The organism is Streptomyces sp. NPDC093984 (assembly GCF_044764595.1).
Classification (GTDB): domain Bacteria; phylum Actinomycetota; class Actinomycetes; order Streptomycetales; family Streptomycetaceae; genus Streptomyces; species Streptomyces cynarae.
Map to the genome: position 1 here is coordinate 1,166,132 of NZ_JBIWIM010000001.1, position 55,780 is coordinate 1,221,911.

The 55,780-nt window shown below is 71.5% G+C and carries 54 protein-coding genes and 2 pseudogenes (2 of these 56 cut by a window edge); 30 read left to right on the forward strand and 26 right to left on the reverse strand.

Annotated elements, in window-relative coordinates; genetic code table 11:
- From ACIRC0_RS05215 to ACIRC0_RS05240, 6 genes and pseudogenes are all read right to left on the reverse strand, one after another.
- A protein-coding gene (locus tag ACIRC0_RS05215; RefSeq protein WP_403612725.1) for a DEAD/DEAH box helicase crosses the window boundary here: on the reverse strand, positions 1–287 show its start. The gene continues 2,536 nt to the left of window position 1, outside the view; only the first 287 of its 2,823 coding nucleotides appear in the window; the start codon lies at positions 285–287; the stop codon falls past the left edge of the window.
- A gap of 183 nt (positions 288–470) precedes the next feature.
- Positions 471–1,058, reverse strand: a complete 588-nt coding sequence (locus ACIRC0_RS05220) for a sugar kinase (protein ID WP_403611405.1) — start codon at positions 1,056–1,058, stop codon at positions 471–473.
- A complete protein-coding gene (locus ACIRC0_RS05225) occupies positions 1,055–2,200 on the reverse strand; it encodes an ROK family glucokinase (protein WP_263232823.1) in 1,146 nt (381 codons plus the stop codon). The genes ACIRC0_RS05220 and ACIRC0_RS05225 overlap by 4 nt, the downstream gene beginning before the upstream one ends.
- A pseudogene (locus tag ACIRC0_RS05230) lies at positions 2,197–2,496 on the reverse strand (sugar ABC transporter ATP-binding protein); the annotation flags it as partial. The pseudogene ACIRC0_RS05230 and the gene ACIRC0_RS05225, both read right to left, overlap by 4 nt.
- Positions 2,486–2,803: pseudogene (locus ACIRC0_RS05235) on the reverse strand (ABC transporter permease); the annotation flags it as partial. The pseudogenes ACIRC0_RS05235 and ACIRC0_RS05230, both read right to left, overlap by 11 nt.
- Positions 2,804–2,815: 12 nt before the next feature.
- Positions 2,816–3,565: a GntR family transcriptional regulator gene (locus tag ACIRC0_RS05240; protein ID WP_403612728.1), complete on the reverse strand. Its 750-nt coding sequence runs from the start codon at positions 3,563–3,565 to the stop codon at positions 2,816–2,818.
- 116 nt (positions 3,566–3,681) lie between these two features.
- Between ACIRC0_RS05240 and ACIRC0_RS05245 the strand changes: the two genes are divergently transcribed.
- From ACIRC0_RS05245 to ACIRC0_RS05255, 3 genes are all read left to right on the forward strand, one after another.
- Positions 3,682–4,692 (forward strand): Gfo/Idh/MocA family oxidoreductase, encoded by a 1,011-nt coding sequence (locus ACIRC0_RS05245; protein ID WP_403611409.1) that lies wholly within the window; start codon positions 3,682–3,684, stop codon positions 4,690–4,692.
- A 335-nt stretch (positions 4,693–5,027) separates the two neighbouring features.
- Positions 5,028–5,885 carry an NAD-dependent epimerase/dehydratase family protein gene (locus tag ACIRC0_RS05250; RefSeq protein WP_403611412.1) on the forward strand — a complete coding sequence of 286 codons (858 nt, stop codon included), beginning with the start codon at positions 5,028–5,030 and terminating at the stop codon, positions 5,883–5,885.
- A gap of 109 nt (positions 5,886–5,994) precedes the next feature.
- Positions 5,995–6,882 carry a LysR family transcriptional regulator gene (locus tag ACIRC0_RS05255; RefSeq protein ID WP_403611415.1) on the forward strand — a complete coding sequence of 296 codons (888 nt, stop codon included), beginning with the start codon at positions 5,995–5,997 and terminating at the stop codon, positions 6,880–6,882.
- 167 nt (positions 6,883–7,049) lie between these two features.
- On the opposite strand, the gene ACIRC0_RS05260 is transcribed toward ACIRC0_RS05255, so the two are convergent.
- From ACIRC0_RS05260 to allB, 4 genes are all read right to left on the reverse strand, one after another.
- A complete protein-coding gene (locus ACIRC0_RS05260; RefSeq protein WP_403611418.1) occupies positions 7,050–7,445 on the reverse strand; it encodes a ribonuclease domain-containing protein in 396 nt (131 codons plus the stop codon).
- A 177-nt stretch (positions 7,446–7,622) separates the two neighbouring features.
- Positions 7,623–8,441, reverse strand: coding sequence for an AIM24 family protein (locus ACIRC0_RS05265; RefSeq protein WP_366028785.1), 819 nt, complete (start codon positions 8,439–8,441; stop codon positions 7,623–7,625).
- 246 nt (positions 8,442–8,687) lie between these two features.
- Positions 8,688–9,803, reverse strand: a complete 1,116-nt coding sequence (gene alc, locus ACIRC0_RS05270) for an allantoicase (RefSeq protein ID WP_403611421.1) — start codon at positions 9,801–9,803, stop codon at positions 8,688–8,690.
- Between the two features lie 60 nt (positions 9,804–9,863).
- Complete coding sequence (gene allB, locus ACIRC0_RS05275) at positions 9,864–11,204, reverse strand: allantoinase AllB (RefSeq protein WP_403611424.1); 1,341 nt, start codon at positions 11,202–11,204, stop codon at positions 9,864–9,866.
- Between the two features lie 233 nt (positions 11,205–11,437).
- On the opposite strand from allB, the gene ACIRC0_RS05280 reads away from it, so the two are divergent.
- Positions 11,438–12,241 carry an IclR family transcriptional regulator gene (locus ACIRC0_RS05280; RefSeq protein WP_403611426.1) on the forward strand — a complete coding sequence of 268 codons (804 nt, stop codon included), beginning with the start codon at positions 11,438–11,440 and terminating at the stop codon, positions 12,239–12,241.
- Between the two features lie 52 nt (positions 12,242–12,293).
- Here the strand turns inward: ACIRC0_RS05280 and ACIRC0_RS05285 are convergent, their stop codons facing one another.
- Positions 12,294–12,638: a DUF5955 family protein gene (locus ACIRC0_RS05285; RefSeq protein WP_403611429.1), complete on the reverse strand. Its 345-nt coding sequence runs from the start codon at positions 12,636–12,638 to the stop codon at positions 12,294–12,296.
- Positions 12,639–12,808: 170 nt separating this feature from the next.
- On the opposite strand from ACIRC0_RS05285, the gene ACIRC0_RS05290 reads away from it, so the two are divergent.
- Positions 12,809–13,408 carry an NTP transferase domain-containing protein gene (locus ACIRC0_RS05290; RefSeq protein ID WP_403611432.1) on the forward strand — a complete coding sequence of 200 codons (600 nt, stop codon included), beginning with the start codon at positions 12,809–12,811 and terminating at the stop codon, positions 13,406–13,408.
- A gap of 203 nt (positions 13,409–13,611) precedes the next feature.
- Positions 13,612–15,234: a malate synthase A gene (aceB, locus tag ACIRC0_RS05295; RefSeq protein WP_403611435.1), complete on the forward strand. Its 1,623-nt coding sequence runs from the start codon at positions 13,612–13,614 to the stop codon at positions 15,232–15,234.
- A 4-nt stretch (positions 15,235–15,238) separates the two neighbouring features.
- On the opposite strand, the gene ACIRC0_RS05300 is transcribed toward aceB, so the two are convergent.
- The 4 genes from ACIRC0_RS05300 to ACIRC0_RS05315 form a co-directional block, all read right to left on the reverse strand.
- Positions 15,239–15,508: a SelT/SelW/SelH family protein gene (locus tag ACIRC0_RS05300; RefSeq protein ID WP_103841272.1), complete on the reverse strand. Its 270-nt coding sequence runs from the start codon at positions 15,506–15,508 to the stop codon at positions 15,239–15,241.
- Complete coding sequence (locus ACIRC0_RS05305) at positions 15,505–16,419, reverse strand: HipA family kinase (RefSeq protein WP_403611438.1); 915 nt, start codon at positions 16,417–16,419, stop codon at positions 15,505–15,507. The genes ACIRC0_RS05300 and ACIRC0_RS05305 overlap by 4 nt, the downstream gene beginning before the upstream one ends.
- 417 nt (positions 16,420–16,836) lie before the next feature.
- Positions 16,837–17,670 carry an alpha/beta fold hydrolase gene (locus ACIRC0_RS05310; protein WP_403611441.1) on the reverse strand — a complete coding sequence of 278 codons (834 nt, stop codon included), beginning with the start codon at positions 17,668–17,670 and terminating at the stop codon, positions 16,837–16,839.
- A gap of 220 nt (positions 17,671–17,890) precedes the next feature.
- Positions 17,891–20,611, reverse strand: a complete 2,721-nt coding sequence (locus tag ACIRC0_RS05315; protein ID WP_403611444.1) for a helix-turn-helix transcriptional regulator — start codon at positions 20,609–20,611, stop codon at positions 17,891–17,893.
- Positions 20,612–20,664: 53 nt separating this feature from the next.
- Between ACIRC0_RS05315 and ACIRC0_RS05320 the strand changes: the two genes are divergently transcribed.
- Positions 20,665–21,117 (forward strand): winged helix-turn-helix transcriptional regulator, encoded by a 453-nt coding sequence (locus ACIRC0_RS05320; RefSeq protein WP_403611446.1) that lies wholly within the window; start codon positions 20,665–20,667, stop codon positions 21,115–21,117.
- Positions 21,118–21,226: 109 nt separating this feature from the next.
- Here ACIRC0_RS05320 and ACIRC0_RS05325 read toward each other — a convergent pair whose 3' ends face one another.
- The gene (locus ACIRC0_RS05325; RefSeq protein ID WP_403611448.1) at positions 21,227–22,048 is read right to left on the reverse strand and encodes an alpha/beta fold hydrolase; all 822 of its coding nucleotides are present in this window, start codon (positions 22,046–22,048) and stop codon (positions 21,227–21,229) included.
- A gap of 166 nt (positions 22,049–22,214) precedes the next feature.
- Between ACIRC0_RS05325 and ACIRC0_RS05330 the strand changes: the two genes are divergently transcribed.
- The 6 genes from ACIRC0_RS05330 (at position 22,215) to ACIRC0_RS05355 (ending at position 25,142) form a co-directional block, all read left to right on the forward strand.
- Complete coding sequence (locus ACIRC0_RS05330) at positions 22,215–22,343, forward strand: hypothetical protein (protein WP_403611450.1); 129 nt, start codon at positions 22,215–22,217, stop codon at positions 22,341–22,343.
- A 114-nt stretch (positions 22,344–22,457) separates the two neighbouring features.
- Positions 22,458–22,793: a nitrile hydratase gene (locus ACIRC0_RS05335; RefSeq protein WP_403611452.1), complete on the forward strand. Its 336-nt coding sequence runs from the start codon at positions 22,458–22,460 to the stop codon at positions 22,791–22,793.
- Positions 22,790–23,098 carry an SH3-like domain-containing protein gene (locus ACIRC0_RS05340; protein ID WP_403611454.1) on the forward strand — a complete coding sequence of 103 codons (309 nt, stop codon included), beginning with the start codon at positions 22,790–22,792 and terminating at the stop codon, positions 23,096–23,098. The genes ACIRC0_RS05335 and ACIRC0_RS05340 overlap by 4 nt, the downstream gene beginning before the upstream one ends.
- A gap of 4 nt (positions 23,099–23,102) precedes the next feature.
- Complete coding sequence (gene nthA / locus ACIRC0_RS05345; RefSeq protein WP_403611456.1) at positions 23,103–23,783, forward strand: nitrile hydratase subunit alpha; 681 nt, start codon at positions 23,103–23,105, stop codon at positions 23,781–23,783.
- A complete protein-coding gene (locus ACIRC0_RS05350; RefSeq protein WP_403611459.1) occupies positions 23,780–24,700 on the forward strand; it encodes an MIP/aquaporin family protein in 921 nt (306 codons plus the stop codon). The genes nthA and ACIRC0_RS05350 overlap by 4 nt, the downstream gene beginning before the upstream one ends.
- A 4-nt stretch (positions 24,701–24,704) precedes the next feature.
- Positions 24,705–25,142 carry a hypothetical protein gene (locus tag ACIRC0_RS05355; protein WP_403611462.1) on the forward strand — a complete coding sequence of 146 codons (438 nt, stop codon included), beginning with the start codon at positions 24,705–24,707 and terminating at the stop codon, positions 25,140–25,142.
- 188 nt (positions 25,143–25,330) lie between these two features.
- Here ACIRC0_RS05355 and ACIRC0_RS05360 read toward each other — a convergent pair whose 3' ends face one another.
- Positions 25,331–28,054, reverse strand: coding sequence for an AAA family ATPase (locus tag ACIRC0_RS05360; protein ID WP_403611464.1), 2,724 nt, complete (start codon positions 28,052–28,054; stop codon positions 25,331–25,333).
- 457 nt (positions 28,055–28,511) lie between these two features.
- On the opposite strand from ACIRC0_RS05360, the gene ACIRC0_RS05365 reads away from it, so the two are divergent.
- The 9 genes from ACIRC0_RS05365 (at position 28,512) to ACIRC0_RS05405 (ending at position 37,945) form a co-directional block, all read left to right on the forward strand.
- Positions 28,512–29,348: an alpha/beta fold hydrolase gene (locus tag ACIRC0_RS05365; protein WP_403611467.1), complete on the forward strand. Its 837-nt coding sequence runs from the start codon at positions 28,512–28,514 to the stop codon at positions 29,346–29,348.
- A gap of 168 nt (positions 29,349–29,516) precedes the next feature.
- Complete coding sequence (locus ACIRC0_RS05370) at positions 29,517–30,143, forward strand: cysteine hydrolase family protein (protein WP_403611469.1); 627 nt, start codon at positions 29,517–29,519, stop codon at positions 30,141–30,143.
- Between the two features lie 208 nt (positions 30,144–30,351).
- Positions 30,352–32,040, forward strand: coding sequence for an FAD-dependent oxidoreductase (locus ACIRC0_RS05375; protein WP_403611471.1), 1,689 nt, complete (start codon positions 30,352–30,354; stop codon positions 32,038–32,040).
- Between the two features lie 201 nt (positions 32,041–32,241).
- Positions 32,242–33,075 (forward strand): alpha/beta fold hydrolase, encoded by an 834-nt coding sequence (locus ACIRC0_RS05380; RefSeq protein WP_403611474.1) that lies wholly within the window; start codon positions 32,242–32,244, stop codon positions 33,073–33,075.
- A gap of 93 nt (positions 33,076–33,168) precedes the next feature.
- Positions 33,169–34,011 (forward strand): alpha/beta fold hydrolase, encoded by an 843-nt coding sequence (locus tag ACIRC0_RS05385; protein ID WP_403611476.1) that lies wholly within the window; start codon positions 33,169–33,171, stop codon positions 34,009–34,011.
- A 31-nt stretch (positions 34,012–34,042) separates the two neighbouring features.
- Positions 34,043–34,762 carry a hypothetical protein gene (locus ACIRC0_RS05390; protein ID WP_403611479.1) on the forward strand — a complete coding sequence of 240 codons (720 nt, stop codon included), beginning with the start codon at positions 34,043–34,045 and terminating at the stop codon, positions 34,760–34,762.
- Positions 34,763–34,872: 110 nt separating this feature from the next.
- Positions 34,873–35,736: an aldo/keto reductase gene (locus ACIRC0_RS05395; RefSeq protein ID WP_403611482.1), complete on the forward strand. Its 864-nt coding sequence runs from the start codon at positions 34,873–34,875 to the stop codon at positions 35,734–35,736.
- Positions 35,737–35,989: 253 nt separating this feature from the next.
- Entirely contained in the window at positions 35,990–36,601 is a 612-nt protein-coding gene (locus ACIRC0_RS05400; protein ID WP_403611485.1) for a flavodoxin family protein, read from the forward strand.
- 174 nt (positions 36,602–36,775) lie between these two features.
- Complete coding sequence (locus ACIRC0_RS05405; protein WP_403611488.1) at positions 36,776–37,945, forward strand: MFS transporter; 1,170 nt, start codon at positions 36,776–36,778, stop codon at positions 37,943–37,945.
- Positions 37,946–39,104: 1,159 nt separating this feature from the next.
- Here ACIRC0_RS05405 and ACIRC0_RS05410 read toward each other — a convergent pair.
- The 3 genes from ACIRC0_RS05410 to ACIRC0_RS05420 form a co-directional block, all read right to left on the reverse strand.
- Positions 39,105–39,350: a DUF2630 family protein gene (locus tag ACIRC0_RS05410; RefSeq protein WP_403611491.1), complete on the reverse strand. Its 246-nt coding sequence runs from the start codon at positions 39,348–39,350 to the stop codon at positions 39,105–39,107.
- A 143-nt stretch (positions 39,351–39,493) separates the two neighbouring features.
- Positions 39,494–39,967, reverse strand: a complete 474-nt coding sequence (locus ACIRC0_RS05415; protein WP_403611494.1) for a Dps family protein — start codon at positions 39,965–39,967, stop codon at positions 39,494–39,496.
- Between the two features lie 318 nt (positions 39,968–40,285).
- Positions 40,286–40,627 (reverse strand): hypothetical protein, encoded by a 342-nt coding sequence (locus ACIRC0_RS05420; protein ID WP_403612800.1) that lies wholly within the window; start codon positions 40,625–40,627, stop codon positions 40,286–40,288.
- On the opposite strand from ACIRC0_RS05420, the gene ACIRC0_RS05425 reads away from it, so the two are divergent.
- The gene (locus ACIRC0_RS05425; RefSeq protein WP_403611496.1) at positions 40,589–41,164 is read left to right on the forward strand and encodes a TetR/AcrR family transcriptional regulator; all 576 of its coding nucleotides are present in this window, start codon (positions 40,589–40,591) and stop codon (positions 41,162–41,164) included. The two genes, ACIRC0_RS05420 and ACIRC0_RS05425, sit on opposite strands and share 39 nt — an antisense overlap.
- Positions 41,165–41,587: 423 nt before the next feature.
- Here ACIRC0_RS05425 and ACIRC0_RS05430 read toward each other — a convergent pair whose 3' ends face one another.
- Both ACIRC0_RS05430 and ACIRC0_RS05435 read right to left on the reverse strand, forming a co-directional pair.
- A complete protein-coding gene (locus tag ACIRC0_RS05430; protein ID WP_403611499.1) occupies positions 41,588–42,973 on the reverse strand; it encodes a dihydrolipoyl dehydrogenase family protein in 1,386 nt (461 codons plus the stop codon).
- Positions 42,974–43,190: 217 nt separating this feature from the next.
- Positions 43,191–44,690, reverse strand: a complete 1,500-nt coding sequence (locus ACIRC0_RS05435; protein ID WP_403611501.1) for an IucA/IucC family protein — start codon at positions 44,688–44,690, stop codon at positions 43,191–43,193.
- Positions 44,691–44,719: 29 nt separating this feature from the next.
- On the opposite strand from ACIRC0_RS05435, the gene ACIRC0_RS05440 reads away from it, so the two are divergent.
- Genes ACIRC0_RS05440 through ACIRC0_RS05450 form a run of 3 tightly spaced genes read left to right on the forward strand, consistent with a single transcriptional unit; the run spans position 44,720 to position 48,431 of the window.
- On the forward strand, positions 44,720–46,324 hold the full coding sequence (locus ACIRC0_RS05440; RefSeq protein WP_403611503.1) for an IucA/IucC family protein: 1,605 nt from the start codon (positions 44,720–44,722) through the stop codon (positions 46,322–46,324).
- Between the two features lie 41 nt (positions 46,325–46,365).
- A complete protein-coding gene (locus ACIRC0_RS05445) occupies positions 46,366–47,631 on the forward strand; it encodes a VWA domain-containing protein (RefSeq protein ID WP_403611505.1) in 1,266 nt (421 codons plus the stop codon).
- A complete protein-coding gene (locus tag ACIRC0_RS05450; RefSeq protein ID WP_403611509.1) occupies positions 47,631–48,431 on the forward strand; it encodes a hypothetical protein in 801 nt (266 codons plus the stop codon). The genes ACIRC0_RS05445 and ACIRC0_RS05450 overlap by 1 nt, the downstream gene beginning before the upstream one ends.
- Positions 48,432–48,525: 94 nt before the next feature.
- Here the strand turns inward: ACIRC0_RS05450 and ACIRC0_RS05455 are convergent, their stop codons facing one another.
- A complete protein-coding gene (locus tag ACIRC0_RS05455; RefSeq protein WP_403611512.1) occupies positions 48,526–49,164 on the reverse strand; it encodes a winged helix-turn-helix transcriptional regulator in 639 nt (212 codons plus the stop codon).
- An 86-nt stretch (positions 49,165–49,250) separates the two neighbouring features.
- On the opposite strand from ACIRC0_RS05455, the gene ACIRC0_RS05460 reads away from it, so the two are divergent.
- The gene (locus tag ACIRC0_RS05460; protein WP_403611515.1) at positions 49,251–50,459 is read left to right on the forward strand and encodes a pyridoxal phosphate-dependent aminotransferase; all 1,209 of its coding nucleotides are present in this window, start codon (positions 49,251–49,253) and stop codon (positions 50,457–50,459) included.
- A gap of 50 nt (positions 50,460–50,509) precedes the next feature.
- Here ACIRC0_RS05460 and ACIRC0_RS05465 read toward each other — a convergent pair whose 3' ends face one another.
- Positions 50,510–51,430 carry a transglutaminase domain-containing protein gene (locus tag ACIRC0_RS05465; protein WP_403611517.1) on the reverse strand — a complete coding sequence of 307 codons (921 nt, stop codon included), beginning with the start codon at positions 51,428–51,430 and terminating at the stop codon, positions 50,510–50,512.
- A gap of 116 nt (positions 51,431–51,546) precedes the next feature.
- Positions 51,547–52,641: an alpha/beta hydrolase gene (locus ACIRC0_RS05470; protein ID WP_403611519.1), complete on the reverse strand. Its 1,095-nt coding sequence runs from the start codon at positions 52,639–52,641 to the stop codon at positions 51,547–51,549.
- Between the two features lie 228 nt (positions 52,642–52,869).
- Between ACIRC0_RS05470 and ACIRC0_RS05475 the strand changes: the two genes are divergently transcribed.
- Genes ACIRC0_RS05475 through ACIRC0_RS05485 form a run of 3 tightly spaced genes read left to right on the forward strand, consistent with a single transcriptional unit; the run spans position 52,870 to position 54,646 of the window.
- Positions 52,870–53,523: a histidine phosphatase family protein gene (locus ACIRC0_RS05475; RefSeq protein ID WP_403611522.1), complete on the forward strand. Its 654-nt coding sequence runs from the start codon at positions 52,870–52,872 to the stop codon at positions 53,521–53,523.
- Between the two features lie 18 nt (positions 53,524–53,541).
- On the forward strand, positions 53,542–54,171 hold the full coding sequence (locus ACIRC0_RS05480) for a hypothetical protein (protein WP_403611524.1): 630 nt from the start codon (positions 53,542–53,544) through the stop codon (positions 54,169–54,171).
- A 52-nt stretch (positions 54,172–54,223) separates the two neighbouring features.
- Positions 54,224–54,646, forward strand: coding sequence for an acyl-CoA thioesterase (locus ACIRC0_RS05485; protein ID WP_403611527.1), 423 nt, complete (start codon positions 54,224–54,226; stop codon positions 54,644–54,646).
- A 222-nt stretch (positions 54,647–54,868) separates the two neighbouring features.
- Here the strand turns inward: ACIRC0_RS05485 and ACIRC0_RS05490 are convergent, their stop codons facing one another.
- On the reverse strand, positions 54,869–55,780 hold the 3' portion of the coding sequence (locus ACIRC0_RS05490) for an 8-oxoguanine deaminase (protein ID WP_403611530.1). The gene runs 465 nt beyond the window's last position; 912 of the gene's 1,377 nt are visible here — the last part of the coding sequence; its start codon lies beyond the right edge, outside the window; it ends in the stop codon at positions 54,869–54,871.

Genomic DNA, 55,780 nt, shown 5'->3' on the forward strand with positions numbered 1-55,780 from the left:
GCGGTCGCGGGGTGGGCGGCGGGGGCGCGGCGGGCTCGCGCGAGCACCGGCAGGGCCTCGGCGAGGGGCAGGGTCACGGCGGGCACGGTGCTTCTGCGTGCTCCGGATCCGTGCGGCCGGACGACCGTCAGGTCCTCGGTGCCGTTCGGCGGCAGCGGGCCGCCGGACGGGTCCCAGAAGGCCACCCGGCCCCGGCGGGGCAGCGGCGCCGGCAGGAAGACCGCGGCCAGGCTCTCCCATGCGGGCGCCCGCCCGGGCGCGGCCGCCTCGGCCACCTGCTCCGCCATACGTCCGGTCACCTCCCGCCGCTCATTCGTGTCAGTCGTCTTCGACTCTACGGGCGGGGTCTGACAATCGGCTCCGGCCGCCGGCCGGGCCCCGCGGGGGGCGGGCGGTCAGGGAGCCATCGGTCCGGGGCTCACCGGTCCGGGATTCACCGGTCCCGGGCTCACCGGTCCGGGACTCACCCGTCAGGGGACCGTCCGCGACACCACGTACACCGTCGCGTGCTGGGGCTGGGACGTGTTCACGACGACGTCCAGCGTGGGGGCGGGGTTCTTCTGCGCGCGGGTCAGGCCGTACCAGGGCCCCTGCCCCGTGAAGGACCAGCTGGCGACGTGCTGGTCGCGCGTGCCGATGGCGATGTCGTTCGCCTTCAGCGACGACCGGGTGGCCTTGAGGGTCCACAGGAACCGGTTCAGTCCGTCGTCGCTGGTGGTGAACTGCACGTACAACCGGCTGGACTTCCAGTTGTTCGTCTCGTACGACGCGACCTTCGTCGCGTCCCGCGGGATCCACACCTGGTAGAGGCGGCGCTGCACCCGCGAGGGCCAGCCGGGGACGAGGCCGGTCGCCGCGTACTTCGCCTCCTTGTCCTTGCCGCTGTTGCGGGACTGGTTGGCGGAGATGATCAGGTACCCGGCGGGCACGCCGATGAGCAGCACGATGATCAGCAGGGTCAGCGCCCGGCGGCGGATCGTACGCCGACGGTCCTCCGGCGGGCGCGGCGGCTCACCCGGGAGCGAGGACTGGCGCGGCAATGAGGCGGCGGCCGTCACAGCAGTCCCTTGGTGGTGCGGCGGGACTCCGCGTACCGCTCGTAGCGCTCGTACCGCTCCACCCGGCGCCGGTTGGCGCGCCGGAAGCGGCGGGCCACGAGCCGGGCGAGGTCCGCGGCGCCCACCATGCCGGCCTCGGGGCCGAGCTGGGCGCGGGCGATACGCGCCTCGGGGCGGTAGCCGCGGCCGGTGAGGTGGCGCTTGAAAGCGTCTCGGGCCGGGCCGATCAGCAGGTCGTCGGCCGCGCTGACGCCGCCGCCGATCACGAAGCAGGACGGGTCCAGGGCGGCCGCCAGGTTGGCGATGCCGACGCCGAGCCACTGGCCGATGTCCTGGAGCAGCTCGACGCACATGGCGTCGCCCTCGCGGGCCAATTCGGTGATCATCGGGCCGGTGATGTCGGAGATGTTGCCCTTGACGTGCTCGATGATCCCGTACGCCACCGGGGAGTCGGCGGCGGCCAGCTCCCGGGCCTCGCGGACCAGCGCGTTGCCGGAGCTGTACTGCTCCCAGCAGCCGCGGTTGCCGCACGGGCAACGGTGGCCGCCGGGCACGACCTGCATATGGCCGAACTCGCCCGCGACCCCGTACTTGCCGCGCTTGACCTGGCCGTCCTCCAGGATGGCGCCGCCGATGCCGGTGCCGAGAGTGATCATGACGAGGTGGTCCTCGCCGCGGCCGGCGCCGAAGCGCCACTCGGCCCAGGCGGCGGCGTTGGCGTCGTTGTCGACCAGGACGGGGACGGCGAGCCGCTCGGCGAGACGGTCGCGCAGGGGTTCGTTGCGCCAGGACAGGTGCGGGGCGAACAGGACGCGGTTGCGGTCCGCGTCCACCCAGCCGGCCGCGCCGATGCCGACGGCGTGCACGTCGTGCCGGTCGGAGAGGTCCAGGACGAGCTCGACGATGGTGTCCTCGACGACCTTGGGGCTCTTGGACTTGTCGGGCGTCTCGGTGCGGAGCTTCTCCAGGATGTTGCCGTCGGCGTCGACGACGCCGGCCATCACCTTCGTGCCGCCGATGTCGATGCCGACCGTGGGGACGCGCGGCGCCGACAGATGGGAACGGCGCTCGCGCGTGCCGACGGTCCGCAGGACGGTGGCCCGGGCGGAGCCGCGGTGGGTGAAGTCGCGGTAGGTGCTCACCGGCCCGATTCTGCCGCACGCGCGCGTTGGCCTGCACTGTGGGCCCCTCCGCCGCGCTGGGGGGCCTGGACCCCGTTCGGCAGGGGCGACCCCCAGGGGGCGCGTTCCAACTCGTGGCGCAGATCGTCCAGCTCATCACCGCGCGCCATCTGGCGTGTCAGCTCCTCCAGGGTGATCTCCTCACGGACGTGGTCGGCGGTCATCGTGCCGCGCTTGAGGAGGACGAACCGGTCGCCCACCAGGTGCGCGTGGTGGGTGTTGTGGGTGATGAACACAACACCAAGGCCCGCGTCCCGTCATGCCGAAGATGAACGCGCCGACCGTCGAGCCGGCCGCGGACCCGTGGCCGCCGGTGACCAGGCAGCCGCCGATGACGGCGGCGATGATGTAGAGCAGCTCGTTGCCGACGCCCTCCCCGGACTGCACGACGTCGTACGAGAACAGCAGGTGCTGCCCGGAGATCCAGGCGCCGAGCGCCACGCCCGTGTACAGGCCGGTCTTCGTCCTCGCGACCGGGACGCCGACCGCGCGGGCCGCCTCCTTGTCGCCGCCGACCGCGAAGACCCAGTTGCCGGCACGGGTGCGCAGCAGGATCCAACGGGCGCCCCCGGGGGCTCAGGAGCGTACGAGCAGCTGGAATTCGAACGAGTAGCGCGAGGCGCGGTAGGTGTGGGTGCCGAACTCCACGGCGCGGCCCGTGTCGTCGAACGTGGTGCGTTGCATGGTGAGCAGCGGGGCGCCCTCGGGCTCGCCGAGTCGTTCGCCCTCGCCCCGGCCGGCGACGCGGGCCCCGATGGACTGCCGGGCGCTGTGCAGGGTGATGCCGGCGGCGCGCATCAGCCGGTAGAGGCCGGTGGCCTCCAGCTGGTCGCTGTCGAGGTCGAGCAGGCCGGTCGGCAGGTAGTTGCACAGATACGCCATCGGCTCGCCGTGCGCGAGACGCAGCCGTTCGACCTGGTGCACCTCCATGCCCTCGGGGACGCCGAGCGCCGCGGCGACCTCGGCGGAGGCGGGCGCGAAGGTGTTGACGAGGACCCGGGTAGCGGGGCGCTGCCCGGCCGCCTCCAGGTCGTCGTAGAGGCTGCTCAGCTCCAGGCCGCGCTTGACCTGGCTGTGCACGACCTGGGTGCCGACGCCGCGGCGGCGCACGAGCAGTCCCTTGTCGACCAGGGACTGGATGGCCTGCCGGACCGTGGGGCGGGACAGGCCGAGCCGCCCGGCCAGTTCGATCTCGTTCCCCAGCAGGCTGCCCGGCGTCAGCTCGCCGTGCTCGATCGCGGCCTCCAGCTGCTGAGCCAGCTGGAAGTAGAGCGGCACCGGACTGCTCCGGTCGACGCTGAGCTGGAGCGGGACGGTGGGGTGCACATCTGGTTTCGGCACGGGGCGAGCGTAGCTCCGGTGCTTGTTGACGGGAAGTTGTGTAGTCCGGTTGTCCGGACAAAGCATTGACATAGTGGGGGGTACACCCCCACGTTGGACCCATGCGCATCGGACTGATCGGAGCGGGGCGTATAGGGACATACCACGCGGCTTCCCTCAGCCGTCACCATGAGGTGGGCTCGCTCATCGTCACGGACGTCGACACCGCGCGGGCCCGTCAGCTCGCGGACCGGCTGGGTGCGACGGCGGCGCCCGGCGTGGACGAGATCTTCACCTGGGGCGTGGACGCGGTGGTCATCACCGCGGCGACCGCGGCGCACGCCGAACTGATCGGCCGGGCGGCGCGCTCCGGGCTCCCCGTGTTCTGCGAGAAGCCGATCGCGGTGGACCTGGCGGGCACGCTGGCCGCGCTCGCCGAGGTCGACGCCGCCGGGACGGTGCTGCAGATGGGCTTCCAGCGGCGGTTCGACGCGGGCTACGCGGCGGCGCGGGAGGCCGTGCGCTCGGGTCGGCTCGGGCGGCTGCACACGGTCCGCGCGCTGACGGCCGACCAGGCACCGCCGCCGGCCGCGTATCTGCCGGTCTCCGGCGGCATCTTCCGGGACTGCCTCATCCACGACTTCGACATCCTGCGCTGGGTGACCGGCCGGGAGGTGACCGAGGTGTACGCGACCGGGTCCGACGCGGGCGGGGCGATGTACCGGGAGGCGGACGACGTCGACACGGCGGCGGTCGTGCTCACACTGGCGGACGGCATACTCGCCACGGCCACGGCGACACGTACGAACGGCGCCGGTTACGACGTGCGCATGGAGCTGGCGGGCGAGCTGGACACGATCGCCGTGGGCCTGGACGACCGTACGCCGATCACGTCCACGGAGCCCGCCGGTCCGCCGGCCGCGGACAAGCCGTGGACGGGGTTCCTTGAGCGGTTCGCGCCCGCGTACGAGGCCGAGGTCGCGGCGTTCGTCGAGGTGGTGCGCGGCGAGCGCGCCAACCCCTGCGACGGCGGCGAGGCACTGCAGGCCCTGCGCATCGCGGAGGCCTGCGAACTCTCCCGCAGGGAGCGCCGCCCGGTGAATCTCGGGGAGATCCCGGGCGCCCGCCACTGACCGGCGGCCGGATCAGGTCCCGTCCACGGGCGGTGGCGCGCCGGGTGCCGGGCCCGGGTGCCGTGTCCGGGTCCGGATCCGGGTCCGGGTCCGGGTCCGGGTCCGGGTCCGGCAGTGTGCACCCTCAACCAGCGGTTGACGGCGGGCGAAGAGGCCGGGCGTCGGCCCGACACGCCTCACTGCGTCGACCGCAGCCCGGTTCAGGGTGTAGCCCTGCGGGCTCTGACTGCACTGATACCCGCAGGGCATCACAGCCGACCGAACAGGTCTTGGACGCCTTCCGCGGGTCCGACGCACGCTGAATGCGACGTTCTGGACGAGCGAAAGGCAAGGCGATGAAGGTTTTCCTCACCGGTGGTTCCGGTTACATAGGCAAGGCGACGATCACCGCGCTGATCCGGCACGGACACGCCGTCGAGGCACTGGCCCGCAGCGAACGCTCCGCGGACACGGTCCGCGCACTGGGTGCCGTCCCGGTGATCGGCGGGCTGGACGACCTCGAAGTGCTCAACGCCGCCGCGGCCCGGGCCGAGGCCGTCGTGCACCTGGCCCAGGCGGACAGCGGCGAGGCCGATCTGGCCGCAGCCGACGCCATGCAGGACGGCATCGGCACGGGGACGTACGTGCACACGGGCGGTACCTGGGTCTACGGCGACACCGACGGGGTGGCCGACGAAACCGCGCCCTGGAACCCGCCCGCCCTGGTCGCCTGGCGGCGCCCCGTGGAGGAGGCCGTCCTCCAGCGGGCGGCGCGCGGCGGACGGCCCGTGGTCGTCCAGCCCGGGCTGCTCTACGGCGGAGAGAACCGGCTGATCGACATGTTCTTCACCGCACCCGGCAAGCAGGCGGGCGCCGTCCCCTACATCGGCGACGGCGCCAACCACTGGGCGCTGGTCCACGTCGACGACATCGCGGAGCTCTACGTCGCCGCCCTGAAGGCGAAGGCCGGTTCCGTCTACGTCGGCGTGGGCGGAGTGAATCCCACGGCCAAGGACGTGGCGCTGGCCATCAGCAGGTCGGCCGGCATCGACGGGAAGACGGAGTCGATCTCCCTGGAGCAGGCGCGGGAGCAGATGGGCCCCGTCGCGGACGCCTTCGCCCTCGACCAGCAGCTCACCCCCTCCCGCGCTCGCACGGAGCTGGGGTGGACGCCCGGCCACACCGACCCGCTGGCGGTCCTTGCCCGCGGCTGACAACCCGCGGTCGCCCCTCAGGGCCGGGTCGGCGTGCCCTCCTCTCGGCGGCGCGGCCGGCACGGTCGGAGGTAGATTCATCTGAAACGGAGACGGGCGGTGCGGACCTGTGGACGTCGACCTGCGAAAGCTCAGGTACTTCGTGGCGGTGGCCGAGGAACTCCACTTCGGCCGCGCCGCCGAACGCCTGCACATCGCCCAGCCCGTTCTGTCCCGGCAGATCCGCGCCCTCGAGGAAGAACTGCGGGCAGAGCTGTTCGTCCGTGACCGCCGCGGCACCATGCTCACCCCGGCGGGCGAGCAGTTGCGGGAGGACGCACCCCCGCTCCTCGCCGCGTCCGAGGCACTGCTCCGGCGGGTCACCTCCGCGGCCAAGGGCACGCCCACCTTCACGATCGGCTTCATGCCCGGCATCACCGTGACGTCCGCGGTGCGCGCCCTGACCTCGCGCCGCCCGGGGCTCAACGTGCGGCTGCTGCGCACGAGCTGGGTCGACCAGGTGGAAGTGCTGCACGACGGCCGGGCGGACGTGAGCATCGTCCGTCTGCCCATCGACCAACAAGGTCTCCAGGTGGTGCCGTTGTTCCAGGAGCCCCGGGTCGTCGTCCTGCCCCTGGACCACCCCCTGGCCGGCAAGCAGTCGGTGGCCATCGCGGACCTGGCCGCCGATCACCTGCTGCAGGACCCGGACGCCGTGCCGGAGTGGCGCGACGTGGCCCTCGAGATGCGCGAGCGGGACCGGCCCGAGGTGCCCCGGATCCATCAGGTCGAGGAGAAGCTGGAGCTCGTGGCCTCCGGAGCCGGAGTCTGTGTGATCCCGCTGTCCACGGCCAACTTTTACACGCGCCCCGACGTCGTTCCCGTACCGGTCGAGGACATCGGGCCGAATCACGTGTGCCTGGCGTGGATGGCCACCCGGAGTTCCCCACTCATCCGCGAGTTCGCCGAGGCGGCTTCGACCATCGCGCCTCCCCGGTCCGACGCGATGCCGCGATGACCGTGCGGCGCTCACGCCGTCACCGGGCGATCCTCCCGGAGGCCTGACCCCCGGGCGCCGTGCGCCCTACGACCCCGCTCGTCCTGGCGGCCCTCTAGTCGGCCGCGCCGGAGAGCCGGGGTCCGGCCGAGTGCGGACCGGACCCCCGGCTCGGTGTGTCCGCTCGGTCAGCAGCCGAAGTCGATCAGGTCGAACGTCGCGTAGTGGTCCGAGGTGTAGTAGTCCTCCTGGTACTCCTCGCCAGTGACGATACGGCGGGCGCCACGCGTGGAGGAGCCGGGGGTGATGACGGTGTACTCGTGGTAGTAGCCGTAGGACTGGCCGGGGAGTACGCCTTCGCGGTTGGAGAAGACGGTGCCGTCCTGCGAGTACGGGAAGGGGCCGCCCTGGTCGATCAGGTCGAGGGTGTCGTAGGCCTGGGACGGCAGGTCGCTGTAGCAGATGCTGCCGACCGAGGTGGCGGCGGCGTCCGCCGTGGTGGCGGAGACGGTGCCGCCCATGAGGAGGGCGGACAGGAGCGCGGCTGCGGCGCCGATCCGGGTGGCGCGTGTGGGGGTTCTCATGGCGGCATGATGACGCGCGTAGACCATGGCATGTCAATGACAATCAGCGAGATTTTCACGTCAAGTGCCATCTGTTTTCGGCGAGTTAACCTGCCGCGTGCCGCCCCGGGTCACCCGGGGCGGCGGGCGGTCGTGGACGCGGCGGTCAGCCGCCCGCCGGGAGCTGGGTGGCCGGGCTCACCCCGCGTGGGTCGAGAACAGTCCGCCGGTCGGCCCCTGCTTGTCGCCTCCCTGCGCCTTCTTCAACGCGTTGGCGAGGCTCTCGATGGTCAGGGACTGCAGGATGACGCGGCCGTTGCCCTCCAGGGTGGCCAGGGACAGGCCCTCGCCGCCGAAGACCATGTTCATGATCCCCTGGCGGTTGAGGCCGCCGACGCGCTGGACGCCGTACTGGATGCCCTCCTCGAAGGCCACGACGCACCCGGTGTCCACCTCGATGCGGCCGCCGAAGTCGGCGGGGTTGAGGTCGATGAAGTTGCCCGCGCCGGCGATGATCACGGTGCCGTGTCCGGTGAACTTCTCCAGGATGAAGCCCTCGCCGCCGCTCATGCCGGTGCGGCCGCCGGCGAAGGCGATGCCGAAGTCGACGGTCGACTCGGCGGCCACGAATGCGTCCTTCTCCGCGAACCACGCGCGTGTGCCGTCGAGCTCCAGCGCCCGCATCTCGCCGGGCAGCACGCCCGCGAAGCCGACGGTGCCCTCGCCGCCCTGCGCGGTGAAGTACTGGAACGCCAGCGACTCGCCCGCGAGCGCGCGCTGGCCTACTTGCATGGCGGTGCCCATGGCCTGGCGCAGGAGGCCACCCATACCGCCGCCACCGGCTCCGCCCTGGGGCCGGCCTCCGTCGTTCGACGGGCCGGACAGGCGGGTCTCCATGGTGACGTTCGTGGTCTTGAAGAGGAACTTGCCCGCCTCGCAGTACACGGTCTGGCCCGGGTGCAGGTTGACGACCGCCATCTGCATGGCGTTGCCGACGATTTCTTGCTGAAGAGTCACGCGGGGAGAACGCGACGGACGGGGCGAAGAGTTCCGGCCGCCCGAGGACGGTCCCCCTTCGCCGCCGGCCTGCCGACCCTCCGGCCGGGGTCGTACAGGTGCGCGCGGCGTGAGGCGCCGCCGGGGTCGTACAGGTGCGCGCGGCGTGAGAGGCGGGCGCGCCACCGGTGCCGTCGGCCCGGCCGCGCCCCAGGCGCCCCGCCGGCCCCCGTCGGACCGATGCACCTCACGCGCGCGCGGCGTGTGTCAGCCGCCCAGCTCCTGGTGGCGCGCGGCCAGCCGGTTCGCCCCGTCCTGTGTCAGGGAGCCGTGCAGGCGCAGGCGGGAGATGCCGCCGTCCGGGTAGATGTCCACGCGCGCGTGCGTGCCGATCGCCGGGGCCGGGAGGGCGAAGCGGTGGTTGGTGTCGGGCTGGAGGCCGGTGCGCGGGAGGATCTCGCGCCAGTCGCCGTCCTCACCGTCCTTGACCGAGACCGACGCCCAGCCCGCCGCGTTGCCCTTCAGGTAGGCCGTGTCGATCTCGATCGCCCGGATCTGCGCCTGCGCCGCCAGCCGGTAGCGGATCCAGTCGTGACCCCGGTCGCGACGGCGCCGCGTCTCCCAGCCGTCGTCCATCTTCCGGGAGCGGCCCGGCTGGATGGTGTTGGTGGCGGGCGAGTAGAAGAGGTCGGAGGCGTCCTCCACCCGGCCCCCGTTCTCCAGGGCCACGACGTCGAAGGTGCCGAGCACCTCCAGCCACGCCGGGTCCGGCACCACCTCGCCGTGGACGCGCAGGCGTGCGATGCCCCCGTCGGGGTGCTGGTTGAGCCTCAGGTGGGTGAAGCGCTGCTCCACCTCCACCTCGAAGCCGTTGGCCGCGTGGCCGCCGACCGGGGTGCGCGGCACCAGCGTCGTCCACTTCACGTCGTCCCCGAGCAGTTCCTCCGGTGACGGGGAGCCGGCGACCGACGTGCCCTCGACGGAGACCGCCTGCGGGTAGTTGCCCCGGAAGTGGGCCGTGTCGACCACGATGCCCCGTACGACGCCGGGTGCGCCGAGGCGTACCAGCGCCCAGTCGTGGTCGTCCTGTGCGGGCCACGGGTGCCCGGCCGAGGCGCCCCGGCGGCGGCGCGTCTCCCAGCCGTCCATGACCTTGCCCTTGTGCCCGAAGTGCTCGGGGTCGAACTCGGCGCGCCCGGGCACCAGAAGGTTCTCGCGCTCGGCGAAGAACTCGTCGTTCGCGGCGACGACCCCGGCCCCGAGCCGGCGGTCGGCGAGGTCGGCGTACCGGGTGAAGGGGAAGTCGGCGGTGCGGTAGTCCGCGTAGGGGTCGCCGCCCCGGTAGGGGCTGGCGTCGCCCGTGAAACTCGGAATCGCCGTCACGGTGATCAGTTCTTCCTTTCGGTGTCGCCCGCTGCGGGCGCGGGAGCCGATGCGGGCGGTTCAGTCGGTCCTGCCGAGCAGGCGTCCCTTCGGTCCGGTGAACTCGCCGTTCGCCACGATGCGTTCGCCGCGCAGCCAGGTGGACCTGACGACACCGTGCAGGGTCCTGCCCGCGTACGCGGTGACCCGGTTGCGGTGCTGGAGGGCCGCCGGGTCCACGGTGAAGGTCTCCTCGGGCGCGAGCACGGCGAAGTCCGCGTCGTAGCCCGCCGCGATGGCGCCCTTGCGGCCCTGGAGCCCCACGAGCCGGGCCGTGCGCTCGGACATCCAGCGGACCACGTCCTGCAGGCCGTGCCCCCGCCTGCGCGCCTCGGTCCACACCGCGGCCAGGCTCAGTTGCAGGCCCGAGATGCCGCCCCAGGCGGTGGCGAAGTCGTCGGTCTTCAGGTCGGCGGTCGACGGGGAGTGGTCGGTGACGACGCAGTCGATCGTGCCGTCGGCCAGCGCCTGCCACAGCAGATCCTGGTTGGCGGCCTCGCGGATGGGCGGGCAGCACTTGAACTCGCTGGCCCCGTCGGGCACTTCCTCGGCGGTCAGGGTGAGGTAGTGCGGGCAGGTCTCCACCGTGATCCGTACGCCCTCCGCCTTGGCGGCGGCGATCAGCGGCAGCGCGTCGCTGGAGGAGAGGTGCAGCACGTGCACGCGCGCGTTGAACCGTTTGGCCTGCTCGATGAGGTGCGCAATGGCCGTGTCCTCCGCGTGCCGGGGCCGGGAGGCGAGGAAGTCCGCGTACCGGGGACCGCCCTGCTGCGGGGCGGCGGCGAGGTGGCGCGGGTCCTCCGCGTGGACGATCAGCAGCCCGTCGAACCCGGCGATCTCGGCCAGGGAGCGGGCCAGTTGCTCCTGGTCGAGGTGCGGGAACTCGTCCACGCCCGACGGTGACAGGAACGCCTTGAAGCCGAAGACGCCCGCGTCGTGCAGCGGCCTGAGGTCCTTGACGTTGTCGGGCAGCGCGCCGCCCCAGAAGCCGACGTCGATGTGGGCCTTGCCGGCCGCGACCTCCTGCTTGGTGCGGAGGTGGGCGACCGTCGTGGTCGGGGGCACCGAGTTGAGCGGCATGTCGATCAACGTGGTGATGCCGCCCGCCGCCGCCGCGCGGGTGGCGGTCCAGAATCCCTCCCACTCGGTGCGGCCCGGGTCGTTGACGTGCACGTGCGTGTCGACGAGGCCGGGCAGGAGGACGTCGTCGCCCAGGTCCTCCAGGCGGGCCCCGGCCGGTACGGCGGCGTCGTACGGCAGGACGGCCGTGATCGTGCCCCCGGCGACCGCGACCGACGCGGCGCGCGTGCCTTCGGGGGTGATCACGCGCGTGGAGCGCAGCACCAGTTCAGCGTCGGACACCCGGGCCCCTTTCTGCCGCCGTCCCGCTTCCGGTCGACTTCCGGATGACGGGATTTACATCCGCGTAACGGAATTCAACTTTCTGTTGAAGGAGTCTTCCCTCCCGCCCCCGTGCCGTCAAGGGCACAATTCCTCCTGGCACCCTCGATGCACCGGCTCCGACGGACCCTGGACGTTTCCGTGTAGCGGAATTAGAATTCCGAAACGCAGAACACAGTCGAAAGGAACGCGCCGTGCCGCCGTCGACGTCCAGCGCCAGCGACGCCCCCGCCAAGTCCGCCGCGAGCGGTGGTGTCCAGTCCCTCGAGCGCGCCTTCGACCTGCTGGAGCGGATGGCGGACGCGGGCGGCGAGGTCGGCCTGAGCGAGCTGTCCGCGAGCAGCGGTCTGCCACTGCCCACCATCCACCGCCTGATGCGCACCCTGGTGGCCTGCGGGTACGTACGCCAGCAGCCCAACCGCCGCTATGCGCTCGGCCCCCGGCTGATCCGGCTCGGCGAGTCGGCGTCCCGGCTGCTGGGCACCTGGGCCCGGCCGCATCTGGCGCGCCTGGTGGAGGAGACCGGCGAGACGGCGAACATGGCGCTGCTCGACGGGGACGAGATCGTGTACGTGGCGCAGGTGCCCTCCAAGCACTCGATGCGGATGTTCACCGAGGTGGGCCGGAGGGTGCTGCCGCACTCCACCGGCGTGGGCAAGGCTCTGCTGGCGAGCACGCCGGACGACGAGGTGCGCGCCCTGCTCGCCCGTACGGGCATGCCGGCCGCGACCGAGAAGACGATCACCACGCCGGACGCTTTCCTCGCCGCACTTCAGGAGGTGCGCCGGCTCGGGTACGCGGTCGACGACAACGAGCAGGAGATAGGGGTCCGGTGCCTCGCGGTGTCCGTGCCCGACTCCCCCACGGCCGCCGCGATCTCCATCTCGGGCCCGGCGGGGCGCGTCACCGAGGCCGCGACGGAACGGATCGTGCCGGTGCTCCAGCAGGTGGCGGCGGAACTGTCCCGGACCCTGGCGGCCTCGGGCGGCCCGGCCTGAGGCGACCGGCATCACCGACAGCCCTCGGCGGACCCGGCCCTGAGGCCACTCCCTAGGCCCTGCCGTCGAATTCCCGCCTGCCGCGCGGCGGCTCCCCGAACAGTTCGACCGCCTTGCAGACCTCCGTCAAGCCCCTGGTCAGGGCGCTGACCGAGCCGATCGCTCCCGCGATCAGCAGCAGGGAGCGGCGCAGGCGGGGAATCTCGGGAACGCCACCCGCGGCCATCGCGGCGAGGGCGGCCAGTTCGTCCTCGGCTATCGCCCGGTCGGGGAACTCCGCCGGATGTGCGGCGAGTTCACGGCGCAGCCGGGACACGGCGGTGCGCAGTTCCGCCACTCTCGGATCCTCTTCGCTGCCGGTCACTGGCCTCTGCCCCAAGCTCCGCACCACAGCCATCCCCCTTGAAACGCCGTTGCGCTCGTACGCCCCCCGTTGCCCCCGGGCGTGGTCGGGCGCCGGGGACGCGGGCCAGTAAACGCCACCGGGCGTGTCGGGCGCCACCGTGTGGACGGAAATTCAGCCCCTGGAAACCGTGCGGTCGGCACCGGGTCAGGTAAGCAGGACGTATGACGGACAACGAAGGGCGGATCGCCGGGCTGCTGCTCGCGGCAGGCGGGGGGCGGCGGCTCGGCGGGCAGCCCAAGGCGCTGCTCGAACACCGGGGGCGCCCGCTGGTGGAGCACGCGGCGGGAGTGCTGCGCGCGGCCGGGTGCGGCCGCGTCCACGTGGTGCTGGGAGCGGGGGCCACCACCGTGCGGGAGCGTGCCGACCTCGCCGGCTGCGTGCCGGTGGACAACCCGGACTGGGAGGACGGCATGGGCTCCTCACTGCGGGCCGGGCTCGCCTCGCTCGCCGGGACGGGCGCGCGGGCGGCCCTGGTCCTGCTCGTCGACCAGCCCGGCATCGGTCCGGAGGCGGTGGCCCGGGTGCTCTCCGCCTTCCGGGACGAGGAGTCGCTTGCCTCGGCCGCGTACGAGGGGGTACGGGGGCACCCGGTCCTGCTCGGCTCGGCCCACTGGGCCGGTGTCGCCCGGACCGCGACCGGCGACCGCGGGGCACGCGCCTATCTGAGGGCGCACGACGACGCCATCACGCTCGTCGAGTGCGGGGACGTTGCACAGGCGTACGACATCGACACGGCGGCGGACCTGGCCCACCTCGAGTGAGCGGAGTGGCACGGTGCGCCACCTTGCCTCGACCCGGAGAATCTCGACATCAACAAACCATTGAACTTCCACCATGAGGAAACTAGTATCCACTGATCAGAAGCGCTCGACCGCTCCCCAGGCGCCGCCGACCGCGTACGGGGCCCCTGGCACGCGGTGCCGCGACGCCCTCATGCCAGCTCGCCGAAGGAAGTGACAGCCTCATGTCCGCACCAGCGCCGTCCCCGGCGGCCATCGTCGACGCCGAGCCCCTGCCCCGGCAGGAGGAGGTCCTCACCGACGCGGCGCTCGCCTTCGTGGCCGAGCTGCACCGGCGGTTCACGCCGCGCCGCGACGAGCTGCTGGCCCGCCGCGCGGAGCGCCGCGCCGAGATCGCCCGCACCTGCACGCTGGACTTCCTGCCCGAGACCGCCGCGATCCGCGCGGACGACACCTGGCGGGTGGCGCCCGCGCCCGCAGCCCTCGACGACCGCCGGGTCGAGATCACCGGTCCCACCGACCGCAAGATGACCATCAACGCCCTCAACTCGGGCGCCAAGGTGTGGCTCGCGGACTTCGAGGACGCCTCTGCGCCCACCTGGGAGAACGTGGTCCTCGGCCAGCTCAACCTGATCGACGCCTACACCCGCAGCATCGACTTCACCGACCCGGCGACCGGCAAGTCCTACGCCCTGCGCCCGAACGAGGAGCTGGCGACGGTCGTCATGCGCCCGCGCGGCTGGCACCTGAACGAGCGTCACCTCCAGGTCGGCGGAGAGCAGGTCCCGGGCGCACTCGTCGACTTCGGCCTGTACTTCTTCCACAACGCCCAGCGGCTGCTCGACCTCGGCAAGGGCCCGTACTTCTACCTCCCGAAGACCGAGTCGCACCTGGAGGCCCGCCTCTGGAACGACGTCTTCGTCTTCGCCCAGGACCACGTCGGCATCCCGCAGGGCACCATCCGCGCCACGGTCCTGATCGAGACGATCACGGCGGCGTACGAGATGGAGGAGATCCTCTACGAACTCCGCGACCACGCCTCCGGGTTGAACGCGGGCCGCTGGGACTACCTGTTCTCCATCGTGAAGAACTTCCGTGACGGCGGTGCGAAGTTCGTCCTGCCGGACCGCAACGCGGTCACGATGACGGCCCCGTTCATGCGCGCGTACACCGAACTCCTCGTCCGCACCTGCCACAAGCGCGGCGCGCACGCCATCGGCGGCATGGCCGCGTTCATCCCCTCCCGCAGGGACCCCGAGGTCAACAAGGTCGCCTTCGAGAAGGTCCGCGCCGACAAGGACCGCGAGGCGAACGACGGCTTCGACGGCTCCTGGGTCGCCCACCCCGACCTGGTCCCGATCGCGATGGAGTCCTTCGACAAGGTCCTCGGCGACAAGCCGAACCAGAAGGACCGGCTGCGCGAGGACGTCGACGTCAAGGCGGCCGACCTCATCGCCATCGACTCCCTCGACGCGAAGCCGACGTACGCGGGCCTGGTCAACGCCGTCCAGGTCGGCATCCGGTACATCGAGGCATGGCTGCGCGGCCTCGGCGCGGTCGCCATCTTCAACCTGATGGAGGACGCGGCCACCGCGGAGATCTCCCGCTCCCAGATCTGGCAGTGGATCAACGCCGGGGTCGTCCTCGACAACGGCGAGCGGGTCACCGCCGAGCTCGCCCGCGAGGTCGCCGCGCAGGAACTCCGGAACATCAAGGCGGAGCTCGGCGAGGAGGCCTTCACGGCCGGCAAGTGGCAGCAGGCCCACGACCTGCTGCTGAAGGTCGCGCTGGACGAGGACTACGCGGACTTCCTGACGCTTCCGGCCTACGAGCAGCTCCAGGGCTGAGGTCTCACTTCTCCGAGTGGCCCAGGGGCTTCCCCGGGGCCACTCGGTCGCGTACGAGCTGCTTCACGGCCGTCGGCTCCGGGAACCCCTGCTCCCGCCGGTCCCACACCACCTCGTCGTTCACCCGCACCACGAACACACCGCCGGTTCCGGGCTTGAGCGACAGCTCGGTCAGCTCCGCCTCGAAGGTGGTCAGCAGTTCCTGCGCCAGCCAGGCCGCCCGGGGCAGCCAGCGGCACCGGGTGCAGTACTCGATCTGGACACGGTGGGTCATCCCAGGTGCACCGACCAATCCTGTTCCGCGGCCGGTTCGCCGTGCAGGTCCGGGACCCGCTTGAGCCAGTCGGGCCGGCCTTGCTGTGTCCGCGCCGCACGCTGGGCCTCCTCGGCGGCGCGCTCCTCCTGGGTGGGGAAGTCGGTGGGCAGCCATGCCTCGGAGGCCTTGACCCGGGCCGTGAGGTAGTCCACGTAGGCGTCACGGACGTCGCCGGGCGTCGCGAAGCCCGGCTCGTCCGTCAGCCAGGCGTCCGGTACCTCCTCGGTGACCTCGCGCAGCAGCTCCTCGGTCACGAGCGGCGCCAGGGCGTCCTCGGCGGCCCGCATGTCCGGGGCGAAGTGGCCGAGGGCGTGGTGGCGGAAGTCGTAGGCCTTCTCGGGTGCGGAAGCGTCCCAGCGGTGGTGGAAGACGAGCGCGGCACCGTGGTCGATCAGCCACAGCCGCGGGGGTGCGATACCGAAGGTGGGCCAGACCATGAGGTTGGAACTGTGCACCGTGCGGTCCACGTTCACGGTCAGCGCGTCGAGCCAGATGATCCTGCCGGCTTCCACCGGGTCGACGGGGAAGACCTGGGCGACCTCGGGGGTGAAGTCCCTGGCGCCCGGCAGGTAGTCCATGCCGAGGTTGAGGCCGGGGCTGGCGTTCAGCAGGTCACGGACCTCCTGGTGCGGTTCGTGCGCGCCGATCGCGGGGTCGAAGTGGGCGAGGACCAGCTCGGGGACGCGCAGCCCGAGCCGGCGCGCCAGCTCGCCCACGACGACCTCGGCGACCAGGGCCTTCGTGCCCTGTGCGGAGCCGGTGAACTTCACCACGTACGTCCCCAGATCGTCGGCCTCGACGACTCCGGGGACGGAGCCGCCGGAACGTAGGGGCTCGATGTAGCGGGTTGCGGCGACCTCCCTCAACATCTTCCAAGGCCCCACAGCTCTTTTGCCTTATATTCCACGGCTAGCTCCAACGCGGTGCAATCCAGGGAGACCTCCCCGATCAACCCTGGGGAGAATCTGGGGAGCTTCGACTGGCATGGTCGTCTCCCTGTCTCCCCAGCAGTCCGTCAAGGGCGGTGCGCCCCTTGCTTCCGGCCTCCGGCACGAAGTGAGCATAGTAACCAGGCGTGCCAGCCGGGGCGGAGTGCCCGAGCCATCGTGCCGGCGTCACCACGGGCTCCCCTGCTTCCAGCTTGATCGAGGCGTAGCTGTGCCGCAGCACGTGGAAGCCGTCCTTCGGCGCCGCCTCCCACTGTCGGTCCTTCACTGCTCCGCAGACGCCTCACAGTGTTCGGGCAGGCTCCGCCTGTGTCATGCGGAACGTCACCCGGCAGCCGCTCAGCGCAGGAACGTCAGTACGTCCCGCGAGAACTGCCGTTGGTGCTGGAAGAGGAAACCGTGGCCGGCGTCGGTGTAGATCTTCAGCCGTGCGTTCGGCAGCGAACCGGCCAGCAGGTGCAGCAAGCGGGGCGGCACGACGAGGTCGCTGTCCCCTCCCGCCACGAACGCCGGGTGGTCAACGGCAGCAAGCCGGGACAGGGCTGCATGGCCGGGTATGCCCCACTCGACCACCGCCTCGTACTGGGCCGCCCGGCCCGCTGCCGGAACCGGGACGTCCCGGTCATGTTCGCGTTCGATGCAGCGGCCGACGAATTCCAGACCGCTGCGCTGGCTCGTCTCGGTGTGGTTGAAGAAGGTGTAGAGGTAGCCCTGTACGCCGAGCCGGTCGAAGTCGAGGTGCGCGAGCACGTCGTCCGGGTAGCCGTGTATACCGGAGGCTCCCCGGGGAGCCGTGGCGGCGAGGACCAGGCGGCGCACGGAACGGGGACGGAGCAGGGCCAGTTCCTGCGCGGTGAAGCCGCCCATCGAGTAACCCAGCACGTCCAGCTGCCGCACGTTCAGGGCATCCAGGAAAGCCAGGGTGTCGGCAGTCAGTTCCAGGACGGTCCGGCAGGTCCGCCCGGTGGTGAGCCCCACGCCGGCGTTGTCGAAGGCGATGACGTCGCGTTCGACGGCGAAGGCGTCGACGAGCTCGGGGTCCCAGCTGTCCAACGTTCCGCGAAAGTGCGGTAGCAGTACCAGCGGGGAAGCTCCGGAGGGCCCACAGCGGCGGTAGGCGTATCGCACTCCGTTGGCCGCCTCGATCACCTGGTTGGGCGCGTCGACGTACATTTCGGTTCCTTCGTCATGAGCGGTGGGCGCAGGGAAGGCAGGGACGAAGTCGAGTCTGTCCGTCTGTTCGGAGCCGGTCATCGGCCATTTGACCGTAGGCGAGGGAGCCGTCCCGGGCCGTGAAGAGACCCTGCCCGCTTTCAGCGGTCCTGGTGTGGGCCGTCTTTCCTCAGATGGCGAGAGGGCGCACAGAGACAGAGGCCGGTGCAAAGCACTGCCGTCAGTAATGCGCCGCGTCCCCGAGGGCCGCCTGCAACTGGTTGCGGCTTGTGATTCCCAGCTTCGGGAACACCTTGTACAGATGAGCGGCCACAGTGCGGTGCGACACGTAGATCCGGTCGGCGATCTCGCGGTTGGTCAATCCGGACGCAGCCAGCTGGGCGATCTGCAGTTCTTGTGACGTCAACGTCGCTGCGGGTCCGACCCTGGCCGCGGCCGGCGCAGTCACGCCGGCGGCCCGGAGTTCCGCTGCGGCGCGGTCGGCGAACGGAGCCGCACCGGCCGCGTCGAAAGCTGTCAACGCGGTGATCAGATGGGTGCGCGCATCCACGATCCGGCGGCGCCGACGCAGCCACTCACCGTAGAGCAGATGAGTTCGGGCGAGTTCCAACTCGGCGTCGATCCCCTCGTTCCCGTCCAGTGCAGCCCGGAAGTGTTCCTCGGCTTCATCGTCGGTGCGGGCCAGCAGCGCGTGAGCCCGGTCCACAAGCAGGTTGTCCAGCCGGGTGCCAAGTCTCCTGGCTTGCCCTTCGACGTCGGCCAGGAGCGGCCGGACAAGGTCTGGCCGATCGCATCCGGCCCCGGCCTCGGCCAGATCCGCAATGGCCCATCGCCGACTTGTCCGGTGCAACGACATCCGCAGGAGGTGGCGCAGAGCTTCGGTGTGGTTCGCCGCGCACAGCGCTGCCAGTCCCGCCGCCCAGTGCGCGTCGTCGTTCCACAGGATCTTGGGATCAACTGCCAGTAGTTGGCGGGCTCGATCGAGGGCCTGTCGCGCGCGCTCCGCCTGTCCCTGCCACGCCAGTGCGCGGGCCAGGAAAGCCGCCGCGGACGCCGCGGTCATCGGCAGGTTCATGTCCTCGGCCATACGCAGCGCATTCTGCGCCGTGATCGCCGCCGCCTGAATGCTGCCCTGCTGAATCAGGAGGTGGGCCGTCCCGCGCAGACTCTCGCATTCATCGGCTGATGAGCTTCGGCGCCGGGACTGATTCTGCACGTGAGTCCAGCACCGCAGCGCGCTGCCCCGGTGGGAGACTGCCTCGGCCGCGAAGCCGAGAGACATCGCCAGCAGAGGATTGTCACCGAGCTGATCGAGGAGAGCGGGGAGCCGCTCCTGCAGCCGCAGCCCGTCACCGACGTCGTCGACGAGTGCCTTGGCGACATCGATCAACGGGTCGTCGCGGGTGTCGTCAAGGCTGCGAATGGCCGCCGCGACGGCCTGGCGCGGTCGGTCGGCCAGCCCGTGCATGCGGCATTCGATGGCGGCTGCCCACAACAACTCCCGCTGCATGACGTCACCGTGTGGGTACCTGCCGGCCAGCGCGACCAGTTCGTCCGCCGATTGACCGGGTATGGCCGCCGTCACATTCAGCACGAACCGGGTGATCGCCAGCGGTTGGGCACTGGAATGCTCCTCGGCGAGAGGTTCCGCCTCCTTCAGGATGCTAATGGCTTCCGCCGTCAAACCGGCCCCACGCGCGATGTCTGCCGCAGCGGCCAACCGCCGTACTCGATCCTGCACATCGGGTGAAAGCACCGCCGCTCGCCGCAACGCCGCAGCAGACTCGGCACCCGCCCCTCGCGCCCGGGTGCGTTCGGCCGCGCGCTCCAAGTCGGCCGCCACACGTTCGTCGGGCCCGAACACCGCTTCGGCCCGATGCCACGCCGCCCGGCTCGGATCGGTCGTGGCATCCGCCAGGGCGCGGTGCACGATCGCGCGGGCCGACAGAGGAGCGGCACTGTACACGGTGGAGCGGATCAGCGAATGTCGTACGTGTATCTGGCCGCCGCCGACAACAACCAGGCTTGCTCGCTCCAGCGGCGCCAGTTCGTCCGTGAGGCTTATCCCGATGCTCCGGGAAGCGGCGTGGATCTCGGCCACCGAGCCGTGCGCTGCCGCGATCAGCAGCAGAAGCAGGCGACTCCGGTCCGGCAGCGCCTCCAGCTGGGCCAGGAAGGCGCGCTCGACACGCTGGCTGGTAGGCAGTGGCTCGCCCGAAAAGGCAAGTGTGCCGCCGCAGCGTTCCCCGAGCGCGGCACTCAACTCGATGACGGCCAGTGGGTTGCCGTTTGCCTGTTCGAGCACACGCTGCTGCAGGTAGGCGTCCACCTCGTGAGGCGACTGCCGCAGCGTGTACGCCAGCAGTTGTCGCGCGTCCGCGAGCTGGAGCGGACCCAACGCCAATCGCGGCACCCCCTCCAGGCGTACCGCCCAGCCGCCGAGGCCCGCCCGCTCGGCACACAGCAGCATCAACGGCGCGTTGGTCAGCCGGCGAGCCACGAAAGCCAGGACGTCCAAGGAGGACTGATCGAGCCACTGCACGTCGTCGACGACGAGCAGCAGGCGCCGCTGGGTCGCGGCTTCCTCCAGCAGGCCCAGCACCGCGAGGCTGACCAGCAACCGATCCGGGGCGGGGCCGTCCTCCAGCCCGAACGCGGTCATGAGGGCGCTGTGCTGGCGACGCGGCAACTCCACGGCCTGGCCCAGCAGCGGGTGGATGAGTTCGTGAATCCCGGCGAAGCCGACCTCGGTCTGGCTCTGCAGGCCGGAGCAACCGAGCAGGCGGTACCCGTCGGCGGTTGCCCGATCGGCGGCGGCCTCCAACAGTGTGGACTTGCCGATGCCCGCCTCGCCCTCGATCACCAGCGCCGCACCGCTGGTGGAGATCGACGCGAGCGTGTCGCTGACGACGGCAAGTTCCGCTGATCGCCCGAATATCACCTCGCCACGCTAACACGCTGGCTTGGTCCGACCAATCCAGCTAGGGTGGGGCCATGCGCGTCGATCCATGGTTCGACAACCCCTGCCCGATCGCACGCACCATGTCGGTGCTGGGCCAGCGATGGGCCGTCCTGATCGTTCGCGAGGCCATGCTCGGCCGATCGCGCTTCTCGGAGTTCCGAGAGCGGTTGGGGGTGGCGTCCGACGTCCTGAGCGCCCGGCTGGCCGAGCTCGTGGCAGCAGGCGTCATGGAGGCCGTCGACTACCAGCGGCCCGGTGACCGCACGCGCAGCCGCTACGTGCTGACCGACGCCGGGCGCGACCTCGCGCCGGTGTTGGCAGCGATGGGGCAGTGGGGCCACGTCCACCTGAACCGCTCCCAAAGCAGCGGCAACCGATTCATCGACACCGTCAGCGGCGAACCCGTCAGTGTCGGTTTCCGTCGGCGAGACGGCAGCAGCGTTCGGCCGGCCGACGTCCGCTTGGTGGAACGGAACCACGGCTAGCGGGCGCACCCGGGCGGATTCAAGCACAGCAGGAGCGCGTCGTAAGCCGCTGGTTTCGCCGGCGATGTCGCGATCGGCTGTACATCGCGCCCGCCCGGGCACGATGTGACTAGCTTTGGATGAACTCGAGCAGGTCGCGGCCCAGCTCCTGCTGGTAGTCGCCGTGAATGCCGTGCGGTGCACCGGGATACACCCGCAGTGTGCCGTACCGGACCAGTTCGATCGCCTTCGATGCGGCATCGTGGATCGGCACGATCTGATCGTCGTCACCGTGGGCGATCAGGATCGGCGCATCCAAGGCCTTCAGATCCTCTGTGAAGTCCGTCTCGGAGAACGCCTGCACGCAGTCGTAGGCGGATGCCAACCCTGTGCGCATGGCCTGCAGCCAGAAGTGGTCGACCAGCCCCTGGGACAAAGCCGCCCACTCCCGGTTGAACCCGTAGAAGGGCAGCGCGAGCTCTTTCCAGTACTGCGACCGGTCCGAGAGCACACGGGCACGAATCTCGTCGAACACCGACAGCGGGGTTCCCTGCGGATTCGTCTCCGATCTCACCATCACCGGTGGCACGGCGCCGACCGTGACGACCTTGCGCACCCGACCCGCGCCGTGACGCACGGCATAGCGCACCACTTCACCGCCGCCGGTGGAGTGCCCGACCACCACGACCTCCGACAGGCCCAGACCGCCTACCAGGGCCGCGAGATCTGCGGCGTAGGTGTCCATGTCGTTGCCGGTCCAGGTGTGCTCCGAGCGGCCGTGGCCGCGCCGGTCGTGGGCGATCGCGCGGAATCCGTTGTCGGCGAGAAGCTTCAACTCGACGTCCCACGCGTCCGCGCTCAGCGGCCAGCCGTGACTGAACAGGACGGGGGGACCGCTTCCCCAGTCCTTGTAGTACAGCTGGGCACCGTCGGACCCTTCGAAAAATGGCATGCCCGGAGTGTGCGGGCGCGAACGGCGATGTCGCCATAGGTCACGTGACCAGGAAACCCGGTGACGAGACCGACCCCGACCATGGTCATCCGACGGATACCCGGCCCGGCCGAACCAAGGTCAGCGTGGTGATCGGGCATCGACGCATGTCGTAGGAGAGGTCTCGGTGGAGGAACTCGGCTCGAACGTCGGCAAGTCGAAGCTGGATGTGATCGAGAAGCCGATCAGCGCCATCCGGACGTCCCACGCCGAGATCGATGCATGGGTTGCCCGCCGAGGCCGTTCAGTCGTTTGACAGATGTCTCGGTTCGGCCGGTTGCCGCAAGCTCACTTCACACGTTCGCAACGGACCCGCGAGGTCCCTTGCCGAAACAGGCCCCCCTTCGGCACCGGGCACCCGAGGAGAGCAGTGACCACGAAAAGCGACATGGTCGTGCGTCCCGCGCACGACCTCGGCGGACTGCCGGCCGGGCCGGTCGTCCAGTCGGATCACGAGATGACACCCTTCGAGAAGAACTGCCACGCGCTGCTCAACGTCCTCGCCGAGCACAAGCTCGTCAACACGGAGGAGAAGCGCCGTGGGGTGGAGGACCTCGGAGCGCAGATCATCGGCGAACTCACCTACTACGAGAGGTGGGCCGTCTCGGCCTCCAAGGTGCTGATCGAGAAGGGCGTCATCACCTCGGAGGAACTGGGCGCCAGGATGAGCGAGATCCGTGCCCGGCTCGCGGAGGTCGCCACATGAGCACTCGCTTCGTCGAGAACCAGCGGGTGCGCATCGCCGACCGCGACGCCCCCGGACACGTGCGGACCCCGGTCTACGTCCGCGGCAAGGAAGGCAGGATCGAGCGCGTCCTTCCCTGCTTCCTCAACCCCGAGCGGGAGGCGTACGGCGTCAACGAGGGTACCGATGTGCGCCTGTACCGGGTGCGCATCGAGCAGTCCGCCCTCTGGCCCGACTATGACGGACCGGCGGACGACGTCCTCGAACTCGAGATATACGAGCACTGGCTGGAGCCGGTCGACCACTCCCCCACGGAAGGACCGTGACCTCGTGACGACCACGCACGACCACGCGGAAGGCACCGTCGACCACGGCGACCACACGCACGGCGGCACCGGTGCGGCGGACCCGCACGCCCCCATCGAGAACACCGCCGAAGAACCGGACTACTTCGACGTCCTGCAGCAGGCCATCCGCGAACTGCTCGTGGAAAAGGGCCTGATCTCCGCCGACGAGGTACGCGCCATGGTCGAAACGCTCGACGCGCACCAGCCCGCGCTCGGGTCGGCGCTGGTCGCCCGGGCGTGGACGGACCCGGACTTCAGGGAGCGCCTGCTGGCAGACGGCACGGCGGCCATCGAGGAGTTCGGCATCGACAACTACGACGGCACCAAGCTGATCGTGCTGGAGCAGACGCCCGAGGTGCACAACCTCGTCGTGTGCACGCTGTGCTCGTGCTACCCGCGCCCGGTTCTGGGACTGCCGCCGGACTGGTACAAGAGCCGCCCCTACCGTGCCCGTGCCGTGCGTGAACCGCGGGCTCTGCTGAAGGAGTTCGGCACCGAGGTGCCCGATGACGTGACCATCCGCGTCCACGACAGCAACGCCAACATGCGCTACCTGGTGCTGCCGATGCGTCCCGCCGGGACCGAGGGCATGAACGAGCAGGAGCTCGCCGCCCTCGTCACCCGGGACACCATGATCGGCGTCACCACGCCCAGGCAGCCATGACCGGGTCCCGCCGACGGCCGGACGCGTCCGTGACGGCGGACACTCCGGCTCCGCCGGCCGCCCGCGGCAGCGAGCGGCCCGAGCCGCCACAGCGGCGGGCCCTGGTCAATGGCGCACGATGGGTCGTTCTCGGCCGGCCGCTGTCCTCGTACCTGGCGGAGGCGCTGGGCTCGGCCTGGCTCGTTCTCGCCGCCCTCACCGCGGTCTCCGTGACGATGAGGGCCGACGGCGCGTACCTGTCCTCATGGCCGCTCACCGCCCGCCTGGCTGTCGTGGGGGCCGTGGTCGGCGGCAGCGTCGCCGTGTTCTCCCTCACGCCGCCCGGCAAGGAGTCCGGTGCCCACCTCAACCCGGCGATCAGCCTGTTCATGACGGTGCGGGGCGTGTTGGGCGTCGCGGATCTGCTCGGCTACACCGTCTTCCAGTTGGGCGGGTCGGTACTCGGGGCGCTCCTCGCCCGGGGGCTGTGGGGTGACCGGGTCACCGCGGTCCACGACGGACTGATCCAGCCCGGCGCCCGCTGGGACGGTCCCGCCGCCGTGGTGCTCGGCGAGCTCCTGAGCACCGCCGTCCTGCTGTGGGTACTGGCGGCCATGACGGCCAGGCCCCGGCCCCGGTCGACGCCGTGGGTGGTCGCCGCCGTGATCTGGGGGCTGATCACCGCCACCGGTTCACGGACCGGGGCGAGCTTCAACCCCGCACGCAACTTCGGGCCCCACGTCGTCTCCGGTGACTACCACCTGTTCTGGGTCTACATGCTGGCGCCGCTCGCCGGGACCCTGGTGGCCGCGGCGGCGCTGGTCCCTTTCGCAGTCCGCGAGGCGTGGACCCACAAGGTGTGCTGCGCACGCGACATCCACCGCTACCACCAGTCCCGGCCGACTCCGCGCCGCCACCTTCCGTCCTCCCCGCGGTGAACCCATGACCAACATCCTCGACACCACAGTGACCCGGCCCGGCATGCGCCGCGGCCCCGCGGCCGCGCCGGAATCCGGCAGTGAGGCGCTGTGCCGGCAGGCGCGGTCCATCGTCGCCTCGCTGGGCCTGGACCGCGCCGGGATCGCGCCAGACCTGGTCCACGCCCTGCTGCGCGCGGGGTTCGGGATACAGAGCGACACCCTGACCGGTGCAGTGGAGATCCGGACCTGCCCGGAGCACTACGGGCCCGGTTCCCTCCTCATCAGCTGGGCCCCGCACGAGGCGGCGTACACGCCCCTCGACGCGCGTGTCACCCAGGTGGAGAGCATCATGACCGGCGCCCTGCTGGACGCCGTGCGGGCGCTGGGGTTCCGGGCCAAGCGACTGGGCGCTTCCTACTCGGTCCAGGTGCAGCCGTGGGGGTCCGATGCCCCGAGCTGAGGCGACGAGCCGATTCGTCAGGGAGGGCTCGTCGCAACCGGATGCCTGACGCGAGCCGGTCCGCGGGGGCGGCCGGTCCGCGGGGCAAGCCGGGCCGGCCGCCGGGAGGGTGACGAGGAGCCGACGGGCCCGGTGGCATCCGGACGGGCAGCCGTGAGGACGCGGGACAGCCGCGACGGCGCAGGGCGTCAGACGGTCTGTGCCTCGTCGAGCACCCGCAGGGCATCGCGCAGCGCGGCCCGGGAGGTGATGCCCAGTTTGGGGAACACCCGGTACAGGTGTGCGCCGGCGGTCCGGGGCGAGATGTTGAGCTGCTGGCCGATCTCCTTGTTGGTCAGCCCTTTCGCCGCCAGTTCGGCGATGCGGCGCTCCTGTGCGCTCATCGCCGCCGCCCTTCCGTCCTGCGGCACCCCGACGCCCACGCCCGCCGCGCGGAGCTCGTTGCGGGCGCGCTGGGCCCACAGCGGCGCTTTCAGACGCTGCTCGAACAGTTCGAGCGCCGCGCTCAGCTGGGCGCGCGCGGCCTTGTACTCGCGGCGGCGGCGCAGCCACTCCCCGTACAGCAGACGGATCCGGGCATGGTCGTAGCTCCACACGCTGACGTCCGGTATGGCGAGGGCCGCTTCGTACAGCTCGCCCGCCCGTTCGTCGGGTGCGGCGATCGCGGCGGCCGCGGCGAGGATGACCTCCAGGTGCGGCGAGATGGCGCCCAGGCGCGCCCGTTGCCCCGCCGCGACGTGTGCGCGGGCCTCGGCCTTGCGGCCGGTCCGCATGGCGGACTCCACCAGGTCCAGGAAGAATCGCTGGAAGTGGGGGTAGTGCGTGGGGAGTTCACCCGCGGGAGTCACTTCGGAGGCCAGCTGGTAGGCCTCCTCGAAGTCCCCCCGGCCGGCCGCGGCACGTGCCCGGCACTCGTTCAACGTGCTCATCAGCAGCTGCGCCCGTCGCGGCTCGGCCCAGGCGGCGATGGTGTCGCAGTGGTCGCGCAGCGCCTCCTCGTCCCCGCGGCCGCTCGCGACCATGGCCAGTCCGTAGGTGAGGAGGATGTGGATGAGGTTGTAGTCGTGAACGGTGGCGTCGGCGATCCCGTGGGTGGCGAGGGCGACCGTTCTGTCCCAGTCACCCCGCATGAAGGCTTCATGGGCTCTGGCCACGACGGCGGCGCGCAGACTGTCGTAGGCGTCGGCCCCGACGCGCTCCCGCCACACGCCGTCGTAGTCGGTGAAGCAGTCGAGGTACGTGGCCGCGTACATCAGCAGGTTGACGCGCAACAGCGGTGTGCTGGGGGGCAGCGTGGCCGTCACCCGGTCCAGCCGTTCCCGTACGCCGTGAGCGGTGCGCGCCGGGTCGGCGACGGCGTCGAAGCACATGCGCGCGGCCTCGGAGACCCGGTCGAGGACGCGGTACACGCCAGGCCACGGTTCCGGACGCCCTCCCCACACCGCCGCGCTGAACAGGACGTAGAAGGCGTCGTCGAACGCTTCCACGTCCTCGGCGGCGGTGCTCCGGGGCGCCGCCTCCATGGCGGGGAGCAGGATGCGGAAGACCGTGTCCATGTCTCCCTCGCGGTGGAACTGCACGTAGGCCGCGGTCGTCGCGCTCCGCAGCGTTTCCGCGCTCTGGGCACTGGCCAGTTCCTGGGCCGTCTCCAGGAGGCCGGCGACAGCGGCGGCGAACGCCGCCTTGTCGAGACGGCGGGCACGTTCGGCGGGGTCCTGGCTGAGTTCGGCCGCACGGCGGTACGCCACGGCTGCCTCCGCGATGCCGCCACGGGCCTGGGCCCGCTCTGCGGCCCGGGTGAGCGCGAGGGCGACCGCCTCGTCGGGTTCGTCGGCGGCGTGGGCGAGGTGCCAGGCGCGCCGCTCCGGGTGCTGCTCCATGATCGCGGCCAGTGCCCGGTGCGCCGTTCTGCGGCGTCCGCCCGGGGACATGTGGACCGTGCAGGAACGGACCAGGGGATGGCGGAAGGTGATCTGCTCGGCCAGGTGGTCCACGCGGATGAGTCCGGTGCGCTCGCCCGTCTCCAGCAGGCCGTCGTCCCAGTCGTGACCGGCCTGGACCGTCGCCGCCCGGATGTCCCGCAGGTTGCCGGGGCGCTGGCCGTCGAGCGCGGTCAGCAGCAGGACGAAACGCGTGACGGTGTCGAGTCTGCGGATACGGTCGGCGAAGACGCTCTCCAGCCGGCTGCTGAGGGGCAGGTTCACCGGCAGGGCATCGGCGCCGTCCCGCTGGGCGGGGGTGAGCTGCCCGGGCAGCTCCACGAGGGCGAGCGCGTTGCCCTCGGCCTCCTCCAGCAGCCGTCGCCGGGTCGATTCGGCGAGGCCCGGATGGCTATTGTCCAGCAGCGCCAGTGCGTCGGAGGCCGACAGCGGGCCGACGTTCAGCACACGTATGCCCGTGATGTCGAGGAAGCCGTTCCACCCGCCACGGGTCGCCATGACGACGGCCGCCCGGCAGCCGCTCAGCCTGCGGGTCATGAAGGTCAGCACCTCGGCACTGGAACGGTCGATCCAGTGCACGTCGTCCACGACCACCAGCAGGGCGTGCGCCCTGGACGCGATCTGCAGGAGCGCCAGTGCGGCCGCGGAGATGGCGAACCGTCCCAGATCCGAGCCCTCGCGGATGGAAAAGACCTGCTCCAGGACCCCGCTCTGGAAGGCCGGCAGTTCCGCGGCGTGGTCGAGCAGCGGGTAGAGCAGCTGGTGCAGCGCGGAGAACGCCAGCTCCTGCTCGCTCTCCACGCCGACCACGCGCACCACACGCAGTCCGTTCGTCCGGGCCCGTGCGGCCACGGCGTCCAGCAACGCCGTTTTCCCGACCCCGGGATCGCCCTGCAGGAGCAGCGCCGTCCCCTCGTTCTCCACTTCGCCGAGCATGGCTTCCAGAGCGTGCAGTTCGCGCGTGCGTCCCACCAACAACGTTCCTCCCCCACCGGGTGGGCGGTTGCCCAAACCGGCAGAAGAACTCTCGTGAACGGCGCGTGGCCGACGCATCGGTCAGTTGACCATTACCGACGAGTAGGCCGCGAGGCGCACCGCCTCCTGGAGTCCGGCACCTCCATCGGCAAGATCACCCTCACCGGCTTCCGAGCCGCCCGCCACCGACGAGCCCCGCCCGGAGGCAGTAGTCCGATCCGCAACTGCCCGCCGCGCGGGCACTGCCGAACACGTGGTCGGGCTTCGGGCGTCGGGCGTCGGGCGTCGGGAGACTTCAGTCAAGCATCCGGCACCTCGTAAGTCATTAGACAGATTCCCGGACCGTCGTCCGCGGTGAAGCTGGGTGCGTAACTCGGCGCCGCCTCCGCGGCGTCCGCCCCTCGTCCGGCCCACCGGTCCGGTAGAGGGCATCGCACCTGCGAAAGGAAGAACGATGCCGTACATCAAGGTCGGCGAGGAGAACTCCACCGAGATCGAGCTGTACTACGAGGACCACGGCACCGGTCAGCCGGTCGTCCTGATCCACGGCTTCCCGCTCAGCGGCCACTCCTGGGAGAAGCAGACCGCGGCCCTGCTGGAGGCCGGCTACCGCGTCATCACCTACGACCGCCGCGGTTTCGGCCAGTCCAGCCAGCCCACCACCGGCTACGACTACGACACCTTCGCCGCCGACCTCAACACGGTCCTCGAAACCCTGGACCTGAACGACGCCGTACTCGTCGGCTTCTCCATGGGCACCGGCGAAGTCGGCCGCTACCTGGGCACCTACGGCTCCGCCCGCGTCGCCAAGGCCGCCTTCCTGGCTTCCCTGGAACCGTTCCTGCTCAAGACCGACGACAACCCCGACGGCGCCGCCCCGATCGACTTCTTCGAGGGCATCTCCGCCACCGTCAAGGCCGACCGCTACGCCTACTACACCGCGTTCTACAAGGACTTCTACAACCTCGACGACAACCTCGGCACCCGCATCAGCGAGGAAGCCGTGCGCAACAGCTGGAACGTCGCCGCCTCCGGCGGGTCCCACGCTGCCGCCGCCGCGCCGCTGACCTGGTTCACCGACTTCCGCGCCGACATCCCCAAGATCGACGTTCCCACCCTCATCCTCCACGGCACCGCCGACAACATCCTGCCCATCGACTCCACCGCGCGCCCCTTCCACAAGGCACTGCCCTCCGCCGACTACGTCGAGGTCGAAGGTGCCCCGCACGGCCTGCTGTGGACCCACGCCGACGAGGTCAACAAGGCCCTCCTCGCCTTCCTCGCCAAGTGATCCGCCACCGGGCGTCATCCACCTCCGCGGGATGACGCCCGACGGGCCGGCCGTGGTGGTGTCGCGGGACGCCGTCATCGCACTCGAACCGCGCCGGGCCCGGGCCCGCATCAGTCCCCGTCCGGTAGGGCGGCCCGGCCCTGTGCGGCGAATGAAAGGAATGCCACGATGTCCAACACAACCACGACGACGGCACCGATCGGTCTCGTGCTGATCGACACCGTCAACGAGGTCTTCTCCGAGCAGGGCAAGGGATATCCCGGCTTCAAGGCGGAGTTCGAGCGGATCGGCACCCTCGGCAACCTCAAGCGGCTGCTGGCGGGCTTCCGCGCCAGCGGCTTTCCCTCGTTCTTCTCGCCGATGTCGTACACCGACGAGGAGTACACGAACTGGAAGCACAAGTCGGGCATCCATCACATGATGTTCGACAACCGCATGTTCGAATCCGGCAGCTGGGGCGCTGAATTCCACCCCGACCTCACTCCCGGCCCCGGTGACGTGACCATCGCGCCGCACAAGAACCTGGACGTCTTCGCCACCACCGATCTCGACACGCAGTTGAAGCGACGCGGTGTGGAGCACGTCGTCGTGGCGGGCATGATCGGCACGATGTGCGTGGAGTCGACGGCGCGCAGCGCCATGGAGCGCGGTTACCGGGTGACCCTCGTCAAGGACGCCACGGCCCCCGAGGGCGGGCCCGATTCGTACGAGCAGATGGTGCGGCGCTACGCGCTGATCGCCCATGACGTGCTGACCACGGACGAGGTGCTGGCAACGGAGCCGTTCGCGCGTTAGCCCGTGTCCGGCCGCGCCCGTGGACCGGCCTCCCGGGCCACGGCCCGCGGCAGCCGGGCCGGTGCGGCCCTGCCGCAAGAGCCCCGCCCGCCCGGTGTCTCCCGGTGGCCTGGGCACCACCGCCATGCCCGACACGTTTGAAACCCGCGTGTGTGATGCGGCAGACCTACGTGTGGATCCGGCACACACCTGATGGGACGTTCGGCACATGCCAAGCTCATTTCCTGAAATAGGCGACCACCCTGAGGTGCTCGCCGCCGTCGCGTCGCTCCGGCTGGACGACGAACAGCTCACCCGGGCCACCGGATACGCGAGGTGTGAGGAGGTCGCCGCCGGACAGGTGCTCTTCGGCCCCGGTGATGAGGCCGGGGATCTGGTGCTGTGCGGAACCGCGGCACTGGAGGCACTGCGCCCGGCGGAGGGGGGCCGCCGCGAGGAGGTGCTCATGAGCTACGGCCCCGGTCAGTTCACCGGAGAGCTCAACCTGCTCACCGGACAGCGGCGGGACCTGACGATCCGGGTCACCGGCGCGGGCACGGTCCATCGCGTGGACGCGCGCTCGTTCCGGCTGCTCATGGCCCGGGAGACGGATCTGTCGGACCTGTTCCTGCGGGCGTTCCTGGCCCGGCGACGGCTGCTGAGGCAGGCGAGCGGGCGGACGCTGCGGGTGGTGGGCGACGCGGAGAGCGGCGAGGGCCTGGCGCTGCGGACGTTCCTGGCCCGCCAGGGCGTGCCGTACTCCTGGTTGGAGGAGGACTCCGCCGAAGGCCAAAGCGCCCTGGCGGCGGTCGGCCACACCGCAGCCGATCTGCCGCTGGCCCTCATGACGGGTGAGGTGATGCCCCGGGTCACTCCTGGCTTCCTCAGCGAGCGGCTCAACCTGTCCTACCGCCGCACCGGCTCCGGAACGGCGGACCTGACCGTCGTAGGCGCCGGGCCGGCGGGACTGGCAGCAGCCGTCTACGGGGCGTCCGAGGGCCTGAAGACCGTACTGCTGGACGCGGTGGCCACCGGTGGCCAGGCGGCCACCAGCGCCCGGATCGAGAACTACCTGGGCTTCCCCTTCGGGCTGAGCGGCGCCGACCTGACCGCGCGCGCCGCCGTGCAGGCGCTGAAGTTCGGCGCCCACATCGCCAGCCCTTGCGGGGTGGTGGCCCTGGAGACGCACGGGGACACACATGTGGTCACCCTGGTCGACGGCACCCGGATCCACAGCCGCGCGGTGGTGCTGGCCACCGGGGCCGCCTACCGTTCGCTCCCACTGGACCGGTGGCGGGAACTCACCGGTCGCGGCATCTATTACGCGGCCACCGACCTGGAGGCCCAAGCCGTGGCGGACCGCCCGGTCGCCGTGGTCGGCGGCGCCAACTCGGCCGGGCAGGCGGCGCTCCACCTGGCGCGTCACACGCCCGCGGTCACCCTGGTGGTGCGGGGCGGCGACCTCGGCGTCGGCATGTCCGCCTACCTGGTGGACCGCATTCTGAGCGATCCGCGCATCACCGTCCTGACCGGTACGGAGGTGACCGCGCTGCACGGCGAGGAGCGTCTGGAGGGTGTGTCGTTGACCGGTCGTGCGGGGGCGGCGTTCCGGACGGACTGCGCGGGGCTGTTCTGCTTCATCGGCGCGGAACCGGCCACCGACTGGCTCTCGCACGTAGAGCTGGACGAGAAGGGGTTCATCCCGACCGACCGTGAACTGACGTCGGGCGGCCTCGGATCACTCTGGCGGGAGCCGGAGCGTGCGCCGCTGCCCTACGAGACCAGTGTGCCGGGTGTCTTCGCCGCAGGGGACGTGCGCAGGGGCTCCATGAAGCGGGTCGCTGCGGCGGCAGGGGACGGCGCGAGCGCGGTGCGCTCGGTGCACCAGTATCTGGCGCTGGCCGGCCGCCACGTCTGAAGCTTCCGGTCCGCCCGGCCCCTCCGACCCGACCATCCCGTTCACCCGACCCGAGCATCCCGTTCACCCGACCCGGCCATCCATTCCGCCCCGCCCGTCCGCCTTCGCGCATCGCCCGGTCCGCCTCGGCCGCGACCGTCGCCGCGGAAGCAGCCGGCAGGCCTTCCGGAACCGGCGGCAGACATCCGACAGGAGCCTCTCATGACCACCTATCTGGCCGACTCGGCCGAGACCCGGTACGTCGACGGACCCGAGGGCGAACGGTTCGCCTACCGCCGCTTCGGACGGGCCGGCACCCGCCCACTCATCATGCACATGCGCCTGCGGGGCACCATCGACCACTGGGACCCGGCTTTGCTCGACCTGCTTGCCGCCGAGCGCGAGGTCATCGTCTTCGACAACCGGGGGGTCAACTTCTCCACCGGCGAACCGCCGAAGGCCATGGACGACATGGTCAAGGGCTCCCTGGCCTTCATCGACGCCCTGGGCCTGACCGACATCGACCTCCTGGGCTGGTCCATGGGCGGCATCGTGGCCCAGGGCGTGGCCCTGGCCGCTCCGCACCTCGTGCACCGCCTGGTCGTGGCGGGCAGCTCCGCCGGCGGAGTGCCCGATCTGCCCCCGCAGCCGGAGCGCACCCGGCAGACCGTGGGCAAGCCGGTCAACCACGACGAGGACTTCCTGTACCTGTTCTTCCCGGAGACCGAGCGGGCGCGGGCGGCCGGTCTGGCGTCGCTGCGGCGACTGGACCACCGGCTGAAGGAGTCGCACGCCGTGGTGGGACCGGAGGCGGTGCGCGGCCAGCTGACGGCCATCGCCGGCTTCGAGGGCTTCTGGCACCGACAGGGGGAACTCATGCTTCCCGTTCTGGTGGCCAACGGCGCGCACGACGTGATGATCCACGCCTACGCCACGTACGCGATGTCGCAGGTGCTGCCCGACGCGAAGATCGTCCTCTACAGCGACGCCGGGCACGGCTTCCTCTTCCAGCACCACGAGGACTTCGCCCACGAGGTCAACCGGTTCCTCGGTTGAGAGCGGCTCCCGCCGGGGCCGCTGAGCAGACCCGCCCCGCAGAAGCCGCGCCCTGCCCCCCCAGATTTGAACACCGCCCATCAGGGAGAAGCCATGGCCACAGTGACGCACCAGACCGCACCCACACAGTTCGTCGAGGCGGACGGCGTCCGCTACGCCTACCGTCGGCTGGGTCCTTCGGGGACGGTGCCGCTGGTGATGCTGCAGCACTTCACCGGCAACCTCGACAACTGGGACCCCGCCCTGGTGGACGCGCTGGCCGCCGAACGCGAGGTCATCCTGGTGGATTATCCCGGAGTGGCCTCCTCCACCGGGACCCCGGCGACCACGGTGGCCGTGATGGCCCAGCAGATGATCGCCTTCACAGCGGCCCTCGGTCTGGACACGATCGACCTGCTCGGCTTCTCCCTGGGCGGTTTCGTCGCCCAGGACATGGCCCTGGTCAGGCCGCGCCTGATCCGCCGCCTGGTACTGGCCGGCACCGGGCCCAAGGGAGCGCCGGGGATGCACGGCTGGCGCAAGGACATCGAGACGCACGCCCGCGCCGAGGTGCCCACCGGTGAGGACCTCCTCTACATCTTCTTCGCCCACACCGAGACCAGCCGGGCCAAAGGCATGGAGTTCCTGGGGCGGTTCACGGCGCGCACCGAGGATCGGGACGTGCCCAGCAGCCTCGCCTCCCGCGACGCCCAGTACGACGCCGTTCTGGAGTGGGGCATCCCCGACCACTCCGCGCTCCAACGGCTCACCGGCATCCAGTGCCCCACCCTCATCGTCCAGGGTGACGACGACCTGATGATCCCGACCAGGGTCAGCCACCTGATGGCGGGACTCATCCCGGACGCGCGCATCCGCATCTACCCCGACGCCGCCCACGCATCGCTGTTCCAGTACCCGGCCGAAGCAGCCAAGGACGTCAACGAGTTCCTCGCCTGACGCCGTCACCCCGCCACTTAAGGAGCACACCTTGTCCGACCTGCTGAACACCATCCTCGACGCCCACGGGGGTCGCGCCCGTTGGGAAGCGGCGCACCGGATCACCGCCCGCCAGTTCTTCGGCGGCGCCCTGTGGGAGATGAAGGGCCACCCCGGCGCCCTCGACGACGTGGAGGTGACCGTCGACCTGCGGCGCGAGTTCGTGTCGCAGAAGCCGTTCTTCGACGCCGGCCACCACACGTCCTTCTCGGCCGGGCGGGTCGCGGTGGAGGAGTCCGACGGCAAGGTGGTGGAGGAACTCCTCGACCCGCGCGCCTCGTTCGCCGGCCACGACCTGATGACGCCGTGGACCAGGCTCCAGCTGGCCTACTTCTCCGGCAGCGCCATGTGGACCTACCTGGCCGAACCGCTCTCGCTGACGTTCCCCGGGGTGCGCACCGAGGAGATCGGTCCGTGGACCGAGGACGGCGAGAAGTTCCGCCGCCTGCGCGTCGAGTTCCCCCGGAGCATCGCCACCCTCAGCACCGAGCAGACCCTGTACGTGGACGCCTCCGGCCTGATCCGGCGGCGCGACTACAGCGTCGAGATCGCCGGCGACACACCCGCCGCGCACTACGTCTCCGGGCACCAGGAGGTGTCCGGCCTGGTCATCCCCACCACGCGGATGATCTACAGCCGGGACGAGAACGGCGACAAGGTGCCCGAGCCGCTCGTCGTCTCGGTGCGTCTGGAGGACGTCGCCGTCTCCTGAGCCCGAAGGGCGCCGAGAGGGGCGTCCGGGCCCGCGGGCAGACGCGCTCGCCGCGCCGGCGCGAGAACCACCCGGAAGGCGGGTGGCACGAACGAGAAAGGCAGCCAGCCATGAGCAACATCTCAGCGGCGTCCTCCGGGACGTTCACCATCGGTGGCGAACTGAAGGTCAACCGCCTGGGCTACGGGACCATGCAGCTGACAGGTCCCGGGGTCTGGGGTCCCTTCCCCGACCAGGACGCGGGCGTGCGCGTGCTGCGCCGAGCCGTGGAACTGGGCGTCACGCTCTTCGACACCGCCGACTCCTACGGACCGGACACGGCGGAGCAGTTGCTGCGCAAGGCGCTGCACCCGTACCCGGAGGAGGTGGTGATCGCCACCAAGGCCGGTCTGACCCGCCCCGGCCCGGGACAGTGGCGGGCCAACGGGCGGCCCGAGTACCTGCGCAAGCAGGCGGAGTCCAGCCTGCGCAGGCTCGGTCTGGAGCGCATTCCGCTCTTCCAGCTGCACCGCATCGACCCGTCCGTGCCCTTCGAGGACCAGATGGGCCTGCTGAAGGAGCTGCGGGACGAGGGGAAAGTCGCACACGTCGGACTCTCCGAGGTGGGTATCGAGGAACTGAAGCGGGCGCGCGCCATCGTGCCCATCGCCTCGGTGCAGAACCTGTACAACGTCGCCCAGCGCGACTCCGAGGACGTCCTGCGGTACGCCGAGGCGCACGACATCGCGTTCCTGCCCTGGTTCCCGCTGGCAACCGGTCAGCTGGCGCGTCCAGGTGGCCCGCTGGACCGCATCGCCGGCCACCTGAACGCCTCGCCGTCGCAGGCCGCGCTGGCCTGGCTGCTGCGGCGCTCGCCGGTCGTCCTGCCGATCCCGGGCACGTCATCGGTGGCGCACCTGGAGGACAACGTGGCGGCGGCGGCGCTGGAGCTGTCGCAGGCCGACTTCGAGGCCCTCAGCGATCCGTTCTCCTGACGGGACCGAGGTCACTCTCACGGGCTCTGCCCCCACGGCCTTTCGACCCCGCACAGCCTCCGGCTCACCGGCGGCTCCGCACGTGCCCCGCACCGTCGCACCGGCGTCACCCGGTCGGCGGGCGGGGCGCCGCCACCGGGGTGTGAACGACCTTGCCATTAAGACGACCGGTCGTATTAAACTGCTGTCACAGCGGCCCCGCGGACGGACCCGCGAGTGCGCCGCACGGACTCACGAACCAGGAGCAAGCAAGATGTCTGAACTGTCCTCGAACCGCCCGTCCGTCGCCGTCGCCTACCACTCCGGCTACGGACACACCGCCGTCCTCGCCGAGGCCGTCCGCCGCGGAGCCGCCGACGCCGGGGCCGACGTCACCTTCATCGACGTCACCGCCATCACCGACGAACACTGGGACCGCCTCGACACCGCCGACGCCATCATCTTCGGCTCCCCCACCTACATGGGCGGTGCGTCCGCCGGCTTCCACAGCTTCGCCGAAGCCACCAGCAAACGCTTCGTCGAAGGCCGCTGGGCCGACAAGCTCGCCGCCGGCTTCACCAACTCGGCTTCCAAGAGCGGCGACAAGAACAACACGCTCGCCTTCTTCGCCGCCCTCGCCGCCCAGCACCGCATGCTCTGGGTCAGCCTCGGCCTCGAGCCCGGCTGGAACTCCACCACCTCCACCGAGCACGACCTGAACCGCCTCGGCTTCTGGACCGGCGCCGCCGCCCAGACCCCCATGGACGGTGACATCGACACCGTCCACAAGTCCGACATCACCACCGCCGAACACCTCGGCGCCCGCGTCGCCCGACACGCAGCCACTTTCGCCGCCGGACGCCGCGCACTCACCACCACCGCCTGACACCCCGGGAGCCACTCCCCGAGGCACCCACACCTCGCTCAGCCACCCGGCCGACAGGCACGAGGAGACGCCGTGAAGCTCTCTGCGGTCACGCCCCGCCACACACACCACACACCAGAAGCGCGACCTCCCGAGAGCTCCGGCCGCAGCCGGCCGCTGTCCACCCTCGGCGTCGTGACCGCCTCGATCGCCGTCGCCTTCGGAGCCGGCGCGGGCAGCCCCCTGTTCGTGCTCTACCAAGTCCAGTGGGGCTTCCCGGACTGGCAGTTGACCACCGCGTTCACCGTCTACGCCGTCACACTCCTGGCCACCCTGCTCGTCGCCGGCTCACTCTCCGACCACATCGGACGCCGCCCCGTCCTCGTCACCGCACTGACCCTCCTGCTGCTCACCAGCGCCCTCTTCCTCACCGCCGACAGCATCGGCTGGATCATCGCCGCGCGAGCCATACAGGGCATGGCCACCGGAGCGGCCACCAGCACGTTCACCGCAGCCATCATCGAACTCGCCAGTCCCCGCCACCGGCGCACCATGACCGTCCTCACCAGCGCCGCCCCCGTCGGAGGACTCGCCCTCGGCGCCTTCTTCGCGGGGCTCGCCGTCCAGTTCACCCACCACCCCACCACCGTCGTCTTCACCACCCTCACCGCCGTCCTCCTCTACGGCATCGCCTCCGTCCTGACCGCGCCCGAAACAGCCGGCCGCCACCCCGGCGCACTCGCCTCACTACGCCCCCACCTCACCATCCCGCCCGCAGCCCGCACCTGGTTCTGGGCCCTGACTCCCCTCACCGCCGCCGGCTGGATGTACTCCGGCCTCTTCCTCGGCCTCGCGCCCTCCTTCGACAACCAGGTCTTCCACATCCACAACAGCGCCGCCAACGGCGCCATCGTGGCCCTCCAGCCCATCTCCGCCGCACTGGCCGGCATGGCGTTCGCCCGCGCCACCCCGCCCCGCGCCGCCCGCGCCGGCGCCCTCCTCATCCTCACCGGCGCCCTCCTCACCGTCACCGGCGTCGCCACAGCCAACCTGTCCCTCGTCATCACCGGCGCCCTCACCGGCGGCACGGGACAAGGCGCCGCCTTCGGTTCCACCCTGCGCATCCTCGGCCCCCTGGCCGACAACGCCCGCCGCGGCGGCCTCTTCGCCGCCGTCTACCTCATCGCCTACACCGCCTACGGCGCACCCGTGCTCCTCGCCGGCATCGCCGGCGACCACACCGGACTCGCCCCCACCGTCATCGCCTACGGCGCCACCGTGGCACTCCTCGCAGCCACCGCCACACTCTCACTCACCCTGCGAACCCGTCGGGCCGACAGCCCCCGAACCATGCAAGGCACGTGAGATGCCCCAAGCAGCGTGAGGAACACACTCGGGCGTAGGCCGTGGGGCTCAAGGCACGTACCCCGGCCCTCGCGGTCAGGAGGCGAGGCCGCGGACTCCCCGTCCGGTGGACGCGGGGGCGGCAGCGGCTCCGGCTCGCCCGCCCCCGCTGCCGCGCGAGACCTACCGCCTGGCTGTGACGGACGTCCGTCCGCGTACCCGGTCGACAACAGGTACGCCGAAACGGCCGGTTGGCGGGCCCGGGAGGCGGCCCCGTCCGGGCGCGCACCGTCCGGCTTCCGGTGCGTACCCGGGGCCCGGTGCGCGGCCGTGACGGTCTGGCACGTCTCGTCGCCCTGTTCCCAGGGCCACCGGCCGCGGCGCCGGCCGCAGAGGCCGGCGGAGAGGCCCGGCTCCGGCTCCGCCGCCGTCCTTCCGCGCTCAGCGACGCCTCCGGCGACCGTCCGCCGCGCGGGCAGCTCCCCGGTGAGCCAGACGGTCGCGGGCCCGCGGTGTCCGGCGCGGTCCATCGGCGGCCCGGTCCACCGGTACCTCGCCGGCCGCCACGGCGCTCACCGCGCCGGACACCGCGGGCCCGGCAGACGGCGCACCGCGGTAGTGGCCCTCCGGGCAGTGACGCCCGTGCGGCACCGCACGGCGGTCCACACCGCCCGCCGCAACAGGGGCTCCCCGGGCGGGCGCGGCGCCCGGAAGGCACGCGGCGGGTCGAGCGAGCCGTGCCGGCCCGCTCCCGTGACCGGTCCCGGAGCGGCGGCGTAGCGGACCGGTTCCGCCGGGCCGACGTAGGCTTCCTCCCCGAAGCCGGGCATCAGTCGATGACTCACCGCCAAGGCGGGAGCCGCGATGGCGGGACTGGCACGGACAGGGGACATGCCCTTTCACCGGCGCCCCGCAAGAGCCCGCCTGTGGGGCGCACCCGGACGCGGACCGCAGGCAGCAGGATGCGGCACCTCTCGAGTCATGCCCGGATGCACCGGACGCTCCCCTGCCGACAGCCCTCGCAGCCGGTCGGCCTCATTCTCCGGGGCAACACCGCCCCTGACACCGGAAAAGCCCTCAGTTCCTCGGCCGTACGGCCCACGGCCCGGCGGCGCGGCCGGGCGGCGGCCCGGCCGAGCGGCGGCTCGGAGAAGGCGACCGCACACATCGGGCCCGGGCTTCAGGATTGGTAGTCCTCCACCACTGACTGCGGCCGCACACGGGCCTCGTCCGGGTCCTGCCCGAACTCGGCCCGGGCCCGACGCTGGCGCAGCAGGTCCCAGCACTGGTCCAGTTCGCGTTCCAGCTCTCCGAGGCGCCTGCGCTCGGCCTGGCCACCCGTCCTGTCCGTTGTCAGGGAGTCGCGCAGCCGACGCTCCTCGTCGGCCATCTCGGTGATCTGGTGCAGGATTTCCTGGTTCTTCATACGTCCTCCTTCTCGATCGTGTGTCGCTCGGCCCGTGCGGACGTCTGCCGAAGCGCTCACGCGGACGGCCGCTTTGCGGTGAAACCGAACTCGCGGTTCGGTTACGGCCGTCCCACCCGGGCGGGGTGGCTCCTGCCCGCGGCTCAGCGGCGGTTCTCCGCCTGGAACATCCAACTCTGCTTCTCCAACTCGGCAGTCAGCCCGATCAACAGGTCCTGGGTGACGACGTCCGACCGCCCGGTGGTCTCGACACGTCCGCGCAACCGGCCGATGAGCACGGAGAACGACGCGACCAGGGCCTCCACGGCCGGAACGTCCCCAACCCAGCCGGACTTGAACTCGGGCAGTCCGCTGCCGGACGCGATCGTGCCGGCCCGCCCGTCCGGGCTGATGCCCAGCGCGGCGGCTCGCTCGGCGACCTGGTCGGCGTAGTCGCGCGCGGTGGCGACCACCTCGTCGAGCTGCTGGTGGATGCTACGGAATCGGGGCCCGTACAGGTTCCAGTGGGCCTGCTTGGCCACCAGGGCCAGGTCCAGCAGGTCGACCAGGGTCTCCTGCAGGGCGGCCCCGGTGACCTGGCGATCCTCTTCCGGCAGTGGACTGGTGATGATCGTCATAGCTGCGTGTCTTCCTTCGTCGTCCTGGTGCGGCGCCGTCAACCGTCGAGAGCCCCGCACAGCCGAGGGCCCCTCCGGTCATCCACCCGCCCGCGTCACGGGGGCCAGGGTCTGCGGCATCATTCTTCGAGCGGCCCCGCCGGGCAGAATCCGTCGTTTGACTTACGGTCCGACACGGCAGTCACGGAGCACTCCGGCTGACGGCGGCAAGCCGTTCTCGCGGCTGTCGGAGGCCGCTGCGGGAAACAGGGAGGATTTCGCGGGGACCTGACCGCACGTCTCCCGGGCGCGCCGTGCCGGCCGGGCGCGCGCCTGCCCCTACCGGCTCACCGCCGGGGCCTGTCCGGTCCAGCGCAGCACGGCCCGGAATGACCGGCGGACCCGGCTGCGCCGTCGGCGGGCGCCGGGTTCGGGGTGGGAAACGTCTGCATCGGCCCGGGCCATGGCGCCGTAGCGTGCGGGGCTCGTCGCCCGCGCACCGTTGGAGATCATGAGGAAGCAGCGCACCCCCGTGGCCTGCACGACGTCTGCCAGGGGCACGGCCACCGCCCGGTCCACGATGTCCTTGAGCGCTGCGCCGCCGCTTTTGACAGAAGCAAGCCGACCGACCATATTGATGCCATGCCTCAGGTGAGCGTCAAAGCCAAGTTGATCGAACACGCCGAGACCGTGTTCCGTCGCCAGGGCTTCAACGGCGCCAGCGTGCAGGACATCACCAGCGCGGCGGGTGTGCCGAAGGGGTCCTTCTACAACCACTTCAAGAGCAAGCAGGAACTCGCCGCCGAAATCGTGCGCCGCTACAGCGGCGCCACCGACTTCAGCATGCTGGAGGACCGCGGCGGCCGGACGGCCGTCGAGAGCCTGCGGGCACACTTCGCGAGCCAGGCCGAGCGGACCAGCTCCACCGGCGTTGAATACGGCTGCCTGCTGGTGACCATGGCGAGCGAGACACCGACCGCGGGCGCCGGAGTGGGTTCCGCCGTGCGCGGCAGCCTCACCGGGTGGATCGACACCGTCGCCGAGGTGATCGAGCAGGGCCGGAAGGCCGGTGAAATCCGCTCCCCGGAACCGGCACGGGACCTGGCCGCCTTTCTGATCGACGCCTTCGAGGGCGGCACACTGCGTGGCAAGGCCACGGGTGATCCCACCGCCTCGATGCGCTCCCTGAACCTCGCACTGAACATCCTCAAGGGCTGACGAGTCCGGCTGGTCGGCACGCGCAACGGACCATGTGCGGCGACATGTGAGAGGCGCGGACGAAGTGTCCGCTGCCAGTCGTCATCAGGTGCCGCCGGCGACGGCGCACAACGCCGGCTCCGCGCATGGGTTTTCCTGCTCGAACGGGACGCCTTCGCCGTTCGAAGCCTGCCGACTTGCTGGTCCAAGACAGCAGCGACACCAGGCCGCTCCCGGGGTCCGCCGACTCGCCCGCAAGAGCGCGCAACAGATCTCCGCAGCGCACGGTGCCCCCGTCCGGGTGGCGGCTGCTCCCCCGGCGCACCCGTCGGCCGGACGCCGGCCGGGCCGCCGCGGCACCGCCTGACCCGACGCCAGGGGGCCGGAGGAGGCCCTCGGCAAGTCGCCGAGAGCGGCCCCCGCACGGCCCCTGTCCAGGAGCCGTCAGTCCACCCAGGCGGTGAACAACGCGTTCAGTCCCTCGGCCATCGTGGGGTGCGCGATCATGCCGTCACGGAGGGCCGTGTAAGGCAGGCCCGCCAGCATGGCCGTCTGCACCACCGTCACGACCTCGGAAGCCTCGGGGCCGAGCAGGGCCACGCCGAGGATACGGTCGCTGTCACGGTCGACGACGGCCTTCCACAGTCCTCGGGTGTCCCGCAGGGTGCGGGCCCTTGGAATGGCCATGACGGGCATCTTGGCGACCCGCACATTGTGCCCCGCCGCCCGGGCCTGGTCCTCGGTGAGGCCCACTCGGGCCAGCTCCGGGTCCGTGAAGAGGTTCCAGGGGACGAGCCGACCGTCGGTACTCCGGTCGCCGCCCGCGATGTTGGCCTTGACGATCCGGTAGTCGTCCAGGGAGACGTGAGTGAACTGGGGACTGCCCGCGACGTCGCCCACGGCCCAGGTGTGCGGAGCACTCGTCGCGAGCCGGTCGTCGACTTGGATGAACCCGTTCTCGTCGGTGCGCACGCCTGCGGCTTCCAGGCCGAGTTCCCCGGTGACCGGGGTCCTCCCGGTGGCGGCCAGCACATCGTCGGCCTCCAGCCTGCGGCCGTCCTCCAGCAGGACCGAGATGACGTCCCCCTCGCGGACGACCTCCTTCGCTGCCGTGCCGGTGACCAGTTCCACGCCGTCCTCGCGCAGGTACCCGAGAAGTGCCTCGGCCACGTCGGAGTCCTCCCGGGGCAGCAGGCGCGGCCCGCTCTCCAGGACGGTGACCCGGCTGCCGAAGGCGGCGAACATCTGGGCGAACTCCAGGCCGACGTAACCTCCGCCGATCACCACCAGGCGGCCCGGGATGTGATGCAAGTCCATGATGGACTCGCTCGTCAGAGGCTTGGCCCCGTCCAGTCCGGGGACAGGGGCGATCCGCGGGACGGTACCCGTGTTGATCACGACGTCCCTGCCCCGCACCACGCGCCGGCCTCCGTCGTTGAGCGCGATCTCGACCGTGCGCTCGGCGATGAAGCGAGCTGTGCCCAGGACCAGGTCCATGCCGCTGTCGGCGAACTGGCGGCGGTTGACCTCCACCATGCCGAGGACCACGCCCTCCTTGTGGGAGCGAAGCAGCTCCAGGTCCACCTCGGCCCGGCCGAGCCGCAGCCCCAAGGCCTCCGCGGTCGCCGCCCTGCGCAGCAGCCGCGCACTGGTGACCAACGACTTGGTGGGGATACAGGCGACGTTGATACAGGTACCGCCGATCATGCCCCGTTCCACCATCACCACGCCCTGTCCCGCACGGGCGGCGTCCATGGCCAGCGTCTTGCCTGCCTTGCCTCCGCCGATCACCAGCAGATCGACATCCTCCACGTCCTGCGAAACGACCACGACAGCTTGCCTTCCTCTGATACGCGGGTACGGGGAGCCGGCCGGCCCAGCCGGCTGCCGCGCAGCGGCTCTCTCCTTGAGAGGCTCGCCCACCACCTCGGGAGCGGCATCGGTCAAGTGACTCATGACTTCGCCCCGGAGCCACAGTGGTCCCACCGGCACAGGCATCCGCGTCAATGGTTGACGGCCATCGGCATGTCTGAGCGCCCGGCGGCGCTCAGCGGCAGGCCAGCGGGTTCGGCAGTGGCAGATAGCGCGCGTCCGCGCCGTCCGCGCCCGTCCAGCGCAGCAGGAGGTTGGTCTTGCCGGGCAGGGTGGGCGAGGCGAGCAGGGCGGGGATCTCGGGGACGGGGTGGCGGGACAGTTCGGCGCGGGCGGCGGGCCAGGGGTTCCAGCCGGGGTGGCGTTCGGACAGCAGGGCGGCCACCTCGATGAGGTTGTTGACGACCAGGCAGTACACCAGCCGCTCCCAGCCCTTCTCGCGGGACACGTCCGCCAGGAGTTTCACGCCCTCCGCGTCCCGGAACAGGGCCTGCGCGGGCAGTCCCGTGCCGTCCACCGCGACCAGCGTGTTCTGCAGGTGCGCCTCGAGGACGACGCCGTGCCGTTCGAACGCCTCGAGGGCCGGAGGCACGATGTGGCGCAGATACGCCGTCCACCAGGCGGTGGGATCGGTGAGCGCGTCGAGCGGGCTACCGTCGAACTCCTCCACCAGGGCGGCGGCGAGCAGCGGGGTGGCGCCGGGCAGCAGGTGCGGGCGCAGCCCGTCGCGGACCAGGACCGCCAGTTCTTCGAAGGCGAAGGCGGCCGTGCGCCAGCCGCGGTCGCTCAGCCAGGCCGCCGGACCCCGGTGCGTCGCGAACGCGGAGGCCGCCGCCGCGTCGGTGCGGCGCAGCTTGAGCAGGTCGTGGCGCCACAGCCGGCGGATGTCGTTGGTGATCCGCACGTCCAGGCTGAACTTGACGAAGAGGTCGTCCTCGGGGGCGTACACCGTGCGGATGGCGGCCGTGGGCCACACGGGCCGAGCGCTCTCGCCGAGCCGGATCAGTCGCCCGTCCTCGAACGCCTCTGCGATGTCCGGGCGGGCGCCGACCAGGGCGAGCTGCCAGGGATGGGCGGGCAGCAGCCGGTAGCCGGGCGGGGCGGTGCCGAGCGCGTCCAGTGCCCTCGTGTCGCCCTCTTCGACGACGGTGTCCTCGCGTACGCCCAAAAGGGTGAGCGGGAAGCGGGCGTACGCCTCGGGGGCGTACGGCAGCCAGCTCGTGACGGGTCCGCCGCCTCGCGCCTTCGGGGCCGGGTGGTGGGGATGCCCGGTGACCAGGGACTGTTCGGAGCGCACGTACGGGTCGTCCGGGGGCGTCAGACGGGCGCGTGCGGCCAGGATCGCGGCCACCGCGTTCCTGCTGTCGAGCATCTCGCCGGGCAGTTCCGGATTGGACAGGCCGGTGGCGCGGCGCAGCTCGTCGGCGGTGAGTTTGACCAGTTCGGCGTGGGTGAGCGGGTGCCAGGAGCCGCCCGTGTACACCTCGGGGTCGCGGGGGCGGCGTGTGCCGCGCACGCGCAGCAGCCGGCCGCCGGCCCGCAGCCGGTGGACGCCCAGCTCGCCGGCGGGCTCGGCCGCCTCCCGGAGCAGGCAGTTCAGCAGCGGCGCCGCCGCGTGGGCGTCGGCGCGAGCGGGGACGTCGTCCCTGGGGTGCATGGGGTCCACGCGATCCATTCGTTCCGTACGGTGCACTGGCGATCAGTATGTCTGTCGTGGACCCGTGCCACGACGCATCGCCCCGTCCCCGAGGAGCTCCGACCGTGCCCCCTTCCCCTCCCGCCGAGGTCTCCGCCGAGGCCGCGCTCGCCGCCGAGCTGGACGCCGTGCGGCCCGATCTGTCGGCCTCCTACGCGGCGGCGCTTCCCGGCGCCCGGGCCGCCGTCCTCACGCGTCTGTGGCGGGCGCTGGCCCATGAGCCGCTGCCGTGGATCGTCCGCCGGGAGCGGACGGCCGACGGGCTCACCCTGTGCCTGGGCGACGGGCGGCGGCTGCACGGCCCACCCGCGGACCCGTACGCGACCGCCGCGTACGTCACCGAGGTACGGCTCGGCGGGCGGGCCCACGACCACGCGGCAGCGCTGGTCACGGCACTCGGCGTGCCGCACGGGGACGCCTTCGCCGCCGAACTCGGCCACAGCACGGCCTCACTGGCGCTGTCGCGGGCCGGCCAGCCGCGTGAGGCGCCCGTACCGGTGACGAGCTGGGCGTGGGAGCAGCGGGTGGTCGACGGGCACCCCTATCACCCGAACTGTCGTTCGCGCCCCGGCTTCTCGGTGGCCGAGCAGCTGGCGTACGGTCCCGAGCACCGGCCGCTGGTACGGCTCGGGCTCGTCCCCGTGGGTGACGCCCTCGTACGGGGCGAGTGGCCCGCGTGGCTGCGGGACGGCGAGCGGGCGCTGATCCCGGTCCACCCCTGGCAGACGGCGCACGTGCTCGGGGTTACGGCCGAGGACGGTCCTGTCGCTCGTCCGCTGATGTCCCTGCGGACCCTCGCGCTGCCCGAGGGCGGTCCGCACGTGAAGACCGCGGTCAGCGCGCGGCTGACGTCCTCCGTGCGGGACATCTCGGTCTCCTCGATCGAGACGGCCCTCGCGGTGTCCGGGTTCCTTGAGTCGACGGCCGCGCGCACGGACGGTCTGCTGCACATCACCCGCACCCTGGGCGCGGCCGGCGCCCACTCCCCGGATCTCGCCGCCGTGCTGCGGGAGCCGCCGGAGACGTACGCGGACACGGCGGCCGGCGAGCGGGTCGTCCCGGTGGCCGCCCTGCCGCTCACCGGGCTGCCCTCCTCCCCCGCCTGGCTCGCCGGGTTCACGCGGCTCGCCCTCACCGTCGGCCTGCGGATGCTCGACCTGGGGGTGGCCCTGGAGGCGCACGGACAGAACCTCCTGGTGGTGCTGTCGCCCACGGGTGAGCCGGTGCGGCTGGTCTACCGGGACCTGGCCGACATCCGGGTGAGCCCGGCCCGGCTGGCCCGGCACGGCGTCAAGGCCCCCGAGGTGGCCGACCGGATCGTCACGGACGACGAGACGACGCTGCGCCGCAAGCTGTTCGGTTCGCTCGTGGCGGGCGCGCTGGCCTCCACGGCGGGTTCGGCGCCCGCGCTGGGGGCCGCCCTGGAGGCCGTCGTACGGGATCTGCCGGACACCGCCGGTCTGGCAGACACCGCCGATCTGGCGGTTCTGCGCGAAGAGCCGCTGCCGACCAAGGCGTTGACGCTGATGCGGCTGTCCCCCGAGCGGCCCGGGGACCTGTGGACACGGCTCCCCAACCCGCTCTCCACACAGCCCGATCCGCTCGGTCCTTGATCGTTTTGAAGCGCGGCCCCATTGATCAATAAGATCCGCCGATGATCACAAGACAACGGCTGGCGGCGGGAGTCTGCGCCCTGCTCGCCGCCCTGGCGGCCGGGATCACGGTCCCGGCCGATGCCGTCGCCGACGAGACGACAGCCCAGGACGCGCCCAAGGTCGATCTCGTCCTCGACGTCAGCGGTTCGATGCGGGCGCGGGACATCGACGGCGGTTCGCGCATGGCCGCGGCGAAGCAGGCCTTCAACGAGGTCCTGGACGCGACGCCGGAGGAGGTGCAGCTCGGCATCCGGACGCTGGGCGCCAACTACCCGGGCAACGACCGCAGGACGGGCTGCAAGGACACCGCGCAGCTCTACCCGGTCGGCCCGCTGAACCGGACCGAGGCCAAGACCGCCGTGGCGACGCTGCAGCCCACCGGCTGGACGCCGATCGGCCCCGCCCTGCTGAGGGCGGCGGACGACCTGGACGGCGGCAACGGCTCCAAGCGCATCGTCCTCATCAGCGACGGCGAGGACACCTGCGCGCCGCTGGACCCGTGCGAGGTGGCCCGGGAGATCGCCGCCAAGGGCATCGGGCTGACCATCGACACCTTGGGGCTGGTGCCGGACGCCAAGCTGAACAAGCAGCTCAGCTGTATCGCGGAGGCGACCGGCGGGACGTACACGTCGGTGCAGCACAAGGAGCAACTGTCCGACAAGGTCAACCAGTTGGTGAACCGCACGGCGGACCGTACGGTCACCCCGGTCGCCGTGGACGGCACCGGCCAGTGCGCGACGGCGCCCTCGCTGAAGTCCGGCCTCTACACCGACCGTGAGGAGTTCGGGCAGCACCGCTTCTACCGCGTGGAAGTGAAGCCGGGCCAGGAGCTGCGCGCCTCCGTCAGCGTGTCCGACGACCGGCAGGTCGACCCCGACTACGGGGTCACGCTGCGGGCCGTGACGGCGCACGGGCGGGAGATCGTGCGCGGTGAGGCCACCGGCTCGGGCCGCACGGACGTGCTGTCTACGGGTCTGCGCTATCCGAAGGCCGAGAGCGACGACGAGGACGCGCCCGCCGAGACGGTGTGCCTCCAGGTGGCCAACTCCTTCTCCCCGGCGGCCGGTGTGAAGACCACGCCCGGGCTGCCGCTGGAGCTGACGGTCGACGTGGTCGACGGCCCCGGCACGGCGAGCGATGTCGCCGCCTTCGGCCTGGGGCGCGGCTGGTGGCTGCTCGGCGCCCTCGTCCTGACCGGCTTCCTGGCGGGTCTGCTGTGGGGCTGGCTGTCGCGCTGGCGGATCGCCGTCTGGAGGACCAACTGATGCGTATCGCACGAGTGCTGACCGTGGCCGCCCTGCTGCTGGGCGCAGCCGCCTCCCCGGCCGTGGCCGACTCCTCGCCCTCCGCGAGTCCGTCCGGCGACAGCGCCGCGCCCACCTCGGCCGGCACGTCGTTCCGTACGGCCACGGAGATCCAGCAGGGGCAGCAGGCCACGGCGAGCGCCTCCACGGGCGACTACCTGTACTGGCAGTTCCCGGCGGAGGAGCAGCAGCGGCCCACCGTGAAGGCGACCGTCAAGCTGCCGGCCTCCTCCCGGAGTTCGGCGCAGACCTGGCAGCTCGACGTGTACGACGGGCTGCGGCGCCGCCAGGCGTGCCAGTACGGGGCGCAGACCCGGACCGCCGCCCAGGACGCGTCGTCGGTGAACCTGTCCTGCACGCTGCGCACGGTCCACGCCTGGGCGGAGCCGTGGGCCAATGACCCGCTGCCGGGCACGTACTACATACGGCTCACCGTCGTGGGGGTCGGCGCCGCCGACCTCGGGCAGCCGGTGAACGCCGAGGTCCGGGTGGATTCCAAGGACATCGGCGGCTCGGCGGCGGTGGACGGTTCGCTGGCGGAGCCGCTGGTGCCGGGGATAGCGACGCGGTCCGAGAAGTCCTCGGACTCGGACACGGACACGGCCGCACTCTCGAAGCTGAGGCCCGACGCCTCCGGCTGGTGGTCCGACCGCTGGGTGTGGACCGGCGTCGGCGGCATCCTCGCCGCACTCGCGGGCATCGGCGGCTACGCGCTGACCCGCGGCTCGGGCCGCCCGTCCCGGGTCCCGCCGGGCGCCTGAGAACCGGCCCCCGTCACCGGCCCCGTCAAGGCGAAGGCCCGCCGCGTCCCCTCTCGCGGCGGGCCGTTGTCCTGTCACCCCCGCCGCGCCGCCGTCAGCTTCCGCGCAGCACCTTGGCGAGGGTGCCGTCCCCCGACACCTCCGCGCGCCCCTCAGCGACCGCCTGGTGGAGCGTCAGGTGTCCCTGACTCAGCAGGGCGCACGTCTCCGCGTCGAGGACCAGCCGGGCACCGGGCTCCTCCGGGGCGGCCCCTACGCCGTAGACCGGACCGTCCTCGGCCCCGAGCCACAGATGGAACTCCCCCTCCTCCAGCCGGACTTCCACCAGCCCCTCCCCCGCACTCCCGTTCTCCAGCGTGCGCAGCAGTGGCAGCGCGAACCAGTGGGCGCGCACCGCGTCCGTCGGCCGGCGCTCCCCCAGCGCGGGCCCGCCCCAGGTGCCCAGCGCCTGGAGCACGGGCAGCAACTCGCGTCCGCGAGACGTCAGTTCGTACACGTAGGCCGCCCCGGGCGGTGGCAGCCGGCGCCGCGTGGTCAGCCCGTCGCGCTCCATGTCCCTCAGCCGGGAGGCCAGTACGTCCGTGCTCACGCCCGGCAGGTCCGCGTGCAGATCGGTGTAGCGGCGGAAACCGGCGAGCAGCTCGCGGACGATCAGGAGGGTCCAGCGGTCGCCGACGACGTCGAGCGCGCGGGCCGTGGAGCAGTACTGGTCGTAGCTTCGGCGAGGTGACATGCGACGCAGTCTAGACGTGTTGTTGGACTTTCCAAGCTGTTACTTGGTAAAACCAAGCAACACAAGTCACCGGAGGGGAAGCGGCCATGGAGTTCCGGCAGTCGAGCAAGCTCAGCGAGGTCTGTTACGAGATCCGCGGCCCGGTGATCGAGCACGCCGACGCGCTGGAGGCGGCGGGCCACAGCGTGCTGCGCCTGAACACGGGCAACCCCGCGCTGTTCGGATTCGAGGCGCCGGAGGAGATCCTCCAGGACATGATCCGGATGCTGCCGCAGGCGCACGGCTACACGGACTCGCGCGGCATCCTCTCCGCGCGCCGCGCGGTGGCGCAGCGCTATCAGGAGCGGGGCCTGGAGGTCGGTGTCGACGACGTCTTCCTCGGCAACGGCGTCTCCGAGCTGGTCTCGATGGCCGTACAGGCGCTGGTGGAGGACGGCGACGAAATCCTCATCCCCGCCCCCGACTTCCCGCTCTGGACGGCCGTGACCACCCTGGCGGGCGGCAAGGCGGTCCACTACCTGTGCGACGAACAGTCCGACTGGTACCCGGACCTGGACGACATGGCGTCGAAGATCACGGACCGCACCAAGGCCGTGGTCATCATCAACCCCAACAACCCGACCGGCGCGGTCTACCCGAAGGAGATCCTGCAGGGCATCCTCGACCTGGCCCGCCGCCACGGCCTGATGGTCTTCGCGGACGAGATCTACGACCAGATCCTGTACGACGACGCGGTCCACCACTCGACCGCCGCGCTCGCCCCCGACCTGGTGGTCCTCACCTTCTGCGGCCTGTCGAAGACCTACCGCGTGGCGGGCTTCCGCTCCGGCTGGCTGGTCGTGACGGGGCCCAAGCAGCACGCCAAGGACTACCTGGAGGGCCTGACGATGCTGGCCTCCATGCGCCTGTGCGCCAACGCGCCCGCCCAGTACGCCATCCAGGCCGCACTCGGCGGCCGCCAGTCCATCGAGGAGCTGACCGCCCCGGGCGGCCGCCTGCACGAACAGCGGGACCGCGCCTGGGAGAAGCTCAACGAGATCCCCGGCGTCACGTGCGTCAAGCCGAAGGGCGCGCTGTACGCGTTCCCGCGCCTCGACCCCAAGGTGCACAGGATCCACGACGACGAGAAGTTCGTCCTGGACCTGCTGCTGCGCGAGAAGATCCAGGTGGTCCAGGGCACGGGCTTCAACTGGCCGGCCCCGGACCACTTCCGCATCCTGACCCTGCCGCACGCCGATGTCCTGGACACGGCGATCAGCCGGATCGGCCGGTTCCTCAGCGGGTACCGGCAGTAGCGCGGCCGGCCCTCCGAACAGGGGGCTTCGGCTGTCGTGCCGGACGATCGTCAGCCACGGAGGGTGACCTCGCTCGGGCCGTTGAACGGGGCGAGGGAGGTCACCGTCCGCGGCGTCCGCAGCCCGTCGTTCTCCGCGAACAGCTCCCGCACCGCGGTGAAGGACCCGTCCTCGGCTGTCACCCGTGCGGCTCCGTCGTACAGCTCGCGGATGGCGTCCGTCATCCCCTCGTCGTCGCCGGCCCCGACACCCCAGACGTCCCAGAGGAGCATCTCGACCTTGTTGAGCGCCGCCAGGTCGAGTCGGATGCTGCCCGCCACGAACCACTCTCCGACCAGCGGACCCTCCGGCAGCGGAAGACCGTACGACTTCGGGTCGGCATCGCCCGCCCGGATCCGCCGCCAGGCGTCGCCGGCGACCTGGAAGCGGTCACGCGGGACGTCCATGTAGTCGAAGCCCACCCGATGAGTCTCCAGGACGAGCGGGTCCGCCAACTCCGGATCGGCGAGCAGCCAGCCTCGCGCGGGGTCCCAGTACTCGGTGACCACATGGTCGTAGTGAAAGCCGTCCTCACCGAAGTAGTCGGCGAAGCCCGACCGTATCCGGGCGGGAATGCCGACGTGCCGCAGGAACGAGCAGTGCAGCAGCGCGAAGTCACGGCAGATGCCGACGAAGCGCTCGCCGGGCCCGCGGCGCTGGGACAGCGGGGCGTCGTTGCGCGCGATGACGATGCGCAGGATGTCGTCGACATAGCGCGTCTCGGCGTCGTTGTGCAGGCGGTCCCGAGGGATGGCGTACTCGAAGAGTTCGCCCTCCAGGCGGTGGACCGTCAGGTCCCGGGCGACCCGGGCCAGTTGGCGCGGATCGGCGGGCAGGGCAGCGTAGAGCGGTGTGAGGTCTCCGGGGTCGGAGAACGGGCTGTGGGAGGCATAGAAGGCGGCGGCGTCCGGGGGGAGGCTGAGGTCGGGCATGCGCGCTACCGTCCCAAAATTCCCCGGTGAATGTCCATGGCAATGGATGGGAACGGCCGCGCCCCGCGTCCGGTTCCTCACCGGAGGCGGGGCTCGGTCCCGAGTCCGTCGGCGTCTCAGCTGCCCAGGGCCTGGCGCAGGGCCTTGGTGGCCTTCGCGACGGCGGACTTGGCGGCCTCCGTGTGCGCGAGGCCGTTGAGCATCACGAAGTCGTGGATCATCCGCGGGTAGTGGGTGGCGGTGACGGGGACGCCGGCGGCGCTCAGCTTGGCGGCGTACTGGCGGCCCTCGTCGGACAGCACGTCGCTGTCGGTGATGACCAGCGCCTTGGGCAGGCCGCTCAGCTCGGCGGTGGTGGCGCGCAGCGGTGAGGCGGTGGGCCGGCTGCGGACCGAGGTGTCCGGGGCGTACTGGTCCCAGAACCACTTCATGCCCGCGGCGGTCAGCCAGCACCCGGTGGCGAAGCGCCGGTAGGAATCGGTGGTGAAGTCGGCGTTGGTGACCGGGTAGAACAGCACCTGCTGGGCCAGCTTGGGGCCGCCGCGCTGCTTGGCCATCAGGGTGACGGCGGCGGTCATGTTGCCTCCGACGCTGTCACCGGCCACGGCGAGCCGGGAGCCGTCGACGTTGATGTCGTTGCCGTGCTGGGCGACCCACTGGGTGGCGGCGTAGGCCTGCTCGTTCGCGACGGAGTACTTGGCCTCCGGCGACCGGGTGTAGTCGACGAAGACCACCGCGGCCTTGGCGCCGTCGGCGATCTGCCGTACCAGCCGGTCGTGGGTGGAGAAGTCACCGAGGACCCAGCCACCGCCGTGGAAGTACATGACGGCCGGCAGCCTGCCCCTCATCCCGTGCGGCCGCACGATGTGCAGGGAGACGGAGCCGGTGGGACCGCCGGGGATGGTCCGTGTGGTGATGTCGGCGGGCAGCTTGGACACCGGGTAGGCGGCCTGGAGGTTCAGGAGCGACTGGCGGGCGGCGGCGGGCGTCTGGTTCTGGATCGGCGGGCCGTCCGCCGCGGCGAGCTTGTCGAGAAACGCCTGGGCGCCGGGTTCGAGGGTCATCCGGGGGTCGCCGCAGGGCGCCTTGGGGGTGGCGGCGGCGGCCGGGGTGGCCAGGGCCGGGACGACCGCGAGAGCCGCGGTGGTGAGCAGCGCCGTGAGGCCGGACAGGGGCTTCAGCGGGGACCGGGAGCGTCGGATGGCGCTCATGGGCGTCCTCCTTCCGAGGGTCACTTCGTCAGCGAGCCTTGCTGCGCTCCCCGCCGTTCGGCCTGCCGGGGTGGGCCGATGGGGTGGCGGCGTACGACCGCCCGGGTGACCGGCGGACCGGTGCGGTTTGCGGGCCCGGCCGTCGTCAGGTGAGGGCGGCCGACGCAGTCGGTTGTGCGGGCGCCGCCCGCAGGTGTCACCGTACGAGGGGACGGAAAGGGGACGGCAATGGGAGACCTCCTTCTGGTGCGGCACGGCGAGACGGAGTGGTCCCTGTCCGGCCGGCACACCGGGCGGACCGATGTCCCGCTGACCGAGCGCGGCCGGGAGCAGGCGCGCCGGCTGGCTCCGCTGATCGCACGGCATCATGTGGCCGCCGCGTTCGTCAGCCCGATGCATCGCGCCCGGGAGACGGCACGGCTGGCCGGGATCGGCGGGGCGCGGGTCGACACGGACCTGTCGGAGTGGGACTACGGCGGGTACGAGGGGGTCACGACCGTCGAGATCCACCGGACGCGGCCGGAGTGGTTCCTGTTCACGGACGGTGTCGCGCCCGGGCCGCCCGAGCATCCCGGGGAGAGCCCGGAGGAGGTCGGCGCGCGGGCGGAGCGGATGCTCGCCAAGATCGACGCGGCGCTCGCGGAGTCGGAGGGCAGCGTGGTCGTCGTCTCGCACGGGCACTTCCTGCGGGTGCTGACCGCACTGCGGCTCGGGCTGCCCGCCTCGGCGGGGGCGCTGTTCCAGCTCTCGACGGGGACGGTGAGCCGGTTGAGCACGGAGCACCGCCGCCATGTCGTGGCCGGGTGGAATGTCAGACCCGACGCGTACTGTTCCCACGGGTCCCTCTCCGCGGGGGAGGCGGGGCCGTCCGAGGGGCACTGAGACGCTGAGGGAGGGGCCGTGATCCGACCGCCGACCGCCGCGCAGCGGCGCCTGATCGAGGCCGCCGATCCCGTGACCGGGCGGCTGGAGGGCACACAGGCCCAGCTCGCGGCGCTGGTCAAGCGGGGGCTGGCCTTCCGGCATCCGCGTCCGCCGCACGACCACTTCCTGACCCCGGCGGGGCATCGCATACGGGAGACGCCCGCCGAGGAACCGGCGCCGGGCGCCCCGGCGGCGGCGGACTCCGGCGTGTTCGCGGCGCGGGTCGGCGGCGAGGAGGCCGCGGATGCGGGGCCCGCCCGGCTGCGCGAGGTGCACAGCGCCTGGCAGGGGCTGCTGGAACTGCGCCGGATGACCAACCCGGGCGGCGCCACGGACCGCCCGTGCGGCTGGGAGCGGACGCATCTGGTGCGGGCCGCCGCGCTCGCCCTGGAGGCGGCGGGGCACCGGCCCGCCACCGGCGACCAGGGAAGCGGCTACCGGGTGCGCGCGACCCCGCAGCCGGAGGCGGTCGCGGTGCACGAGCCGGACCTCACGGCGCTGCGCGCCTGCGCGGCCACGCTGGAGCAGGCCGGCTGGCAGGTGAGCGAGCACACCGAGCCGCGCACGCGGGCCCGTTATCTGCTGGCGTCCCCGCGGCGGGTGTGAAGGGCGTGCCAGGATCGGTGGTCCTGAGCGCCGAGTTGAAGAAGGGGAAGCCGTGAGCGAGCCGTTTTCCGTCCGGGTCACCGTCCGGGGCTACGAGACCGACGCCCTGGGGCACCTCAACCAGAGCGTCTACCTGCAGTACGCGGAACACGCCCGCTGGTGCGTGCTCCAGGAAGCCGGGGTGGGCCAGTCCGAGTTGCTGTCCAAGGGTGTCGGCCCCGTGGTCCTGGAGACGACCATCCGCTACCTGCGGGAGCTGCGCGCGGGCGACGAGGTCGAGGTGACGTGCGCCTTCGAGTGGGGCGAGGGCAAGACGTTCCGGGTCGCGCAGACCATACGGAAGACGGACGGCACCGTCTCCGCCGAAATAGCCTCGGTCGGCGGCCTGCTGGACCTCGAGGAGCGCAGGCTGGTGGCCGACCCGCAGGGCTACTTCCGGGCACTGGCGGGCAGGCCGGAGCTGTTCGGCCTGTGAGCGCCTGCGGGCAGGGTTGAGTCGGCGCGCGATTGCCCGCGTCGATACGCCGTTGGCCGCAGCGCGGAAGATCGGCGTCCGGCTGGGACCGGCTCACCCTGCCGAGACCGTCCGGGGCGCGCACGTCCCTGCGCGCCCCGGGGACGGTCGCCGTGGTCCCCGTTCGGGGTCACGGCCACCGGCCGGGAGCCGTCCCTCCCGGCCGGAGTCTTCGACAGGCACTCAGCCCTGTTCGGCGATCCGCGCCAGGCGCCGGGCCTCGTCCCGCGTGGAGCGGGCGATGGCGTCCTCGTCGGCGGTCAGCAGCCTGCCGTGCTCCACGATCTGGCGGCCGTTCACGAAGGAGGCGGTGACCGGTGCCGCCGCGCCGAGGACCAGCGCCGTCACCGGGTCGGCGATCGAGGAGTGGGCGAGCGTGTCCATCCGCCAGAGCACCAGGTCGGCCAGCTTGCCCGGCTCCAGGGAGCCGATCTCCTGTGCGCGGCCCAGCACCTGGGCGCCGCCGTAGGTGCCGAGGCGCAGCGCCTGCCGGGCGTTCAGGGCGGCTTCCCGGTGGGCGCCCAGACGGTTGATGAGGAGTGCGTTGCGCAGTTCGGTGTGGAGTTCGCCGGACTCGTTGGAGGCGGTGCCGTCCACACCGAGGCCCACCGGGACGCCGGCGGCGAGCATGTCGGGTACGCGGGCGATACCGGCGGCCAGGCGGGCGTTGGAGGACGGGCAGTGGGCGACCCCCGTCCTCGTCCGGGCGAAGGCGGCGATGTCGGAGTCGTTCATGTGGACGCAGTGCGCCATCCACACGTCCTCGCCGAGCCAGCCGGTGGACTCGAAGTAGTCGGTCGGGCCCATGCCGAACAACTCGTGGCAGAACTTCTCCTCCTCCACCGTCTCCGAGCCGTGGGTGTGCAGCCGTACGCCCTTCCTGCGCGCCAGCTCCGCTCCCTGCCGCAGGAGTTCGGTCGACACCGAGAAGGGCGAGCAGGGGGCCACGGCCACCTGCGTCATGGCGTCGAAGGAGGGGTCGTGGTGCTCGTCGACGGTCGCCTCCGTGGCGGCCAGCGCGCCCTGAAGCGTCTCGACGGCGAAGTCCGGCGGCAGGCCGCCGTCGGACTCGCCCCGGTCCATCGAGCCTCGGGC

Coding starts and splice junctions, on each gene's coding strand:
- ACIRC0_RS05380 (WP_403611474.1), top strand. CDS start 32,242: ATGACCACCTATCTGGCCGACTCGGCCGAGACCCGGTACGTCGACGGA.
- ACIRC0_RS05320 (WP_403611446.1), top strand. CDS start 20,665: ATGCGCGTCGATCCATGGTTCGACAACCCCTGCCCGATCGCACGCACC.
- ACIRC0_RS05285 (WP_403611429.1), bottom strand. CDS start 12,638: ATGGCTGTGGTGCGGAGCTTGGGGCAGAGGCCAGTGACCGGCAGCGAA.
- ACIRC0_RS05400 (WP_403611485.1), top strand. CDS start 35,990: ATGTCTGAACTGTCCTCGAACCGCCCGTCCGTCGCCGTCGCCTACCAC.
- ACIRC0_RS05290 (WP_403611432.1), top strand. CDS start 12,809: ATGACGGACAACGAAGGGCGGATCGCCGGGCTGCTGCTCGCGGCAGGC.
- ACIRC0_RS05355 (WP_403611462.1), top strand. CDS start 24,705: ATGACCAACATCCTCGACACCACAGTGACCCGGCCCGGCATGCGCCGC.
- ACIRC0_RS05460 (WP_403611515.1), top strand. CDS start 49,251: ATGGAGTTCCGGCAGTCGAGCAAGCTCAGCGAGGTCTGTTACGAGATC.
- ACIRC0_RS05470 (WP_403611519.1), bottom strand. CDS start 52,641: ATGAGCGCCATCCGACGCTCCCGGTCCCCGCTGAAGCCCCTGTCCGGC.
- ACIRC0_RS05370 (WP_403611469.1), top strand. CDS start 29,517: ATGTCCAACACAACCACGACGACGGCACCGATCGGTCTCGTGCTGATC.
- ACIRC0_RS05375 (WP_403611471.1), top strand. CDS start 30,352: ATGCCAAGCTCATTTCCTGAAATAGGCGACCACCCTGAGGTGCTCGCC.
- ACIRC0_RS05445 (WP_403611505.1), top strand. CDS start 46,366: ATGATCACAAGACAACGGCTGGCGGCGGGAGTCTGCGCCCTGCTCGCC.
- ACIRC0_RS05425 (WP_403611496.1), top strand. CDS start 40,589: ATGCCTCAGGTGAGCGTCAAAGCCAAGTTGATCGAACACGCCGAGACC.
- ACIRC0_RS05350 (WP_403611459.1), top strand. CDS start 23,780: ATGACCGGGTCCCGCCGACGGCCGGACGCGTCCGTGACGGCGGACACT.
- ACIRC0_RS05475 (WP_403611522.1), top strand. CDS start 52,870: ATGGGAGACCTCCTTCTGGTGCGGCACGGCGAGACGGAGTGGTCCCTG.
- ACIRC0_RS05245 (WP_403611409.1), top strand. CDS start 3,682: ATGCGCATCGGACTGATCGGAGCGGGGCGTATAGGGACATACCACGCG.
- ACIRC0_RS05440 (WP_403611503.1), top strand. CDS start 44,720: ATGTCTGTCGTGGACCCGTGCCACGACGCATCGCCCCGTCCCCGAGGA.
- ACIRC0_RS05300 (WP_103841272.1), bottom strand. CDS start 15,508: ATGACCCACCGTGTCCAGATCGAGTACTGCACCCGGTGCCGCTGGCTG.
- ACIRC0_RS05395 (WP_403611482.1), top strand. CDS start 34,873: ATGAGCAACATCTCAGCGGCGTCCTCCGGGACGTTCACCATCGGTGGC.
- ACIRC0_RS05450 (WP_403611509.1), top strand. CDS start 47,631: ATGCGTATCGCACGAGTGCTGACCGTGGCCGCCCTGCTGCTGGGCGCA.
- ACIRC0_RS05340 (WP_403611454.1), top strand. CDS start 22,790: ATGAGCACTCGCTTCGTCGAGAACCAGCGGGTGCGCATCGCCGACCGC.
- ACIRC0_RS05260 (WP_403611418.1), bottom strand. CDS start 7,445: ATGAGAACCCCCACACGCGCCACCCGGATCGGCGCCGCAGCCGCGCTC.
- ACIRC0_RS05305 (WP_403611438.1), bottom strand. CDS start 16,419: ATGTTGAGGGAGGTCGCCGCAACCCGCTACATCGAGCCCCTACGTTCC.
- ACIRC0_RS05435 (WP_403611501.1), bottom strand. CDS start 44,690: ATGGATCGCGTGGACCCCATGCACCCCAGGGACGACGTCCCCGCTCGC.
- ACIRC0_RS05325 (WP_403611448.1), bottom strand. CDS start 22,048: ATGCCATTTTTCGAAGGGTCCGACGGTGCCCAGCTGTACTACAAGGAC.
- ACIRC0_RS05415 (WP_403611494.1), bottom strand. CDS start 39,967: ATGACGATCATCACCAGTCCACTGCCGGAAGAGGATCGCCAGGTCACC.
- aceB (WP_403611435.1), top strand. CDS start 13,612: ATGTCCGCACCAGCGCCGTCCCCGGCGGCCATCGTCGACGCCGAGCCC.
- ACIRC0_RS05465 (WP_403611517.1), bottom strand. CDS start 51,430: ATGCCCGACCTCAGCCTCCCCCCGGACGCCGCCGCCTTCTATGCCTCC.
- ACIRC0_RS05310 (WP_403611441.1), bottom strand. CDS start 17,670: ATGTACGTCGACGCGCCCAACCAGGTGATCGAGGCGGCCAACGGAGTG.
- ACIRC0_RS05250 (WP_403611412.1), top strand. CDS start 5,028: ATGAAGGTTTTCCTCACCGGTGGTTCCGGTTACATAGGCAAGGCGACG.
- ACIRC0_RS05410 (WP_403611491.1), bottom strand. CDS start 39,350: ATGAAGAACCAGGAAATCCTGCACCAGATCACCGAGATGGCCGACGAG.
- ACIRC0_RS05365 (WP_403611467.1), top strand. CDS start 28,512: ATGCCGTACATCAAGGTCGGCGAGGAGAACTCCACCGAGATCGAGCTG.
- ACIRC0_RS05385 (WP_403611476.1), top strand. CDS start 33,169: ATGGCCACAGTGACGCACCAGACCGCACCCACACAGTTCGTCGAGGCG.
- ACIRC0_RS05455 (WP_403611512.1), bottom strand. CDS start 49,164: ATGTCACCTCGCCGAAGCTACGACCAGTACTGCTCCACGGCCCGCGCG.